Annotated in this window: 57 protein-coding genes, 2 tRNA genes and 1 pseudogene (1 of these 60 cut by a window edge); 38 read left to right on the top strand and 22 right to left on the bottom strand. The window is 54.2% G+C overall.

Annotated features, from left to right (window positions below; genetic code table 11):
- Positions 1-38: 38 nt before the first annotated feature.
- Positions 39-1,014: pseudogene (locus GOW93_RS20970) on the bottom strand (linear amide C-N hydrolase).
- Positions 1,015-1,216: 202 nt separating this feature from the next.
- Positions 1,217-1,819: a GNAT family N-acetyltransferase gene (locus GOW93_RS17310; RefSeq protein ID WP_254443660.1), complete on the bottom strand. Its 603-nt coding sequence runs from the start codon at positions 1,817-1,819 to the stop codon at positions 1,217-1,219.
- Positions 1,820-2,623: 804 nt separating this feature from the next.
- Between GOW93_RS17310 and GOW93_RS17305 the strand changes: the two genes are divergently transcribed.
- Both GOW93_RS17305 and GOW93_RS17300 read left to right on the top strand, forming a co-directional pair.
- Positions 2,624-3,145, top strand: a complete 522-nt coding sequence (locus GOW93_RS17305; RefSeq protein ID WP_170387048.1) for a helix-turn-helix domain-containing protein — start codon at positions 2,624-2,626, stop codon at positions 3,143-3,145.
- Between the two features lie 435 nt (positions 3,146-3,580).
- Positions 3,581-3,652, top strand: a tRNA-OTHER gene (locus tag GOW93_RS17300).
- A gap of 167 nt (positions 3,653-3,819) precedes the next feature.
- Here the strand turns inward: GOW93_RS17300 and GOW93_RS17295 are convergent.
- Both GOW93_RS17295 and GOW93_RS17290 read right to left on the bottom strand, forming a co-directional pair.
- Positions 3,820-5,838: a hypothetical protein gene (locus tag GOW93_RS17295; protein ID WP_170387046.1), complete on the bottom strand. Its 2,019-nt coding sequence runs from the start codon at positions 5,836-5,838 to the stop codon at positions 3,820-3,822.
- Positions 5,839-6,315: 477 nt separating this feature from the next.
- Positions 6,316-7,425 (bottom strand): zinc ABC transporter substrate-binding protein, encoded by a 1,110-nt coding sequence (locus GOW93_RS17290; RefSeq protein WP_170387044.1) that lies wholly within the window; start codon positions 7,423-7,425, stop codon positions 6,316-6,318.
- 56 nt (positions 7,426-7,481) lie between these two features.
- On the opposite strand from GOW93_RS17290, the gene GOW93_RS17285 reads away from it, so the two are divergent.
- From GOW93_RS17285 to speB, 11 genes are all read left to right on the top strand, one after another.
- On the top strand, positions 7,482-8,000 hold the full coding sequence (locus tag GOW93_RS17285) for a Fur family transcriptional regulator (protein WP_170387042.1): 519 nt from the start codon (positions 7,482-7,484) through the stop codon (positions 7,998-8,000).
- A complete protein-coding gene (locus tag GOW93_RS17280; RefSeq protein WP_170387041.1) occupies positions 7,997-8,737 on the top strand; it encodes a metal ABC transporter ATP-binding protein in 741 nt (246 codons plus the stop codon). Before GOW93_RS17285 ends, GOW93_RS17280 begins: the two co-directional genes overlap by 4 nt.
- A complete protein-coding gene (locus GOW93_RS17275) occupies positions 8,737-9,534 on the top strand; it encodes an iron chelate uptake ABC transporter family permease subunit (protein ID WP_170387039.1) in 798 nt (265 codons plus the stop codon). The genes GOW93_RS17280 and GOW93_RS17275 overlap by 1 nt, the downstream gene beginning before the upstream one ends.
- Before the next feature lie 182 nt (positions 9,535-9,716).
- Positions 9,717-10,988 carry an imelysin family protein gene (locus tag GOW93_RS17270; protein ID WP_170387037.1) on the top strand — a complete coding sequence of 424 codons (1,272 nt, stop codon included), beginning with the start codon at positions 9,717-9,719 and terminating at the stop codon, positions 10,986-10,988.
- A 125-nt stretch (positions 10,989-11,113) separates the two neighbouring features.
- Positions 11,114-11,407 (top strand): (2Fe-2S)-binding protein, encoded by a 294-nt coding sequence (locus tag GOW93_RS17265; RefSeq protein WP_170387064.1) that lies wholly within the window; start codon positions 11,114-11,116, stop codon positions 11,405-11,407.
- A complete protein-coding gene (gene bfr / locus GOW93_RS17260) occupies positions 11,355-11,840 on the top strand; it encodes a bacterioferritin (protein ID WP_170387035.1) in 486 nt (161 codons plus the stop codon). The genes GOW93_RS17265 and bfr overlap by 53 nt, the downstream gene beginning before the upstream one ends.
- On the top strand, positions 11,800-13,341 hold the full coding sequence (locus GOW93_RS17255) for a di-heme oxidoreductase family protein (RefSeq protein WP_170387033.1): 1,542 nt from the start codon (positions 11,800-11,802) through the stop codon (positions 13,339-13,341). Before bfr ends, GOW93_RS17255 begins: the two co-directional genes overlap by 41 nt.
- Before the next feature lie 414 nt (positions 13,342-13,755).
- Positions 13,756-15,645: a biosynthetic arginine decarboxylase gene (gene speA, locus GOW93_RS17250; RefSeq protein ID WP_170387031.1), complete on the top strand. Its 1,890-nt coding sequence runs from the start codon at positions 13,756-13,758 to the stop codon at positions 15,643-15,645.
- A 22-nt stretch (positions 15,646-15,667) separates the two neighbouring features.
- Positions 15,668-16,891: a saccharopine dehydrogenase family protein gene (locus GOW93_RS17245; protein WP_170387029.1), complete on the top strand. Its 1,224-nt coding sequence runs from the start codon at positions 15,668-15,670 to the stop codon at positions 16,889-16,891.
- 86 nt (positions 16,892-16,977) lie between these two features.
- Complete coding sequence (gene nspC, locus GOW93_RS17240) at positions 16,978-18,147, top strand: carboxynorspermidine decarboxylase (RefSeq protein WP_170387027.1); 1,170 nt, start codon at positions 16,978-16,980, stop codon at positions 18,145-18,147.
- On the top strand, positions 18,144-18,986 hold the full coding sequence (gene speB, locus GOW93_RS17235; RefSeq protein WP_170387025.1) for an agmatinase: 843 nt from the start codon (positions 18,144-18,146) through the stop codon (positions 18,984-18,986). Before nspC ends, speB begins: the two co-directional genes overlap by 4 nt.
- Here speB and GOW93_RS17230 read toward each other — a convergent pair.
- Positions 18,983-19,573, bottom strand: a complete 591-nt coding sequence (locus GOW93_RS17230) for an HD domain-containing protein (RefSeq protein WP_170387023.1) — start codon at positions 19,571-19,573, stop codon at positions 18,983-18,985. The two genes, speB and GOW93_RS17230, sit on opposite strands and share 4 nt — an antisense overlap.
- A 101-nt stretch (positions 19,574-19,674) precedes the next feature.
- Here GOW93_RS17230 and GOW93_RS17225 point away from each other — a divergent pair, with 101 nt between their 5' ends.
- Positions 19,675-20,502, top strand: a complete 828-nt coding sequence (locus GOW93_RS17225) for a LysR family transcriptional regulator (RefSeq protein ID WP_170387021.1) — start codon at positions 19,675-19,677, stop codon at positions 20,500-20,502.
- On the opposite strand, the gene lptF is transcribed toward GOW93_RS17225, so the two are convergent.
- Entirely contained in the window at positions 20,499-21,638 is a 1,140-nt protein-coding gene (gene lptF / locus GOW93_RS17220) for an LPS export ABC transporter permease LptF (RefSeq protein WP_170387019.1), read from the bottom strand. The two genes, GOW93_RS17225 and lptF, sit on opposite strands and share 4 nt — an antisense overlap.
- 190 nt (positions 21,639-21,828) lie before the next feature.
- Here lptF and GOW93_RS17215 point away from each other — a divergent pair, with 190 nt between their 5' ends.
- The 10 genes from GOW93_RS17215 to GOW93_RS17170 all read left to right on the top strand — a co-directional run bounded on the left by GOW93_RS17215 (position 21,829) and on the right by GOW93_RS17170 (position 27,436).
- Positions 21,829-23,112 carry a tyrosine-type recombinase/integrase gene (locus GOW93_RS17215; RefSeq protein ID WP_170387017.1) on the top strand — a complete coding sequence of 428 codons (1,284 nt, stop codon included), beginning with the start codon at positions 21,829-21,831 and terminating at the stop codon, positions 23,110-23,112.
- On the top strand, positions 23,109-23,837 hold the full coding sequence (locus GOW93_RS17210; protein WP_170387015.1) for a hypothetical protein: 729 nt from the start codon (positions 23,109-23,111) through the stop codon (positions 23,835-23,837). Before GOW93_RS17215 ends, GOW93_RS17210 begins: the two co-directional genes overlap by 4 nt.
- A 140-nt stretch (positions 23,838-23,977) precedes the next feature.
- On the top strand, positions 23,978-24,202 hold the full coding sequence (locus tag GOW93_RS20670; RefSeq protein WP_174819142.1) for a helix-turn-helix domain-containing protein: 225 nt from the start codon (positions 23,978-23,980) through the stop codon (positions 24,200-24,202).
- Between the two features lie 164 nt (positions 24,203-24,366).
- On the top strand, positions 24,367-24,681 hold the full coding sequence (locus GOW93_RS17200) for a hypothetical protein (RefSeq protein WP_170387013.1): 315 nt from the start codon (positions 24,367-24,369) through the stop codon (positions 24,679-24,681).
- A 100-nt stretch (positions 24,682-24,781) separates the two neighbouring features.
- On the top strand, positions 24,782-24,994 hold the full coding sequence (locus tag GOW93_RS17195; RefSeq protein WP_170387011.1) for a transcriptional coactivator p15/PC4 family protein: 213 nt from the start codon (positions 24,782-24,784) through the stop codon (positions 24,992-24,994).
- On the top strand, positions 24,991-26,073 hold the full coding sequence (locus GOW93_RS17190) for a bifunctional DNA primase/polymerase (protein WP_170387009.1): 1,083 nt from the start codon (positions 24,991-24,993) through the stop codon (positions 26,071-26,073). Before GOW93_RS17195 ends, GOW93_RS17190 begins: the two co-directional genes overlap by 4 nt.
- Before the next feature lie 103 nt (positions 26,074-26,176).
- Positions 26,177-26,623, top strand: a complete 447-nt coding sequence (locus GOW93_RS17185; protein ID WP_170387007.1) for a DUF5681 domain-containing protein — start codon at positions 26,177-26,179, stop codon at positions 26,621-26,623.
- Positions 26,620-26,847 carry a hypothetical protein gene (locus GOW93_RS17180; RefSeq protein WP_170387005.1) on the top strand — a complete coding sequence of 76 codons (228 nt, stop codon included), beginning with the start codon at positions 26,620-26,622 and terminating at the stop codon, positions 26,845-26,847. Before GOW93_RS17185 ends, GOW93_RS17180 begins: the two co-directional genes overlap by 4 nt.
- Complete coding sequence (locus tag GOW93_RS17175; protein WP_170387003.1) at positions 26,844-27,089, top strand: hypothetical protein; 246 nt, start codon at positions 26,844-26,846, stop codon at positions 27,087-27,089. Before GOW93_RS17180 ends, GOW93_RS17175 begins: the two co-directional genes overlap by 4 nt.
- The gene (locus GOW93_RS17170; protein ID WP_170387001.1) at positions 27,086-27,436 is read left to right on the top strand and encodes a hypothetical protein; all 351 of its coding nucleotides are present in this window, start codon (positions 27,086-27,088) and stop codon (positions 27,434-27,436) included. Before GOW93_RS17175 ends, GOW93_RS17170 begins: the two co-directional genes overlap by 4 nt.
- A 633-nt stretch (positions 27,437-28,069) precedes the next feature.
- Here GOW93_RS17170 and GOW93_RS17165 read toward each other — a convergent pair.
- The 5 genes from GOW93_RS17165 to radC all read right to left on the bottom strand — a co-directional run bounded on the left by GOW93_RS17165 (position 28,070) and on the right by radC (position 31,845).
- Positions 28,070-28,348: a hypothetical protein gene (locus GOW93_RS17165; protein ID WP_170386999.1), complete on the bottom strand. Its 279-nt coding sequence runs from the start codon at positions 28,346-28,348 to the stop codon at positions 28,070-28,072.
- Positions 28,349-28,915: 567 nt separating this feature from the next.
- Positions 28,916-29,296 carry a hypothetical protein gene (locus GOW93_RS17160; protein ID WP_170386997.1) on the bottom strand — a complete coding sequence of 127 codons (381 nt, stop codon included), beginning with the start codon at positions 29,294-29,296 and terminating at the stop codon, positions 28,916-28,918.
- Positions 29,297-29,313: 17 nt separating this feature from the next.
- Positions 29,314-29,907, bottom strand: a complete 594-nt coding sequence (locus GOW93_RS17155; RefSeq protein WP_170386996.1) for a hypothetical protein — start codon at positions 29,905-29,907, stop codon at positions 29,314-29,316.
- A gap of 790 nt (positions 29,908-30,697) precedes the next feature.
- Positions 30,698-31,093, bottom strand: coding sequence for a thermonuclease family protein (locus GOW93_RS20965; RefSeq protein ID WP_368039685.1), 396 nt, complete (start codon positions 31,091-31,093; stop codon positions 30,698-30,700).
- Between the two features lie 44 nt (positions 31,094-31,137).
- Positions 31,138-31,845, bottom strand: coding sequence for a RadC family protein (gene radC / locus GOW93_RS17150; protein ID WP_438826201.1), 708 nt, complete (start codon positions 31,843-31,845; stop codon positions 31,138-31,140).
- Between the two features lie 443 nt (positions 31,846-32,288).
- On the opposite strand from radC, the gene GOW93_RS17145 reads away from it, so the two are divergent.
- From GOW93_RS17145 to GOW93_RS17120, 6 genes are all read left to right on the top strand, one after another.
- The gene (locus GOW93_RS17145) at positions 32,289-32,525 is read left to right on the top strand and encodes a hypothetical protein (RefSeq protein WP_170386995.1); all 237 of its coding nucleotides are present in this window, start codon (positions 32,289-32,291) and stop codon (positions 32,523-32,525) included.
- A 36-nt stretch (positions 32,526-32,561) separates the two neighbouring features.
- Positions 32,562-34,463 (top strand): phage tail tip lysozyme, encoded by a 1,902-nt coding sequence (locus GOW93_RS17140; protein WP_217354813.1) that lies wholly within the window; start codon positions 32,562-32,564, stop codon positions 34,461-34,463.
- The gene (locus GOW93_RS17135) at positions 34,460-36,676 is read left to right on the top strand and encodes a hypothetical protein (RefSeq protein ID WP_170386994.1); all 2,217 of its coding nucleotides are present in this window, start codon (positions 34,460-34,462) and stop codon (positions 36,674-36,676) included. Before GOW93_RS17140 ends, GOW93_RS17135 begins: the two co-directional genes overlap by 4 nt.
- A 183-nt stretch (positions 36,677-36,859) precedes the next feature.
- Positions 36,860-37,081 carry an HGGxSTG domain-containing protein gene (locus GOW93_RS20665; RefSeq protein ID WP_174819141.1) on the top strand — a complete coding sequence of 74 codons (222 nt, stop codon included), beginning with the start codon at positions 36,860-36,862 and terminating at the stop codon, positions 37,079-37,081.
- 130 nt (positions 37,082-37,211) lie between these two features.
- A complete protein-coding gene (locus GOW93_RS17125; RefSeq protein WP_170386993.1) occupies positions 37,212-37,703 on the top strand; it encodes a hypothetical protein in 492 nt (163 codons plus the stop codon).
- 323 nt (positions 37,704-38,026) lie between these two features.
- The gene (locus GOW93_RS17120; protein ID WP_170386992.1) at positions 38,027-38,710 is read left to right on the top strand and encodes a hypothetical protein; all 684 of its coding nucleotides are present in this window, start codon (positions 38,027-38,029) and stop codon (positions 38,708-38,710) included.
- Positions 38,711-38,848: 138 nt separating this feature from the next.
- Here the strand turns inward: GOW93_RS17120 and GOW93_RS17115 are convergent, their stop codons facing one another.
- A complete protein-coding gene (locus GOW93_RS17115; RefSeq protein WP_170386991.1) occupies positions 38,849-38,995 on the bottom strand; it encodes a hypothetical protein in 147 nt (48 codons plus the stop codon).
- A 52-nt stretch (positions 38,996-39,047) separates the two neighbouring features.
- Positions 39,048-39,221 carry a hypothetical protein gene (locus GOW93_RS20710; RefSeq protein WP_217354812.1) on the bottom strand — a complete coding sequence of 58 codons (174 nt, stop codon included), beginning with the start codon at positions 39,219-39,221 and terminating at the stop codon, positions 39,048-39,050.
- A 160-nt stretch (positions 39,222-39,381) separates the two neighbouring features.
- Here GOW93_RS20710 and GOW93_RS17110 point away from each other — a divergent pair, with 160 nt between their 5' ends.
- Positions 39,382-40,158 carry a hypothetical protein gene (locus tag GOW93_RS17110; RefSeq protein WP_170386990.1) on the top strand — a complete coding sequence of 259 codons (777 nt, stop codon included), beginning with the start codon at positions 39,382-39,384 and terminating at the stop codon, positions 40,156-40,158.
- 379 nt (positions 40,159-40,537) lie between these two features.
- Here GOW93_RS17110 and GOW93_RS17105 read toward each other — a convergent pair whose 3' ends face one another.
- Both GOW93_RS17105 and GOW93_RS17100 read right to left on the bottom strand, forming a co-directional pair.
- The gene (locus tag GOW93_RS17105; protein ID WP_170386989.1) at positions 40,538-40,723 is read right to left on the bottom strand and encodes a hypothetical protein; all 186 of its coding nucleotides are present in this window, start codon (positions 40,721-40,723) and stop codon (positions 40,538-40,540) included.
- Positions 40,720-41,994 (bottom strand): hypothetical protein, encoded by a 1,275-nt coding sequence (locus GOW93_RS17100; protein ID WP_170386988.1) that lies wholly within the window; start codon positions 41,992-41,994, stop codon positions 40,720-40,722. The genes GOW93_RS17105 and GOW93_RS17100 overlap by 4 nt, the downstream gene beginning before the upstream one ends.
- 570 nt (positions 41,995-42,564) lie before the next feature.
- On the opposite strand from GOW93_RS17100, the gene GOW93_RS17095 reads away from it, so the two are divergent.
- Complete coding sequence (locus tag GOW93_RS17095; protein ID WP_170386987.1) at positions 42,565-42,759, top strand: hypothetical protein; 195 nt, start codon at positions 42,565-42,567, stop codon at positions 42,757-42,759.
- 183 nt (positions 42,760-42,942) lie between these two features.
- Here GOW93_RS17095 and GOW93_RS17090 read toward each other — a convergent pair whose 3' ends face one another.
- On the bottom strand, positions 42,943-43,260 hold the full coding sequence (locus tag GOW93_RS17090; RefSeq protein WP_170386986.1) for a hypothetical protein: 318 nt from the start codon (positions 43,258-43,260) through the stop codon (positions 42,943-42,945).
- A 372-nt stretch (positions 43,261-43,632) separates the two neighbouring features.
- On the opposite strand from GOW93_RS17090, the gene GOW93_RS17085 reads away from it, so the two are divergent.
- The 5 genes from GOW93_RS17085 to thpR all read left to right on the top strand — a co-directional run bounded on the left by GOW93_RS17085 (position 43,633) and on the right by thpR (position 45,831).
- Positions 43,633-43,860, top strand: coding sequence for a hypothetical protein (locus GOW93_RS17085; protein WP_170386985.1), 228 nt, complete (start codon positions 43,633-43,635; stop codon positions 43,858-43,860).
- Complete coding sequence (locus tag GOW93_RS17080; protein WP_170386984.1) at positions 43,857-44,102, top strand: hypothetical protein; 246 nt, start codon at positions 43,857-43,859, stop codon at positions 44,100-44,102. Before GOW93_RS17085 ends, GOW93_RS17080 begins: the two co-directional genes overlap by 4 nt.
- Positions 44,103-44,161: 59 nt before the next feature.
- Positions 44,162-44,653 carry a hypothetical protein gene (locus tag GOW93_RS17075; protein ID WP_170386983.1) on the top strand — a complete coding sequence of 164 codons (492 nt, stop codon included), beginning with the start codon at positions 44,162-44,164 and terminating at the stop codon, positions 44,651-44,653.
- 400 nt (positions 44,654-45,053) lie between these two features.
- Positions 45,054-45,251, top strand: a complete 198-nt coding sequence (locus GOW93_RS17070) for a DUF983 domain-containing protein (protein ID WP_170386982.1) — start codon at positions 45,054-45,056, stop codon at positions 45,249-45,251.
- Positions 45,252-45,267: 16 nt separating this feature from the next.
- A complete protein-coding gene (gene thpR / locus GOW93_RS17065; RefSeq protein WP_368039684.1) occupies positions 45,268-45,831 on the top strand; it encodes an RNA 2',3'-cyclic phosphodiesterase in 564 nt (187 codons plus the stop codon).
- Between the two features lie 221 nt (positions 45,832-46,052).
- Here thpR and GOW93_RS17060 read toward each other — a convergent pair.
- Positions 46,053-46,128, bottom strand: a tRNA-Trp gene (locus GOW93_RS17060).
- Positions 46,129-46,272: 144 nt separating this feature from the next.
- Here GOW93_RS17060 and GOW93_RS17055 point away from each other — a divergent pair.
- Positions 46,273-46,977, top strand: a complete 705-nt coding sequence (locus GOW93_RS17055) for a lysophospholipid acyltransferase family protein (RefSeq protein WP_170386980.1) — start codon at positions 46,273-46,275, stop codon at positions 46,975-46,977.
- Here GOW93_RS17055 and GOW93_RS17050 read toward each other — a convergent pair.
- The 5 genes from GOW93_RS17050 to GOW93_RS17030 all read right to left on the bottom strand — a co-directional run.
- On the bottom strand, positions 46,974-47,219 hold the full coding sequence (locus GOW93_RS17050) for a MoaD/ThiS family protein (RefSeq protein ID WP_170386979.1): 246 nt from the start codon (positions 47,217-47,219) through the stop codon (positions 46,974-46,976). The genes GOW93_RS17055 and GOW93_RS17050 overlap by 4 nt on opposite strands.
- Complete coding sequence (locus tag GOW93_RS17045; protein WP_170386977.1) at positions 47,212-49,467, bottom strand: xanthine dehydrogenase family protein molybdopterin-binding subunit; 2,256 nt, start codon at positions 49,465-49,467, stop codon at positions 47,212-47,214. The genes GOW93_RS17050 and GOW93_RS17045 overlap by 8 nt, the downstream gene beginning before the upstream one ends.
- Positions 49,467-49,946 (bottom strand): (2Fe-2S)-binding protein, encoded by a 480-nt coding sequence (locus GOW93_RS17040; protein WP_170386975.1) that lies wholly within the window; start codon positions 49,944-49,946, stop codon positions 49,467-49,469. The genes GOW93_RS17045 and GOW93_RS17040 overlap by 1 nt, the downstream gene beginning before the upstream one ends.
- Complete coding sequence (locus tag GOW93_RS17035) at positions 49,943-50,809, bottom strand: FAD binding domain-containing protein (protein WP_170386973.1); 867 nt, start codon at positions 50,807-50,809, stop codon at positions 49,943-49,945. Before GOW93_RS17035 ends, GOW93_RS17040 begins: the two co-directional genes overlap by 4 nt.
- A gap of 127 nt (positions 50,810-50,936) precedes the next feature.
- Positions 50,937-51,018: the 3' end of a reductive dehalogenase gene (locus tag GOW93_RS17030; protein WP_170386971.1), read on the bottom strand. Its footprint extends 3,131 nt past the window's final position; only the last 82 of its 3,213 coding nucleotides appear in the window; the start codon falls outside the window, past its right edge; it ends in the stop codon at positions 50,937-50,939.

The following is a 51,018-nucleotide window of genomic DNA, read 5'->3' as shown; positions in this document are numbered from 1 at the left end:
TACAGGCCGACGATGCACTAACAATCAATTTGGACCAGTCAGATGAGGCTGCTCAGCGGGAAACGCGAGGGATCGAGTGGCACCCGCTTGTTACCGGAAGCCGTGTCCCCGAAGTCAATCTTGTTCAAATCAACCATCCTTACATCTCGGTTCCACTGTGTGTGGTAATACATACGCATATTGGTGATGTCGGTCGCCACCGTCCACTGTGTGGAGCTGTAAAACAGTGTGCTCAGTTCACCCGATTCAGACCCACAAAGCGTTGCTGAAACTGGCATATTGAAGTTGTCGATTATCCGAAAGGACTCACGAACCGTATCATAGCCTCCTTCGGTTAGGCGTGCTGTTTGAGTAAGTGCGACCGCACGAATAAAGCGCGAATGAGGAGTAAAGTCCCTAGCAGACCGATCATCCCGCTTCCCACACCCAGAGGAGCAAAACTCTGACCCTCAAGCTCAACTTCTGGCAATGCTACAGCAGACAGATTTAGATAATTTTTCAGTTTGTCGATGTGCCAGTCATAGTTTGGCGCATTAGTGATGACGCCAAGGGGCGCATCAAAGATTGTGAGTTCGCCATCGATGTATTCGATGACCACGGCTTCTCTGCTTGGTTCGGTGACCATATAGTGAAAAGGCGGAACGATACCAATTAAAGGCTCCACAACCGGCACGACCCGTACTTCTTGCAATCCTTCACGAATTTCCGCGATGGATGCGAATTGTGAAGCCAAATATAGTGGAAGATCAACCGGAGCCAGCGATATCCCGGCCTGTTCGGCGTCATACGCTTGGAATTCGGAATAGCCAGGAAGGTAAAAATTCCGACAGTCAGACCAGTTTCATTCGTTGCATCACCCATGATGAGCTTGCCGAGCCCGGTAATGCCGGCCACTCCATATTTCGAAACCCAGCCTATCCCCTCTTTCCCATCATTCATCTTCGTTGCCGTCAGTTCCATTCCTCGCGGGATTACAGCAAATTCTCCTTCCATGTCGAATGTACCCCATTCCATGGTGCGGGAAAAAACGACCGTGCCGTCTTGGCCAGTCAGAGTGATGCCCGTACAAGCGATGCTTGCAGTGGCCGTAACGCAAACAGCGTTTAGCAGACTGAGGGTTAGGCGGCTGATTTTATACGATAATGTCATAGCTGTATCCTCTGAATTGAAACGTACAATGTCTTGCCAAATTGGTATCGATTGACGAGAGATTGCGTCATGGCGCAGCCGTCAATTTGGACAGGCTGACTTTTTGTATGCCATTGTCAAAATTGTCAGGTGCTAGCCAGGTTTCGAATGCTGCTCTAAGCCTTGGCCAATCTGCGTCCAGAACTGAGAACCACGGTGTGTCTCGGTTTCGACCCTTGTAAACAAGCGCCTGACGAAACAACCCGTCATACTGGAAGCCCAACCGTTCTGCGGCGGACTTTGAAGCCGCATTTAAGTCATCACATTTCCATTCGTATCTGCGGTAGCCCAGATCTTCTAACACATGCCTCATCAACAAATGCATTGCTTCGGTTGCGATCGGGGTCTTCTGAAGAAAAGGCGAATAAGCCATGTAGCCGACTTCTATCGTACCGGCGGTAGGATCAATCCGCATAAGGCTGGCAAAGCCGATTGCTTTGTAAGACCGGTTGTCGATGATTGCAAAAAACATTGGGGCTTTGCTGTTGCACACCCAGGCCATCCATTCTTCAAAGGAGGCGGCGTCTGTAAACGGTCCGACAGGCATGTATGTCCACATCTTACCCGCCCGGTCGGCAGTGAATGCATCAAAAAGCGTAGTCGCGTGTTCGCTTTGGTCGAGCGGCTCCATTCGGCAATGGCTCCCATCTAAACGCACCGGTTCTGCGGGTTTCGCACCGACCCAATTTAGAACTTCTACCCCAATCGGTTGCCCAAATTGGTTCAATCGCTGAGTGTGTCCGTTGAGATCTTCTGCGTTCGACATTCGGTGCGCTCAAATTCTTTGAAGGTCGTTCAATGAGGGGAGGACGGTTTATTCGTCTGATGAGAAACCAGGCTCGTCTACGTTTTCAACAGACTCTCCGTTGCCAAGTCGCACGAAGACATAGCGGCAATTTTCTGATGTATCGAATATCTGAGCTCGGTGGATGATCCGTCGTCCGACGAAGCCGTAGTCTCCGGGGCCAAGCTCAAAACTCTTTTCGCCTTCACTCCCCATTCAACCCGAGTGCGACCGGCAAGCATGAACATAAGGCTGTCGTAGTCTTTGTGATGGTGCCATTGGCTGGGGACGTCGCGCGCAGTTACTTCGCACTGACCGACCCAAAGCCCAGGCCCTGAATACGCCGTCTTGCGGGGCTGGCCGTGTGTGTTGGGGCCATCTTTCAGTGCATCTTGGGTCACATGAAAAACCTTGCGACCAAAGACACCAGCGGTTTCCAAGCGTTCTGAAACCATGAAAATTCCCCGTTTCCCTTAGCTTTCAGAGATAAAAACATGGCTGTATGAAAGAGCGCAGCCTTTTTCCGTCGCGAGGCAGACAAATTGAAATCGCCCCGTATGAAACCGCTGAACGATCGGTCGTCGGGTACGCAAAAGACTATCCGGATGGTCTTTTTGCCGATCCTCACTCTCATCCACGCGCACCTTATTTTTGAAAGAATCCATTTATTTAGGTATGGAAAAAGACTGTAAGGTTATATCCGTCTCACCATTGCTAAGGGAACTCGTCATTGCCGCATGCAAGGAACCACTGGATTGGGAAACCGGAGGGCGAGGCCACCAAATCGTGACGCTTGCTCTTGGTGAAATCGAGAGTTCTGAGGCTCTTTCCCTTACGCTCCCACTACCGCGGGGCAAACGTCTTCGCAAAATAACTGATGCCTTGCGCAAACAACCCAACGATGCCAAGACTATTCAAGAATGGGCTCAAGAGGCCGGAGCGTCCGAGCGCACTTTGGCCCGGCATTTCCGCAAAGAGCCTGATCTGAGCTTTGGACAATGGCGCCAGCAAGCCCAGTTAACGGCAGCCTTGGCAGCGCTCTCGACAGGAAAGAACGTCAAACAGGCCGCTTCCATCGCAGGGTTCAATAGCCAATCTGCGTTCGGGTCTGCATTCAAGCAGTTCTTTGGGCTGACACCAGGTCAAGCGAAAATGGGTGCAGAGCAATCATGACCGTTCAGGCAGATATGAAGCAGTTGAAAACCTTGACTGACTGTCAGCGAATGACCGATTGCTACCCCCTATTTGTTCAATTTTCAAAGCAGGGTCCGACAAAACCTCTCTGTCGAGTCGACGGCAATACAACCGGATTAGTTCGCTGTTTAGGATTTTGACTTTCCGGTAGCCAAGTTCAATGGTACCAAATATTTCCAGTTTTTTTTCAAAATGAGCCCAGCTGCGTTTCGTGACAGCGACGACATTTCCGCGATATCCTCGGAGCGGTCATTCGCCGCGCTGTGCATCAATGTCCGCTTTCGGGACTGGGTAGCGTATGGATGACAAACAACCCTGTGGTTGGGTGTGACGCGTTGTGGCAGCATGTGTCCGCCTGCAAGCCTTAATCCCAACCAAGCCAAATAGTCAATGTGGTTGGATGGAGTAGCTAGCGGCGGGGTGTGGAGCTAGCCGGACTGAGTCATAATCCGCGTGTCGGGGGTTCAAGTCCCTCCTCCGCTACCATCACCCACACCTTTTTGGAACGGCTTGATACTAAGGCGTTGAAGTGGCCTTGGATCTCAACCGGCATGCCGTCTTCCTCGGTTTGCGACACAACAATCTCCGAGATCAAGTCGCGACACGTCCACAGTTGGCCACATTAAAATACGATGGTCGTGCTGACGAAGTCGTCAAACTAGAAGCCAGTCGACAAATTCGAAATCCAGATAGTCTGTCCGTAGCGGCTCGCTACCGTCTTTTGTTCCTACGATTTCGATCTCATCGCCGCTGGAAAGAGATACATTTGTAATGGTACGCTCCACGAAAGATGTGTTGTTAGCAAGCTTACCGCCAGCATCCACATTCCAGATGAAATTATCGACCTCGACCCCATTTACCAACAGACTCATCTGTGATTGGCCATCGTTTTCATCAAAGTATCCCAAGTTCAGATCATACACCCCTTCGGCACCAGAAAAGGTATAAGACGCTCTCTGTTCGCCGTTCCCACCCGCCTGAAGATACTGATCGCCGGATGCAACATTGTTATTTTTTATTTTGAACCCGCTAACGATCTGAAAAGTCTCGGCTTCAACCCTGAAGGATGGCGGCGGGCCAACGGTATCGGCGGTAAACCCGGCAAGGGCGGGATCGGCGGCCACCGCATTGCCGCCGGTGTCAAAAACCTCGTCCGCCAGCAGGGCAACGGTATAGGCGCCGTTATCGGCCAGGTCCCAGCTGCCGCCGGGCGCGGCAACGGTATAGGTGGCCGCGCGCGGGGTGCCGTCGCTGTTGATATCAAGGCTGACACCGGTCACGCTCAGCGGTCCCGCAGGGCCGGTCACCGTGATATCACCGATATCGATGCTCGAGACGTCAATGGCCACGTTGTCGGCAAAGGTCACGGTGATCTCGGTATCCGAGGAGCCAGCCTCGGGTGTGCCAATGTTTCCGGCGACAGTAGAAACGACGATTGGGGTGAGAACATCATCCCTGACGATCAATCCGTTGATATAATCTTCAATGTTGGAAATTCCATTGCCGTTTACATCACCATGCGCATCGAAAAGATCGGGGTCAGAACCAACGAATTCCTCGTAACTATCCGGAACACCGTCGTTGTCGCGGTCACTGGGTGCGAGAGTATTTGGTACGCTGTCGTAGCCGCCAACTTCACTGGGTGAATCGATGATGCCACCGGTTCCATCGATCACAGACTGGATGACTCGTGCGTCAATCGAATCCAGTAACGGATATCGCGCACCAGCGTTGGCCAGCACGTAATTTATGACTTCTGATGACGTCAGGACAGGGACGCCGCTGGGTTCAAACACTAGGCTTTCAGAGATTTTTGAGATTGCGTCGCCACCAATTTCTGCAACGTTATCAGACAAATAATAGGCCGCACCATCTTCAGGTGCGCGCAATTGGATTGCCTCGATATCTCTCGTGTCCGGACCTGCGATGTAAACATTTCCAATGACATGAGCCGTCGAATAAGTTCGCCCATTGAATCCAAGTGAACCGTAGTTGTAGATCACGTTGTTGATAAATTCGACCTGGTTTGCATCTGCTATGGTCGCGTTCCTGAATTGGTTGTGAGCAAACAAATTTCCATATACGGTTACATTGGAACTATCGTCGCCGACCATCAGAGCCATCGAATGGTCGCCTTTCGGGTGGAGCGAGGATTTTAACGCCTCCGAGAATATGTTGTTCGAAAGCGTAATGTTTCTGGACCCGTACCAGACTGTAATCAACTCATCTATCGACCAGCTTAAGGAATTGCTGTCGATCACGACGTTTTCGACTTGACCTAAACTGCTACCGATCGAGATGGCGTCTCTATTATCGGGTTCGTCACCGTCTCCGTCGCCTGGACGGAAATGAAGTCCGCGAATAATTACATTGCTCTCGACAATCCTAAGCTTTGCGCCAGTTATGGTTATGCCTTCGGGAGAGGTTTGACCCGCGATCGTTACATCACCGTTGACTTGGATCGCTTCTTCAAGATTTATCTGCCCGCTTACCTCGAAAACAACGATGCGCGGACCATCTAATTCCTCTAGGGCCCATCGGAGAGTCCCCGGACCGGAATCGGCGAGGCTTGTCACCTTGACAATCTCACCACCCCGACCACCAACTGTTGCGGAACCAAACCCAATTGCTCCGTCAAAGGCAATGTCTTCTTGCGAGAGATCGTTGTCCATCAGACTTCCCGTTATCGAACTTGTTCGCATCCTCCGGGTCGAAGAAACTTGTTCTCTTGCTGAACAAAAATAATCTCAAAATGAGGGGAAAAAATCATTACCAAAGTCGTACTATGCCATTTTTAGGCCAAAATATCTAGTGTCAGGCCCTATAAACAGCCGTGGAGCCTAATGGCCGGCTGCTTACACAACTCGGACACTACCGTAGTTTAGTCGATCATCCGTTGTCTGTTAGGAACTGTCATGAGGCTTGATCCCAATAAAGTATCGTACTCCGCGAAATAGAACACGAGAGGTCTGGCCCCTCTTGGCTGTTATCGGCGCGCCAGCTTTGGTGCTTTCTGGAGCCCCCCTCCAATCACCTTTGGGGAATACGTCAGAGACAACGTGATCAATTTGAAAAAGAGCACTGAGTACCTGTGTTATCCCTGACGTAAATCAGCCCGGTCAAAGTATTAAATTCGACCGGGCAAAAACCTAAAAGCATTCGGCCAATGTCTTCGCCATGTTGAGGATGACTTGGGGGTACAGTTTTGCACCGGGCTCCAGATCAGAGCCCAGAGGATCGATCTCACCTGTTTTGGCTTCCGTGCCATCCAGCACAACCTCGACAACTCCGGGGTTGAACTGAGGTTCAGCCAGCACGCAATCTACACCCTCATCCCTGATCCGGGCCTGAATTTCTGCAATGCGGGCCGGGCTTGGGTCAGATGCGTCGCTGATAGAAATTGCCCCTGACGCGCGGAAGTCAAACGCATCCTCGAAATATTGGTAGGCATCGTGGAACACGATAAAGCTGCCGCCTCGGGCGGGCTCAAGGGTCTTGGCCACTTCGACAGACAGGGTATCCATTTCGTCTCGCGCTGCTGCGGCGTTTGCATAGTAAGCACCCGCGTTATCCGGATCCGCGGATGAAAGCTGTGACGCGATCGCGTTCAACCAGGTTTGAGCGTTTGCCGGGGAAAGCCATGCATGGGGGTCATGTAGGCCGTGTGCGTGCTCATCGTGGTCGGTATGATCATCGTGCTCTTCATGTTTGGCATGATCGTCGTGATCGTCGTCTTCATGTTCGTCGTGACCATGCTCGTCCGCGTGCGCACGCTCTTCATCATGCCCGTGTTCATCGTGTTCTTTGTTTTCGACGTGGTCGTCGTGATCGTGCTCATCATGTGCGTCGTGGTCGGCATGATCTTCATGAGCATCGTGATCCCCATGATCATGCGCCTCGAACAAAGCATTTTCCCGGAAATCAAGAAGAACCGTGCCGTCCACTTCCAGCAAGGAAGTAACGGTTGCGCCATCGGCAAGCGTCTCCACTGCGCCTTCCATCCAAGGTGTCAGCCCCTCACCCATCCAGAACACAAGGTCTGCTTCTTGCAGTGCTGCGGCTTCAGAGGGGCGCAGGTTGTATTCATGCGGCGAGGCACCAGGCTGCACGATCAGATCAGGCGTTCCCACGCCCTCCATAACCCGTGCTACCAGCGAGTGAATAGGAGCGATGTCGACCGCTACATTCGGAACATCCGCCATGGCCGTTCCACCCATAAGTACGGCGGTGATCGATACTGGAAGAAGCTTTCTGGACATCAGACCCTCTGTGTGATTTTATAACGTTACGAGCGGCATATATGATATGGAATAACATGACAAGTGATACGCACCCCATTCCGACCGAGGACATGGCCCCGGTTGCGTTCCAGAAGCACGACCACGAGAATTGCGTTGAGACTGCGCTGACCACGGCGGATGCTCAGTGCAAAGAGGAAGGGCTGCGCCTGACCCCGGTCCGACGCAAAGTTCTGGAAATGTTGCTGCAAGAACATCGCGCGCTTGGGGCGTATGCAATTCTTGATCGTTTGCGTGACGAAGGATTTGGATCACAACCGCCTGTAGCCTATCGCGCGCTCGATTTCCTCGTCCAAAACGGGTTTGTCCATAAGATCGAACGGTTGAACGCATTTGTTGCTTGCTCTCACCCCGGTGCTGCACATTCGCCGGCCTTTATGATCTGCCGAAAATGCGATGCTGTGGCCGAGGCACAATCAACCCCGGCCAAAGGCGTTCTGGGTGCGGCAGCGCGCGCCGCAGGATTCGAGATTGAACGAACGGTAGTAGAAGCTGAAGGGCTGTGCCCGGACTGCACCCAAAAGGCGCAGAAATGACCCTGATCACCGTTGATAATCTCAGCGTGCGCTACGGTTCAAATACCGTTTTGCGCCATGTTGACATGACAATCGAGCCCGGCGAGATCGTTACGATCGTCGGCCCGAACGGCTCAGGCAAGACCAGTCTATTACGGGCCATCATCGGTGCAACCAAGCCATCAGTTGGCCAAGTTTCACTAAAGCCCGGTCTAAAAATCGGATACGTGCCGCAAAAGCTGCACATCGATCCGACATTGCCAATATCTGTCGAACGGTTCATGCGCCTGACCAATCGCGTGTCGCGCAAGCAATGCACCGAAGCGCTTGAAACTGCCGGCGTGCCTGACCTTTTGACACGCCAGATGTCGCAATTGTCCGGAGGTCAGTTTCAGAGGGTATTGCTAGCCAGAGCCCTCATCAATCGACCCGAAGTTTTGCTTTTGGACGAAGCGACCCAGGGCCTGGATCAACCAGGATCGGCAGCGTTTTATCACCAGATCGAAAATGTCCGGCGCGAAACCGGTTGTGCCATTTTGATGATCAGTCATGAACTGCATGTGGTTATGAGCGCGTCTGACAGGGTTGTCTGTCTGAACGGGCATGTGTGCTGCGCGGGCTCTCCGGCCGTAGTTGCGTCGGCGCCGGAATACCGCGCCTTATTCGGAACAGGTACAGGCGGTGCGTTGGCCCTTTATCGTCATGATCACGACCACGATCATGACCACAGTGAACATTCTCAGGAAGCCGCAGAATAATGCTTGATGATTTCATGATGCGCGCAACGCTTGCGGGCATTGGCGTTGCCATCGCCGCAGCCCCTTTAGGATGCTTCGTTGTCTGGCGCCGGATGGCGTATTTTGGAGATGCCACTGCACATGCGGCAATCCTGGGCGTGGCACTCTCACTGACATTTCAGATGTCTATTTTTGCAGGAGCGTTAGCAGTTGCGCTTGCCATGGCACTGATCGTGACTCTGTTAACCGGACGCGGATACGCAATGGACACGCTTTTGGGGGTTCTGGCGCATTCCGCGCTTGCTTTCGGCCTTGTCGCTGTCTCGTTCTTGTCTGGTGTACGTATCGATTTGATGGCCTATCTCTTCGGCGACATTCTTGCAGTGTCGCGATCTGATCTGGTCGTGATCTGGGGCGGTGCCGCGCTGGTCGTGGCCTTGATCGCGTGGCGGTGGTCGCAACTTCTGACGGCAACGTTGAACGAAGAACTGGCTTATGCCAGCGGATTTGATCCCAAGCGCGAGCAGTTGATCCTGACTTTGGCCCTCGCCGTGACCGTGGCCGTGGCAATCAAAGTCGTCGGCGTTTTGCTGATTGCGGCCATGTTGATCATTCCGGCCGCCGCGGCGCGGGGTTTGGCGCGGTCACCGGAAACGATGGCATTGATCGCAGCCGCGATCGGCGCTTTCTCCGCAGTCGCGGGCCTGAGGGCAGCATATGTGTTCGATACGCCTGCAGGTCCATCGATTGTCTGCGTTGCGGCCGTATTGTTCGCCTTTTTCAGCTTAATCGGACAGCAGGCGCAGCGCCGGGTTTAGATCATGCACTCGGGGCATTTTCCAACTCCTGCCACCCGATGGTAGGTCGAAATAAATCCACCCAACAATCCTGACTATTGAACTCAGGTTGACTTACCTGACTATTTCTATCAGTTAAATCCTCGAGTGCCTCGCACCGATGGCACTCGAGAATATGTTTCTGACAGGAAAGTGTCACCTGAATGACCAAACTTTTTGCTGCAACCAGCATCTTAACCCTTAGCGTTGCCTCAGCATCCGCTGCAGCTGATGCACCGTCCAAGGCCGATGTTTTAAACACCTATGCAAACATCGCTGAGGCAAAATACGATGACAGCCTGATCGCGGCCAAGGAGCTGCAAGAGGCCGTAGACGCTATGATCGCCGATCCGACTGATACCGCTCTGAACGCGGCGCGTGCTGCGTGGATTGCTGCGCGCGTGCCCTACCAGCAGACCGAAGTCTACCGCTTCGGCAACGCCATTGTTGACGATTGGGAGGGCAAAGTGAATGCTTGGCCGCTGGACGAAGGTTTGATCGACTATGTCGAGGCCCCCTATAGCGGCCCTGCAGATGAGAACGCGCTTGCCGCATTGAACGTGATCGCAAATCCTACCTTTAATCTGTCCGGTCAGGCCATCGATGCGCGTGAAATCACCCCGGAACTTCTGGGCGATACCCTACATGAAGCAGACGGGATCGAGGCGAATGTGGCCACCGGCTATCACGCCATCGAATTCCTGCTATGGGGTCAAGACCTGAACGGCCATGGCAAAGGTGCGGGCAACCGTCCGTACACTGATTATGTTCAGGGAGATGGCTGCACAAACGGGAACTGCGACCGACGCGCCCGGTATCTGAGTGCCGCCACCGAACTGTTGGTCAGCGATTTGGCATGGATGGCCGACCAGTGGAAAGACGGTGGCGAAGCGCGCGCCGCTTTGATTGCGAACGAAACGGCTGGCGTCTCGGCCATCCTGACAGGCATGGGCTCTTTGTCCTACGGTGAACTGGCTGGTGAACGTATGCGCCTCGGCCTGATGCTGAACGACCCCGAAGAAGAGCAGGATTGCTTTTCGGACAATACTCACAACAGCCACTATTACGACGGCCTTGGCATACAGAACGTCTATTTGGGCAGTTACACTCGCATAGATGGCACCCCAGTGTCCGGCGCGTCGCTGTCTGACCTCGTGATTGCCTCCGATCCCGCGCTGGATACCGAGATGAAGGTCAAGCTTGCCAACACCATGCAGTCCCTGGGCCTTTTGAAAGCAACAGCCGAAGCCGGTTTCACCTACGACCAGATGCTGGAACGCGGAAATGAAGGCGGTGAGTTGCTGATCATGGGTGGCGTCAATGGCTTGATTGATCAGACCAAAACTATCGAGCGTATCGTGATCACACTGGAACTCGATCAGATCAACATTGAAGGGTCAGACAGTCTGGATAATCCAAACGCGGTCTTCCACTAAGCAAGTGTCGGGTGAGAAACGTGCGCGCCTTTACGCTTCTTGCCCGTCGCCCGCCGTACTATTGGCTGGACTTGATAAAAATAACTTACTATTTAACTAAGAAATGTATCGAGCAGAGATTCACCATGATCGTATGTCACTGCACAAACATATCTGACCATGATATCCGCGCCGCGATCGACTGGATGCGAACAGCCGACGCGCGGGCAATCATCACACCTGGCAAGATCTATCACGCGCTTGGAAAATCGGCGGATTGCGGCGGCTGCATGCCCCTTTTTCTGGACACGATGAGATCGAGCGATAATCTGGAAGTTCCCATACAGCTCCGCGCCCTGCGCGCCGAAGCAACCCAGGAGAAAGCAGATGAAGGGCGATCCCAAAGTCATAGAATATCTCAACAAATCTCTGCGGCATGAACTGACAGCCGTCAGCCAGTATTGGCTGCACTATCGCCTGCAAGAGGATTGGGGCCTTGGTCATATGGCCAAGAAAAGCCGCGAGGAATCCATCGAAGAGATGGAGCACGCGGACAAACTGATTGAACGTATTATCTTTCTGGAAGGCCACCCCAACCTGCAAAAACTTGACCCCCTGAGGATCGGACAGACCCCAAAGGAAACACTGGAATGTGACTTGGCGGCGGAACTGGATGCCCGCGCACTTTATGCCGAGGCCCGCGATTATTGCCGCGAGGCGGGCGACTTTGTTTCCATGTCACTGTTCGAAGGGCTGCTCCGGGATGAGGAAAGCCATATCGACTTCCTCGAAACTCAGCTTGACCTTTACGAAAGGATTGGCGAAGCCAACTATGCGCAACTCAACGCATCGAAAATGGACGAAGGCGAATAGGTTTGTCGCGCTGTCAGTGGCCGCGCTTGCGGCCACACAAACGCTTGCCACCGAACTGCAGGATCTCCACCTAAATTTTGAACCCCGCACCGAGGATGAACGCCTTCGCGTCGCCCGCGCCACCGCTGCGCCATCGGATTTCAGCAACTCGCAGAAGTTCGAGGAACTATCAGCCGGTGCCGCGACCGTCCGCGCTCTTACGGATGCTAACGCGTTTTCGCAGCCTTCAGGCAATCTGAGCTTTGAGCAAGAGCTGGACTTTAAGGTCGGCAACGGGCTGTTCCGGAAAATCTGGGTGTCTTCTCCGGCTTCTACACTGGCCTCGGATGGGCTGGGGCCGCTTTACAATGCCCGCTCGTGTCAGCGCTGTCACATCAAGGACGGGCGCGGGCATACCCCCAACGGCCCCGAAGACAACGCGATTTCGATGTTTCTGCGGGTTTCGATCCCCGGTGGTGAGGGGATCGAAGAAATTGAGGACTACATCGCCACCCAACCCGAACCGAACTACGGTGGCCAGATGCAGGATCTGGCCCTGCCCGGCCATCCGGCGGAATACCGGCTGGACATCACATACAAGGACGTGCCGGTCACCTTGTCGGACGGCGAAACCATCACATTACGCAAACCGACCTACGCTGCGGCTGACCTGGGATACGGACCGTTGCACCCGGATGCCATGCTCAGCCCGCGTGTGGCGCCGCAGATGATCGGTCTCGGGCTACTCGAAGCGATCCCGGTCGAGGACCTGCTGGCCAATTCCGACCCGGAAGATGCTGATGGCGACGGCATCTCAGGTCGTCCAAACATCGTCTGGGCAACAGAATTTGCCAAACCAATGATGGGCCGGTTCGGGCACAAGGCCGGGATGCCCACAATCATGGAGCAATCGGCGGCAGCCTTTGCCGGTGATCTCGGCATCTCCAGCCCGCTCTACCCTGCCGGTCACGGAGATTGCACCACAGCACAGATCGATTGCGTGAGCGCTCCACATGGTGACGGTGATGATCGCTTGTTCGAGATCGACCAGACCGGCATGGATCTGGTGGCTTTCTACAGCCGCAATCTGGGCGTTCCCACGCGGCGCGATGTAGACGACCAGCAGGTTTTGCGTGGCAAACAGGTGTTCAACGATACTGGCTGTGCCTCGTGCCATACACCCGCTTTTGTCACCCACCGCATGCCGGACCGGCCCGAGCACAGTTTTCAGCTGATCTGGCCTTATTCCGACCTGCTGTTGCATGACATGGGCGAAGGACTGGCCGACAACCGCCCCGAAGCGCGTGCCACGGGCCGCGAATGGCGTACCCCGCCACTGTGGGGAATTGGCCTGACGCAACAAGTCTCGGGACATACGCAGTTCCTGCATGACGGCCGAGCGCAATCCTTGCTGGAAGCCATCTTGTGGCACGGAGGTGAGGCACAGTCAGCCCGCGATACGGTTGTCACCATGCCCAAACCCGACCGTAATGCCTTGATCCGGTTTCTCGAAAGCCTGTGATCGGACACAAAGGATTTCACGCTCAGTTTGCCCTTGCTGCCCCAGATGCCCTTCAAACAAGGCTGCACGGCCATGCTGACAGCATCGCTATTTCCGGTGAGGGGAAACCGTAGCCATCATCTGACGGCGCGAAAGGTCAACTGGGTGAAGTTTTCCGATTGCAAGATGTCTGCGGCATTGGCCCCGGCCTCGAGGGTTTCGTTTTCACATCAGGCACTGGGATCGTTGGCGAACTCTCATCCAACCCTCTCGGTTCCGCCTATTTGGACTGCCAATGGGGCAATCACCTGATCCCAATTCAAACACCCGCAAAAACTCGGCAAATCCCGCCACATAGATTACACTTGGAAGAATCAAACTGCTGCCGTATTGGCGGGCGCTAAATACGCACTCAAAAGTTAAGGACTGACCTGATTGAAACAGACGCCCGACGCACCGCATTCCATTTACGGGGTTGAGAAATGGGGCAGAGGCCTTATCGAGGTGACGGAGCAGGGAGAAATCGGTCTGCGCAATCCTCTGGTTCCTGAGGCGGCGGCGATCAGCCTGCCCGGTATCCTCAGCGATCTGGATGACCGGGGCATCAAGGCGCCGATGGTCTTGCGCGTTACGTCTTATCTAGAGCATGAAATCGCCCATCTGAACGAAAGCTTCCGCGATGCCATCACGCGCGTCGGCTACAAGGGCTCTTATCGCGGTGTCTTCCCGATCAAGGTGAACCAGCAGGCGCAGGTGGTCGATCGGATCGTCGAGTTCGGTAAGAAATACAACTACGGCCTTGAGGCCGGATCCAAGCCCGAACTGGTCGTGGCGTTGGCCCACCGGCTGGCCCCCGAAGCCTTGATCGTGTGCAACGGCGTCAAGGACGCAGAATTCATCCAGCTGGCCATCCTCAGCCGCAAAATCGGTTTCAACACCGTTATCGTTCTGGAAAGCCCGAAAGAAGCCGAAACAGTTATCGAAGTCTACAATGAGCTCGGCATCGAGCCCCTGATCGGCGTGCGGGTAAAACTGACCAACCAGATCAGCGGTAAATGGGAGGAAAGCTCGGGCGACCGCTCGGCCTTTGGCATGAATACCGATCAACTGGTGGCCACCGTCGACAAGTTGAAAGCGGCGGGCCTGTTACACTGCCTGAAGCTGCAGCATTCACATCTTGGCTCTCAGGTGCAGGACGTCAACGACGTCCGCCGCGCCGTTGGTGAGGCTTGTCGCTATTACACTGAACTGACGCGTGAGGGCGTGCCTCTGACCCATCTAGACCTCGGCGGCGGTATGGGCGTGGACTATACCGGCGAGAAGAAAGCGGCTGAGAATTCGATTAACTACACGGTCGAGGAATACTGCGCCAATGTCGTCGAAACCGTCGCTTATGCGATGGATGAGGCCGAAGTCAACCATCCCACACTGGTCACAGAAAGCGGCCGTGCGGTGGTGGCGACATCCTCGATGCTGGTCTTCAACGTGTTGGAAAGCACGCTTTACGACGCACCAAACGGCCCCGAGGTCGAACCCGAAGATCACCATCTGGTTTCGGACCTCGCCGCCGTGCATGGCTATCTCAGCAGCGACCGCCTGCAGGAATGCTGGAACGACGCTACTTTCTATCGTAACGAACTGCGTGCACTGTTCCGCCGAGGCTACGTTGACCTGCGTCAGATGGCCCGGGCCGAGCGTATCTATCTGTCGCTGATGGCCCGCCTCAAAGCACTGGCGGCGAATGAGGATCTGGAAACCGATGTAGACGACCAGTTTGAGAAAGTGGCCGATATCTATCACTGCAACTTCTCGCTGTTCCAATCCCTGCCCGATGTCTGGGCCATCGATCAGCTGCACCCGATTGTACCGTTGCAAAACCTGAACCAGATGCCGGACCGCCGCGCCGTGCTGTCAGACATCACCTGCGACAGCGACGGTAGGATCGACCGGTTTATTCTAGCCGACGGCGTCTCGCCCAGCCTGCCGGTGCACTCTTTGCCTGAGCACGAAGAATACTTGATGGGTGTCTTCTTTGTCGGCGCCTATCAGGAAACACTGGGCGATCTGCACAACCTGTTCGGTGATACGAACGTGGTCACGATCGACTTGCGCCCCGATGGCGGCTTCGACCTGCTGCACGAGCAGGAGGGTGACACAATTTCCGAAGTCATGTCCTATGTCGAGTTCGACCCGCAGGATTGCGTCGCCGCCTTCCGCAAAATGGTGGACGAGGCGATCTCGACAGGTACTCTGATGGCTAAGGATCGCAAAACCCTGATGAGCGCCTATCGCGACTCGATCAACGGCTACACCTATTACGAATAACCCCAGAGAGGAGATTACCCCCATGGGAACTTTGAGTGGCAAAACACTGGTTGTCGGCGCGGGCGGCGTATCCCACGCCGCCGTGCACAAGATGGCGATGAATTCGGACATCTTCACCGAAATCACTCTGGCCAGCCGGACCAAATCGAAATGCGACGCCATCGCCAAAGCGGTGAAAGAACGCGTGGGCATTGATATCGCAACGGCAGAACTGGACGCCTACAAGGTCGAAGACACGGTCAAGCTGATCAAGGAAACCGGCGCTGAAATCCTCGTGAACCTCGCCCTGCCCTATCAGGATCTGGTTTTGATGGATGCGTGCCTTGAGGCCGGCATCCACTATCTCGACACCGCGAATTATGAGCCCGAGGATGAGGCCAAGTTCGAATACCACTGGCAATGGGCCTATCAGGAGCGGTTCAAAGAGGCGGGCCTGACTGCCATCCTCGGCTCGGGCTTCGATCCGGGCGTGACATCCGTCTTCGCCAAATGGCTGAAGAAGCACAAGCTGGACACCATCCGCCAGATCGACGTGCTGGACGCCAACGGCGGCTCGAACGATCAGGAATTCGCCACCAACTTCAATCCCGAAATCAACCTGCGCGAAGTGCTGGCCGAAGTGCGCCACTGGGAAAACGGTGCATGGCACCATAGCCCGGCACTGACCAACAAGGTCGAATACGACTTCCCTGCCATCGGCCGGAAAAACATGTACCAAATGTATCATGAGGAACTGGAGTCGCTTTCCACCCACTTCCCCGAGATTGAGCGTGCCCGTTTCTGGATGACCTTTGGCGACGCCTATATCAAACACGCGACGGTACTTCAGAACGTAGGCATGACCCGCATCGACCCGGTGATGCATGACGGCAAGGAAATCATCCCGATCCAGTTCCTGAAAACCTTGCTGCCCGACCCCGGCGATCTGGGCGCGGAAACCAAGGGCAAGGCCTGCATCGGCGACATCGCCACTGGTCAGGCCAAGGACGGATCGGGTGAAAAGACCTATTACATCTACAACATCTGTGACCACGAAGAGTGCTATGCCGAAGTCGGCAGCCAGGCCGTCAGCTACACCACCGGCGTTCCCGCCATGATCGGCGCTGCGCAGGTGCTGAAAGGCAACTGGCGCGAACCGGGCGTCTGGAACATGGAACAGCTGGACCCGGACGACTTTATGGACATGCTGAATGAGCATGGCCTGCCATGGCAGGTCCACGAACTCGACGGCCCGGTCGAATTTTGATCCACACAGCTTCATCTGGCTAAAAATATCCCGGGGGGTCCGGGGGGCAGAGCCCCCCGGCCTCTCCACAATCGGAGACGCCGGACATGTCCGACATGATGACCACCCAAGCCGGTGATGCCGGAGCCTTCCGCAATTTCGACCTCAACCGCGTGCCCACCCCGTGTTTCGTGGTCGATGAAAAGGCCGTCGAACGCAACCTTACGATCCTTGCTGACATCGGCACCCGATCCGGCGCGCATGTGCTGAGCGCGCTCAAGGCGTTTTCGATGTTCGCACTGGCCCCTCTGGTGCGCCAGCACCTCGGCGGCACCTGCGCCAGCGGCATCTATGAGGCCCGGTTAGGCCGTGAAGAATATGGCGGCGAAGTCGCAACTTTCTGTGCCGGATACAAGGACGCTGACATAGACGAAATCCTTTCGCTGTCCGACCACATCATCTTCAACTCTCCGGCGCAGAAAGACCGCTTCCTCTCCAAGGCCCAATCCGCCAATGTTCAGGTGGGTCTGCGCATCAACCCGGAACATTCCGAGGGTGAGATACCGAAATACGATCCCTGCGCGCCTTGCTCGCGTCTGGGTACGCCAGCCAGCCAATTGACCGCCGAGACTCTGACCGGAGTCGACGGGTTGCACATGCACACGCTCTGCGAACAGGGGTTCGAGCCGCTGCAACGCACCTGGGAAGCGGTCGAGCCAAAACTTAGGCCATTCCTCGGCCAGCTCAAATGGCTGAACTTCGGCGGCGGCCACCACATCACCCGCGATGACTATGACCGCGACGGGCTGGTGGCGTTCATCAAAACCATCCGCGAAAAATACGGTATCACCGTCTATCTCGAACCCGGCGAGGCGGTGGCTCTGGACGCGGGCATTCTGGTCGGCGAAATCCTCGACCTGCCGACCAATGGTATAGATCTGGCCATTACCGATATCTCAGCCACCTGCCACATGCCCGATGTGATCGAGGCCCCTTATCGCCCCGCCCTGATGAACGAGGCCGAGGCAGGTCATACCTACCGCCTCGGCGGGCCGTCCTGTCTGGCGGGGGACGTGATCGGCGACTACACATGGGACAAACCGCTGGAGATCGGGCAGCGCTTTGCCTTCCTCGATCAGGCTCATTACTCGATGGTCAAGACCAACACCTTCAACGGGGTTCCGCTACCCACCATCGCGTTGTGGAACAGCGAAACGGACGAGCTGAAAGTCATCAAACAGTTCGGCTATGAAGACTTTAAGGACCGACTCTCATGAGCATTTTCCTAAACAGCGAACTGACAGCCTTCGAGCGCACCGAGAACGCTCGTTTCCGCGTGATCCCCGTACCGCTAGAACGCACGGTTTCCTACGGCTCGGGCACCGCAAAAGGACCCGAAGCCATCATCGAGGCCAGCAACGAATTGGAACGGATCATCGGCCACGCCGAGCCCTGCGTCGAAGGCATCCACACCGAAGCGCCACTGGATTGTGACGCCGCACTTCCCGAAATCATGGAACGTCTTGCCCAGCGCACCGAAACGGCTGTGCGGGCAGGCAAGGTGCCGGTTGTCTTGGGCGGTGAACACTCGCTCAGCTACGGTTCAGTGATGGGCGTGGCCCGCGCCCTGAACCAGCCTATCGGTATTGTCCAGATCGACGCCCATGCCGATCTGCGTAACGCATACCAAGGTGAGAAACACAGCCACGCCTCGGTCATGCACCTGCTGGCCGAAGAGGGCATTCGCCTGGCCCAGTTCGGCGTTCGCGCCTTTTCCACCGAAGAAGCGCAAAGCCGCTTAAAGAACCACGTCTTCCATGTGGATGCAGAAGAACTGGTTACCGGCAATATCCACGCCGTGGACCTGCCCGAGGATTTCCCCGAGCTGGTTTACGTCAGTTTCGATGTCGACGGTCTGGACCCGTCACAGATGCCTGCAACCGGTACACCAGTTCCGGGCGGGCTGGGCTATTATCAGGCACTGCGATTGATCGAACACGCCCTCAAGGGTCGAAAATGCGTGGGCTTCGATGTCGTTGAACTGGCCCCTGACGGCAATGCCGCCTGGGATTTTACCGCGGCTCAGATCGTCTATCGCTTGATGGCGGCCTGTTAGCCCTCGGATGTTTCGTTCAGTTCCATGTGCCCCTCGCCCTTGTTCAGGACTCGGCGCAACATAGGCTCAAAGAACTCCAGCGGTTTTGTCGGGTAATCCGGGTCGAACGCCTTCTGGTCGTATTCATGACAGAAATAGCGGCAGTCCTCCCAATAGGGGCTATCGCGATATTTTTCGCGCGCGTTCCGATCGCCGCCAAGGTGATGGTTGTAATAGTAGCCCTGAAACACACAGTGATGCTTGAGAATCCAATGGGTTTTCTCGCTGACATAGGGTTTCATCATCGCGGCTGACAACTCACCGTGATTGTAGGGCGACAGGATATCGCCGGTGTCGTGGATCAGGGCGGCGACCACCAACTCCTCGTCCGCGCCATCCTCATAGGCCCGCGACGCGGCCTGCAGGCTGTGCTGATAACGGTTTACAGGATAGGGCGTCCACTCTTCGTCCAGCGAGCGGACCGCATCCAGAATCCTGTCTGGAAGAGCGGCGTTATAAGTTTCTTCATATTCCATGACGGCGTCCCAGTCGGCCTTGGTGGCCTCTTCAAAACTGGTCCAGGTTGGTTTGTGGCTTTTATCCAGCATCGCACATTCCTTAGGCTCAGGTGTTGAGTGCAGATTAGCGCAATGCCTCTGGTTAAAAAAATGAATTGATTTTATCAGAACGATGAAAAAATACTTTCATTATGCAACTCAAGGCGCTCGAAACATTTCTCTGCGTGGCCGAGACCGGAGGCTTCCATGCCGCTGCGCGCAAGTTGAACGTAACCCAGACAGCCGTCAGCGCACGAATTCGACTGATTGAGGAAGAAACTGGCAAACCGCTTTTCACACGTGGTGCCGGAGGCACTGGCCTGACTGATTTCGGGCGACAGTTTCGCCCCTACGCCGAACAAATGCTGTCATTGTGGTCCTTCGCAGCTCGCGACTTGCCGATGCAGACACAAAATCGGGTCGCCTTGCGTTTGGGCGCACAGTTAAGCATCTGGGATCCGTTGCTGGTCGATCTAGCCATTCAGTTTGAAGAGCGTTTGGGTCAGCTTCTGCTGACGTTGAACTTTGACCATGATTTGAACATGGTCGATGCAGTTGCCACCCATGTTCTGGATGCCGCACTCACTCATGAACACCCCAAAGATCCGCGTGTGCAGTCGCACGAATTGAGTGCAGAACGTTTGATACTCGTTGAAACCCCGACCGCGGATGATCCGGTCTTCGTCAATCTGGAATTGGGAGAGCTCTATCAAGACCACGTGCGCACAACCGCGCGGCAGGCAAGGGGACAAACGGTGTTTCTGGGCAATTGCCTGATGGCATTGCGCTATCTCCTGCAAAGGGGCGGGACCGGATATTTTCCGGAATTTGTCATTCGCGACCACCTGTCCAATGGCGATCTGATCCCGGTAGTTGGCGCAATAGACCTGATGTTGCCTTTGTATCTGGTGACCCGCAAGGGCACTGCCACTTCCAGCGATATTCTGACGTGCCTGACCGATCTGAGGGAGCCGTACTAGGCTTGTGGAACCCCGTCGGTCGTGCCTCGGTATCGTCTGCGTACCAAAGGTCGCCCAGCGATCAACAGGAATAGCCCTGAAATAAGAATGCCGATAATTGCAGGCAGGTACAGCAGCATCCACAGCTTTGGCTCGGCGATAACAACCGGAGAGACAAACCCTCTCACACCTTCGAGAAGGATCAAAATCGTAAACGCACCCAAAATCTGTGGCCACAAGCCAAAACGAGAAAAACCGCCCAGCATCAGGGTCGAATATCCGGCCAAAGCCACTGCTATGCAGATCGCAACCCAGGAAAAACGTTGGTGCAGCTCGTCGATCAGTTCTCCTTCGGGAAAGCCTTCGGCGGCAATGATGGTCTCTCGATCCCGTAGCAACTCGACCGTGGGGATAGCCTCAAGGCTGCGCTCGGCCGTCTTATTCGTGTTTGCCAGTGCAGAAATGTCATAGGAGGCATCGGCGAACAGGGTTGAAGACAGCGTTCTGCCTTGCTGATTTAAACGCAACGCAACCCCGTCCAACATCACTAGGTGAATGCCGGACTCATTGTTCACCAGATATGCTGTCGTCGACGAGTAACTGACCGGATTGAGAGCATCCCGGCGGTCTGACACGAAGACCTCTGACAGCGTACCGTCTAGGTCAATCTTGCCGATATAAACCGTGACCCCCTTAGCTGGGTGCAGGAACTCTCCCTCATTCAGCAACTGTGCGGTAACATCTCCGGCCACCTCGGCCTGACGTTGTTCAAGTTGTTCAACCGAAGCGGGGCGTAAAAACACGCTGATGACGGCCATCATCAGTCCAGCGATCACACCAAACAAGACGACCCCGCGCGCCAGCCGCCACGGGCTGGAACCGGTGGCCAGCATAACCGGCAATTCGCTTTCACGGCTCAGGCGATTGGTGGCATAAACAGCTGCAGCGAACACGGCCATCGGCATCACGGTCCGGATCAACGTCGGCAAGGTAAGCGCGGTGAACTCCAAAAACACTATGGCTGACTGCCCGCCGCTGATAACACGGTCAAAAAGACTGACTGAGCGGGTGATCCAAAACACTCCGACCAGAACCAGAGTGAAAAAGCCGAACAGAATCAACAACTGCCGCAGGAAATATCCATCAAAGCGCGACATGTACCCTCATCCGACCGTTTGCAGTTCGCGTGGACAATAGGTCAATCGAACGGCAGAGGAAACCACATTACAGGCTAATCAGCCAATTGCAGCGCTACGCGTCATCCATGTGTGAGAGAAATGGCAGGGGCAGCAGGGTTCGAACCCGCGACCTACGGTTTTGGAGTTCGTTGGTCTTTAATATCCAGAGATGTCCACATATATCTATCCTTATGGAATTGCAGAGTTTAGGCATATAGGTATATTCAGAGGTATCGCTGTCAAACGCACAAAATGCACAAAAAACGCACAAAAAATGAAACTCCGACTGAACGAAAGCAAAGCGGAAGGCCTAAAACCCAAAGACAAGGGCTACGAGGTCCGCGACGAGATTGTCCGTGGACTAGTGCTGCGAGTAGGCAAGCGCGGCCAGAAGGTATGGGAAGTTGTCTTACCGCGTGGCAAGCGCCGTGAGCGCGAGCGGCTGGGAACCTTCCCAGATATCAGCGTCAAACAGGCACGAAAGCTAGCTGAGGAAGCGAAAGAGCAGGCTCACACCATGCGCACGGGCAACAGCGCGAAGACAGTCTCTGACCTTTTCGACGCCTACAAAGCTGCGCGCGAGGGTGAATTGCGAACTTGGCACGATATCCAATCTGTTTGGGATGTCTGGGCGAAGGATCGCATTGGCCACGTCAGGGCTACGGACCTTAACTTTTATCATGGTCAGGACCTGAGAACTCACGTCAGTAAAAAGTCGTCACCCGTTCGGGCAGGTGCCGTTGTTAGCTACCTGCGTCCTTTCCTTGCGTGGTGTGCGGAAGAACAGATGATAAAGAACAATCCTTGGGAAAAGCTCAAGGTCGGCGCAAAGGCAGGAAACAGGGATCGGGTGCTGTCTACTGACGAATGGGCGGCGATTTATTCAGCCGCTTGCGAAATGCCTTACCCTTTCGGGCCATTTACCCAGGCATTGATGCTGAGCGCTCAACGGATCAGCAACGTGGCTCAGATGCGCTACGACGAGATACAGGGCGATGTCTGGGTGATCCCAAAAGAAAAGGTGAAAGCCACGCGCACAGCCAGTGCCAAGGCGCACGAGGTTCCCTTGTCGTCAGCATTGGCTGAGCTGATTGCCGGTGTGAAAAAGCGTGGTGATTTTGTTTTTACCACCACGGGCGAAAAACCAATCACACCAGGATCGAAGCTGAAAGCCAAGTTGCAGAAGTTGTCCCAAACGTCTGACTGGCGGTTTCACGATATCCGACGCACCGCCGCAACACTCATGACAACTGGCAACGAGGTAGGGAAAGCAAATCGGTTCATCGTTGAGCGCGTTTTAGGCCACGCGGATAGCAGCGTGACGGCAATCTATGACCGCGCGACATACCGGGGCGAAAAGCGTGAGGCTTTAGAAGTGTTGGCGGCGACCGTCACAAGCACAAACCTAGGCGGCGTAGGCCCAAAACGAAATGTAGTGAGTATCTCGAAATGATTATTAAGGCGGATACTGGCACTAATGAAGCGCTAGTTGAGGTCTGCGCTTACCACTTGGGCCAGCATTTCGTTGACGAATATAATTGGCATCTTTCCCTTGGTTGGTTCCTTGATGTTGAACTCGTTCAGGCGACGGACAAAGCTGGGCAGTCAAAGGCACTACAGGAAATTCAGAATTCGCTTTCAATTGCTCTCAGGCAGATGAACGCCCTGCACCCCAGCGTTAAACGCGCGATGGAGTGGCAAGTTTCGAAAAACCTCACAAATGATATGCCATCCACCAAGTTTAAGACGTTCACTCAACTTGATGGTGAATGGGTGCCATTCAAGTCATATGACAACTTGGAAATCCTTGTGAGGACCGCACTATCATCCTTTCTGGGTTTGCCAGCGGATACCCCGGGATTGGAGTTCAAGTTGGTTCGGTCAAAAGACTCTGCGCTTTCTGCCGCTAATGTCGCTCTGTCCGGTGAAAGCATCAAAAACATAACATACCGCCAAAGAGACGGCGAAACTTGGCAAAAGGCCCTGACGGTAAAAAGGTGCCGTGATTTCTGGCGAATAGCCAAGGGGGTCGAAGCGCCTAAGACCTCATCGGGGCCATTTAGCGAATTTCTGGGGGATATTGTCGATGCGCTGGGGCGTCGGGACAGATGGACCAGCATACCGGCGGTCATGCGCGCTTGGGTCAAATGTGCGGATAGTGATGAGCTCTTTCTCTGACTTCGTCAGAGTTCACATCTAAGCCTCCTAATTTGTGTTTAGCTGTTAATGTAATAGCCCGAAATATCTTCAAATTGCTCTGTATTCACGTCGCGCCTTGGCAAACGCCAAACAGCGGCCACAGCCTCACGGAGGTCGAGATGAATACAGTTCCTTCGCTCTCAGAGCAGCCGTTTCAACCAGACGAGTATTACTCACCGGATGATGTTTCGGAGGCGCGCGTCGCCGCAAAGCAGACGTTGGCAAAATGGCGTCATGAGAAAAAAGGTCCCGCATATATCAAATCCGGTAGCCGCGTTCTCTACAGCGGCAAAGACCTGATTGACTGGCTGAAAGCTCAACGTGTTGAGCCGACCGCTGCCTAAAAGAAACCCCCACCCGAGGCACGGGCGGAGGCAAATTCTTTTAGGTGGTACTGAAAGTATAGCCGAGCGTCCGATGCCTTTCAACAAAAGAAAGGTAATATCGAATGATTATCGGGAATAACCGAACAACGAGTATAGAGCACCCACCCGGAAACGCACTGCGCGTGTATCGCTGGGCAGACCTACCAAACCTGACAACCCCAGCGTTGTACCGGGTCACTGATCCGGGTCAGGAACCGCGCAAAATCTACGCATCCAAGCATAAGCGCCAAGTCCTTGAGGGGCTGATGCGGTCGCCACTCTACGCGGCCAGCTACTGCCGCCTGTCGGATCAGGTGCTGCCCCTGCGCCGCGATGACGGCGTGAACATTGAATGCAAGATGTATCGCGGAGACGCAGAAACCGGACGCCAGAAATACGGTATCTATGTTCTGGTTTCGCAGGTCGAGTTGATCTCAGAGCGCGAGGTGGCGGCATGAGAACCGTTGACCTGCAAGTATCTACCCTTCGTCGCAAACACGGTCTTTCAGAGGCCGCTGCGCGCATTGTTGCAGCCCTGTATTACGGGGAGCGCCGGTCATGAGTATCGCTATTAAGAAAAACAAAGCGGAGGAAATCCGCGTGTCCCGTGAAGAATACATGGGACATGACCTGGTGACGGTCAGGGTATGGTTCAAAGCCGAGACCGGAATCATGCACCCAACCAAAAAGGGGGTGGCGTTCAGCGCTGCCCTTCTCCCTGACATTCAGCAAGCATTGACTGAGGTCGCTCAGGAAGGGGGTGAGCGATGACTGCTCTGGTCCAAAGCCCCAAGCCCCAAGTCCCTGCGGAAGAGATTGCGCGCCTTCACGGGGCCGGTTTCAACCTTTTGCCACTTGGCGGTGGATCGGACGCAAAGGCCCCTCTGTGTAGCCTGCAAGATACTCACAGATACCCTCTAAAGCGCGTACTTGGACCGATGTACGGCAAAGGCAGCGCGTGTTACGGGGTTCGGCTTTCAGGGTTGGTCGTCATTGATTGTGACGACGACGGTACCGGATTAGTCAACGAGATGGAGGCTCGTTTTGGGGCCTCTCCAGTGCAGGTTTCCACTCCACGTGGCGTGCATCTGTACTACAAGGACGATGGCGGTCAGGCACCTAACCTGCGCGCTCAAGGCTTCCCTGTTGATGTGAAACGCGGTGCCAGCAGCTATGTTGTAGGCCCTCACTCAATCCGGCCTGATGGCGGTGTATATCACCCTGTCCAGGGTATTCTGGGTGCCGACGATTTGCCCGCCATTTCACTACAAACCGACACGGTTCAGGCTAGTACCGGTGCAATTTCTAAGGGCAGTCGCAACCGAGAACTCAGCCTTACCGCAATCGGAATGGTGGAGGCGGTCGAAACGCCTGAAGAGTTGTTTTGCAACCTCGCCTTCATCCGTGATGACGAATGCGAAGATCCCGACACGTTACCCGATTCCGAACTCCGCAAAATCGCCGATTGGGCATGGGCAAAGAGATTGGAGGGCAAAGTGTACCGCGACCGCAATAGTGAATTTCGCATTAACCGCGCCGCGCTGGACAAGCTGTCAGAGTATAACAATGCATCCGATGCAATCGCACTGCTAGTGACCCTTCAGGCCAACCACGGCCATATCATTGGCAAGACGTTTGCTCTGGACCACGCAGGAATGGCGAAGGCAGGTCACACCAGCTTGGGTCGCCGCCGATTTTCAGACGCCATCAAGTCGCTTCGTCATGCGGGCCTTCTTGGTGTCGCCAAGGAGTACTCAGTTGGACGCAGCCATCGGACCTACCGGCTTCTGCGGATAACACCTGAAATGCCCAACGTGCATTCACTGCACTCTGCTCAAGAGGTCTCCTAATGCAGGGGGAAGGGGTTTCTAAATTACATATGTTGACCGGAAGCGGTCAAAAGGGGCTTTGCGCCCAAAAATTACCAACAATCCAACAAGCGAGGCATGAGCAATGACGGACGATACCGACCGCAAAAGCGGAACCAATACGGAAGAAAGAAACCCGGATGGAACTTTTGCAACCGGCAACTCCGGCAAACCCAGAGGAACCCGTCACAGGGTCACACGGGCGGTTGAGGAATTGCTTGAGGGCCAGTCTGAGGCAATCACACAGAAAGCAGTCAAAATGGCACTTGAGGGCGACAGCACGGCTCTGAGGCTGTGTCTGGAGCGAATAGCGCCCACCCGAAAGGACGCTCCTATCAGCTTTGAGCTTCCGCCAATCAGTACTGCCGGAGAGGCCTCAAAAGCCTCGCAGGCGGTTCTGATGGCGGTTTCTGAGGGAGAAATCACTCCGCTGGAGGGCGCAACCGTCATGGCACTGGTGGAGCAGTTCAGACGGGTTCTGGAAACAACCGAACTGGAACGCCGGATCACAGCATTAGAGGCAGCAAAATGAGTGGACTAATCAAACGCGTCACAAAACTTGAAACGCGCACGTCAGCCGAACCTCGGCAATACACCGTGTATCGCACAATCGTCAGCAGATGCGCTGATGGAAGCCTTAAGGAACGGCTCTCGACTATTCGCGGGTTTGGTAAACTGCTTCGCCGCAGCTCTGCTGAAACGAAAGACGAGTTCTTGGCCCGTGCCGAGCAGGAATTGAAGGAGCAAGACAAATGAGTCTGAAATCACGAGTTGAAAAAATCGAAGGTAAATCCGGGGAAAAACGAGGCATCGAGCTGAGTGCAGCCTACGTGTGCGAACTGCAATCAGTTGATGAAGAAACCAAAGAAGGCGGCGAGCCTCGGCTGGCTTACATCATGAAAGGCCCCAAAGCAGGTAGCCAACTATCAAGAAACGAAGATGAAACACAGGAGGAATTCAAGGCCCGTGTTGAGCGCGTCGTGGAGGGTTTGGAATGAGCATTAGAAACAGAATAGGAAAGCTGGAGAAGGTGTCATTCAGCGGGGAACCCGATTGGTGTCCGCAGTTTGAAACAGATGCATCAGGGTCCCTCGTAGCTGGCAGCTTCCCGGAAGTTGGAATGATGCGGCTAGTTCGCAAAGAGGGTGAGGAAGAGGCGGATTTTCGCAATCGTATCCATCTGGAGACTTCCAAGAAAACTGCTGGCATGCCCGACGTAGTTTACCGAAGACTCACGACAGTAACCTTGGAAGGATGCTTAAGAGCGCTGGAGATTGAAATTGCAAACCACTATCCGAACCTGCTGGCTGAGTTAAAAGTAAAGGGAGACCTAAACGCCGAATAAAAACAACCCGGTTGCAGAAGATGGAAGCCATGCTTTGTTGGAACCGAGTAACCCCCTCATAACGCGCCGCCACCAATTTGTTGCTTTGCCTAATGTTTGAATTGTGGCTGGTTCATTAAACGAACGCGAAAAAACCACCGAGTTCGCCACAGATAAATTTGGGATGTCTAGAAACTCGTGGGGCGGCACGTCGAACTAATTACCCCCTCAAATCCAGTAGGAAAAACCAGAACGTTCTAAAATCAAAACACGCCGCCCTCATTGGCAGAATGACATTGTGGCAAGATTGTGTCCACGTTCCGATTTGAAATTAACTGTTTCCAATTTGGAAACAAACTGTTTCAATAGGTTCCGCATAGTTAAGGGTTTTCCCCAATGCCGGTCAATCGGTCTCGCTGGCATAATTAAATCAAGGGAACGAAGCTACCACTTTGCACGCCCCCAAGATTGAGGGGCTGGCGATATACCCCCTCGGCCAGCCCCTCGCTCCACCCATCACCTCAAAGCGGATGTGATAGGTAGCTCCGATTGTCAGCGTCAGCGTGGTCTAAATGCATCCTGTTAACCAACTTGGGTACACTCGCTATTTTCGGGGAGTCGAGAACAAGCAAAAATGGAATCCAACGACCACCTTCAATCCTGCTCAGGCCATTCCGGCGGCTTTCCAGGTGCTGGCACATCGTGACGTTCCAGCCATTCCTTGATTGCTGCCCAGTGGTCCTGCGGCTTGGCAGTGTACCTACGGGAATGCAGGTCAGACATTGTTCGTTGCAGTTGCGGATACCACTGGATCTTGAGCTTAAGGCCGTGGACCTTTGCCCAGACACGCAATGCGCTTTCCCAATCGGTAATAGGGCGCGTTTCAAGCTCTTTGTGGAGGTCAAACGGAATTCGGTTGGGCCATGTCGTCATGCCCCGGATATGAGGCAGCTATAGGTAAGCGGCAAGCAGTATCGCGCGTGTTACCCAGCTTTCGCGTAAGCTGTCAGTTCGACTTCTTCCGTATCAAATACTTCGTACTGCCAATACTGTCTGGACAGTCGCCACCACCTTGCCACTAGCAAACCGTCTACAAAACCCCGAACATGACATCTTTGGTGGCGCGAGTGGGTTGGGTGCGGAAACGTATCGCCAACCATCAGTTTATGTTCCATCTCGGTCCTCCTTTTTGCGGGCTTCCCCGAAGACCCACAAACCCAGTATAACATAAACGCCGTCTAAACCCGGCAAGCGCTCCTATTTTTATACACCTTTCGGCACAGTTTTCCTTCTAGAATTGGGATCAGTTCCTAGCCAAAAGCATCGCAAGAGCCAAAGCGACATCACCAATTACCCAAAATGTTATAGCCAATCCAGTACCGTCCACGGCAACCAATTTAATGGGTCCAGAACCTAAGATTCAAAAAAACCCAATTACTTCAAACGGAAGAATGATCCATTAAATTGCTTTGTTCTGTGCGGGATATTCAATCATCGCACTTAATCGCACTTAGCTGCGCCAGAATTGCACTTGATTTTAACCGGCCCTTTCTTTGGTGGACCGCTAATCTCGTTGACCCCTTCATTGATTTTCTTCTCACTATCGGAGTTAATGAAATACAGTATAAGTGCAATAAGCCCAACCGGCACAGCCACGAGCAGGTGGATGTTGGCTTCTGTCGTCAGTCTTGGATCACTTATGTAGAGATCCTTATATATCTCTTCCATCTCTGCACTGAAGTCATCAAACCCTGAGACTGAGCAGCCTTGCTGCGCGGCGGCGGGGCGGATAAAAAACGTTGCGTTCGCCACGAACGCCGCACACATTGAAATGAATTGACGCCGGTTGGCTGGCAGCAATTTCGAACCGCTTTTAGTCATTTGAGAATACCCCACCTTTAAGTTATTGAAACAAGATTACCATTGAGGCGAGTAGTGGGGGTAATTCTGAGCGGCACCTTCTCCACATACAAATTGGTCGTGACTTTTGCTGCTTTCACAGCATCCTCAATGGAAAACCCCGAAATTCTTGAATATCCTCTCCTTGATGCAAGTCGGGATATTTCACCAACTCCCATTGGGGAGCCTCTGGAGGCATTTTCTTTCAAAACATCGAAGCACAAATCTGGGTATTGTTGGTATGATTTCATGACCGCGTAATATCCAGTATCTGCATCGCTTCTAGAGACTTGAAAAAAACCAAAATTCGTCTTTGCGCGAATAGAGGAGTCACTAGAAAGTACAGAAATCCTCGTCGCAAACATCTCTGCCGAAAACAAACAAGTTGGGGACCAATAAAATTCCAGATTGTCCGCCGAACTAACCCCAGACGTTGCTGGCAAAATAAACACACCAGTATATTCGAGTGTTGCGCGAGAAAGAGTTTCATCCGCTACATTCTGCGAGACCAAGGGTCTGTCGGTTTTCGACGAACAAGCGGAAATGGTTTGCGTGGCCAGTATACCAACTGACGATAACAGAATACGATTCATTTCAAAATTCACTTCAATAGACTACGGGCAAAAATTGGGGTCTTGTGAAACAAGCTGGTTTAGCAATGCAATCTCTTCCACTGTGAAATCCCCGAGCTGTTGGGATAAATCTCTGGAATCGTCACCCCTCGTTTCACTATTGTCACCTGTGATTTCATTGAGAGTGTTTTGGGAATTTGGTCGAGCAGTGGGGCCAGGGCGACTGTATCCAGGAAGATTCCCGCTAGTTGATCCAGGTTCCGGTCCCCCCCAACTTACGGAGTAATTTCCATTGCGGTCGATTGTACCGGAGAAAGATCCTGAATACTGTTCAGTTACACTAGTCACCCCTCCAACTGGATCAGCGGTGTTGTAGGTGTCTGTACCCGAGAATGACCCAGATATATTACCATTTGCTGATATTCTCCCACTAACTGAGCCGGAGTCTACCTCGTCTGGAAATCCTGGCACAGAATTCACCTCGGTCCAGCCCCCCGAGATACGTCCAGATTGACTGATAGATACAGAGCCGCCCGGAATGTCGAAGCTTTGCGCTTCTGAAGCTGACGTGGTGAGAATGAATGCGACCAAAGCAGAAAGCGGGACATGTCGAAATATTCGGAAAAACAAATTGCACCCCCTGACAAATAAAATTTACGATAAATGTAATCACAGATTTTATAACACAATTTCTAAGAAAATCAAAAAAGTACTACTCGTTGCTTTTTTGGGTGGCGCGAAATTCTAGCTGTCACCGCCAACCCCCTGCTCAATCGTTCAACTATTTGGCCCCGGTCGCGGCGCTATTTTTTTACCTACAATACCTAGCCCGTTTAAGCCGTGACTTGGCCGCTGGCGTCTCTAAGTGCCTGTATCGACCCCCGGAGTACTTCTTGCAATCTAAAGCGTGTCCTGCGGCGATTACAGCGGCACTGAGGTTTTCACCATCTGCGTAACAAGTGCCGATATAGCGGTCTCCGTTCATCTCGCCTGTTAGTTCGCACCTTATGGACTTACCGCGCAGATAGTTAACCATCCAACGTCTTCCGCTCTGGCCAGCTAATGTGTCCATCTCAGGCGCATCAACGCCTTGGAACCGGACCGGAGTGCCATCAACAACAATGGTGTCAGCGTCTCGGACGTGAAGGGAACCAGCGGTAGCGGTAGTGGCGAAGAAAACGGCTAAGGCAACAAGAAGATACTTCATCAATCAGGGGATCTCTAAAATGGACTCTTTATTGAGGTATGCAGCTATACACTCGATAGCAACCCGTGTGTGCTGAATGAGTATTCTTCCTTTTTCCCAATGATAACGTGGTCATGGATAAGAATGCCCATGGTGCTGCAAGCATCAAGAATTCGTTCAGTCATAAGTATGTCCGATTTGCTGGGCGTTGGGTCACCTGATGGGTGATTGTGGACGAGGATCAGCGAACTAGCGTTCAATTCCAAAGCGCGTTTCACAACCTCGCGCGGATAAACAGGTACGTGGTCAACTGTGCCCCTCGCCTGTTCCTCATCTGCAATCAGAACATTCTTTCGGTCCAGATAAAGAACGCGAAACTGTTCCACCTCACGATGCGCCATTGCCGTTCGGCAGTAAGTGACTAAGGCTTCCCAGGACGACACTACATCCCGCTTCATCACCTGTGCCTGAGCCATTCTTTGTCCGAAGGCCTCAACCACTCGCAGGTGATAATAGACCCAATCATTTGCGCCTTCGACTTTGAGAATCCGATGCTTTGATGCAGCAATAACCCCGTTCAGGTCACCAAACTCTGCCAGAAGGCGCTTTGCCAGTGGTTTGACGTCAATCCTCTGGATTGCGTTGAATAGCAAAAGTTCCAACAGCTCGTATTCCGGCATCGGCTCGTGACCGCCCTTTAGAAAGCGTTGCCGCAAGCGTTCTCGGTGACCCCAATAATGGGGACGCTTAGCTCCATCGCCGCCTTTCACCATTCCGCCGCCAGCAGCGTTCTTTGGCGAGAGGCGGCTGCGGTAAACGTAAGACGGTGAGTGTGCCGGTTCGGTGATTGCGTCAGGCGGTGGGGTGCGCGCTTCCAGATCCTTTAAGCCCTGCATAGCATCCTCCGAAAAGCCGTTCAGCCCGTCGATTTTAACCAACTTTCCGAACTTCTTCGGATCTCCGGCTATAACGTCTTTCAATCGTCCCAATAACTGACTTTTCATCTACGAGCCCATCTGCGCCACAACATGTCTAGAATGCTCAAATGTTGGTTAAAGGATCGTAAACGCCGTCTTGAGCCGCCCTAATTTCTCGGCAAGTGGAGGGATGTTGTTTTACCTCACCTCCTTTCGAATGTTCCGGCTCCGTTCTTGCGTTTCGTGGGGTAATATGTTACCTACAATGCCATAAATGAGGCGTTGGCAGCAGGTGCAAAATGATAGGTTTCAGCAACCTCCCACTGGACGATTCCGGGGACCCGATCCCCACGTACCCGGTTGAGCTGCAATCAAACGCCCAATTGCTGACGGCGCGCATGACGGCAGTTTTGTACGCAACCCCCAATCAGTTCATTGACGTACTTCGCGCGGATCGGGCCGCATTGGCCGATTACCTTTCCCAGCTTGACGAGGCCATTGATGCGCATGAACAGGCAAGACGGGGGCTCAATTGATCCTAGGGAAAGCCCTAGAAACAAGGACAGCATGAAATGAAATTAGGTCAATTCACAAACGCAGCGACACGCAATAACGAGCAAATCCCCGCGCCGCCTCTTGGTATTGGTCCCGCCTTGCAAGAGACATACCCCCTCCTGTTGGCTATGTCCAAGGGCTTGCTTTCCGGACAGGGCGTGGGTGCTTATCTAAATGAAGGTTTCGCCCTCATGGATCAGCGCAGGCAGGAGCGGGAACAGAAACAGCGGGCAAACGCCCATGCGCAGCGGATAAATTCGCGCCTAAGCAGCTTTCCCATGGCTGCGTCCTCGCGGACACGAGGTGTGAAACGTCCCATGCAACCCCGCACCCCAAACCAAGCCATAGGCGATGACACAATGGCCGCGCTTGGCAAGGACGTTGCTATGTCCATTGAAGGTCAGATATTGAAGGGCCTACAGGACCGGGGAATGTCGCCCCATGTTGCCGAGGCATTTGTGATGAACGCCCGTGATGAGTCGGGCTTACGCACAGATATCAACGAGCATTCCCCGTTGGTTCCGGGTTCCCGTGGTGGATATGGGCTTCTTCAGTGGACAGGATCGCGTCGTGCCGCGCTGGAGCAGTTTGCCGCACAGCGGGGGAAGCCTGTATCGGACCTTGATACACAGCTAGATTTCCTAGTTCATGAGCTTCAGGGTTCGGAAGCAGAGGCAGGACGCACCATTCTTTCGACCCGCAACCGCCCAGAAGCGGCAACCGCTATCGTAAATGATTTCTTGCGCCCTGCTGAGGAACATCGTGCGCGCCGCGTGGCGCAATATGGAGGAGTGCAGGTTGCTTCGAACGACCCGAACGACCTAATTACGCTACTGGCTGATCCAATGACTACGCCCCAACAGGCGCAAGCAATTCGACTGCAATACGAGGCGGAGATGAAGGCTCGTCAGCAGGCCAACACTGTGCCTAATTTCAGCATTCAGGAACTCGCGGACGGGCGAAAGTATTATATTGATCCAACAGGCCAGCAAGACCCACGTTTGGTTGCTCCTAATGTCACGCCGACGCCTGACGAAATGAACTTTGGGCGCTTCAAGGTCGTCGGCAATCAGCTTTATGACCTTGCCGCAGAGGGCGGTCCTGCCGTTGTCGGCACCAGCCAACGCACACCCGGGTTCAGCGTAACCACGCCTGACGGAACGACTGTCACTCACGGCTGGCAGGGAAACACCCCGCCGGGTCAGAATGGTAACACCACGGCGACTCCGCGCAATCCAGGACAGCTTGGCAAAGAGCTATCGAAGAAAGACGCAGCAGCGCTTGAAGAAATCAACAACGCAGCCAGAACTGCAACGGACATCGAAAGTCTTGCAACACAGCTTGAGACCATAGCATCGCAGGTTGGATACACAGGTCCCGGCGGTGAGTTATACGGGCGCGTTGATGACATTGTTGGTTTCCTACCCGGAGACAGCGGCGCACGTGGCGCTTTCAAGTCTCTGGCGATGGAGGCTCAATTGACCTTCACCGAAAAGACAAAGGGCGCAATTACTGACCGGGAAATGGGCATGTTCCGCGCAGCCGTACCGAATTTGGGCCAGACCCAAGAAGGAAACATGGCAATTGCTCAGGTGATGAAAGCCGGGGCCGCACGGGCGCAGACCCGCGCCGCTTTCTTTGAGAACTGGGCGCGCAAGCATGGCAGCCTGGAGGGTGCGCAGGAGGTCTGGTCGGAATACATGCGGGATAACCCGCTTATTGCTGAGGAGGGTAATGGTATCAAAGCCAACCCAGAGGGCGATTGGCAAAGCTATCTTAACCGTCAGCCCGCCATGTCCTACACACCTGAGAGCATCCTTCAAATGGACCTCAATCAGCTTAGCATGGTGCCTGTCGAAAAGATGACAGGGCCACAACTCGACGCTCTGGAGCGCCGCTTTCAGGAGTTGAACCAATGAACGGTGACCTACAGCAACGCATCGCCAACCGGCGGGCAGAACTGGCCCAACAGGGCAATCTGGCGGGAATGCAGGACCGCATTGCTAAGCGTAGGCAGGAACTGTCTGGTGATGTTGTCGCCACAACTGAGGATGGCGGCAAGGTATTCAAGCGGGAGGGAGGGTCTCTGTCCTTCACCTCACCGGGATATGCCACAAACGACCAAGACCGTATCGCGGAAATCATGGAGGGCGCACGACCAGCGGATCTGGTTCAGCGGGACTTTGACCAGGAACGCATTGCCGAGAACCCGATTGCAGCCCGTGCGCAAGAGTTCCTTCAGGGTACTCCGCTTGTCGGGGAATGGGCTGATGAAGCCGTTGGAATGGTAAGTCCAGAGGCGGCAGAAAACATGCGCCTGACCTCTGACGCCATGGAACGCCAACATCCAGGCCAATCAGCGGCGCTCAACGTTACAGGCGGTATCGCAACAGCGGTTCCACTTGCTGCGGGAGCAGGAGCGACGAAAGCCGCAGACTTCATTGCCAAAGGGGCAAATATGCTCACGCGTGGCGCTCGGGCGGGCATGGTTGCAGCACCTGCTGGCGCTGTAGAGGGGGCCGTGAGTTTTGCGGGTCGGGCTGATGAAGGTGAACGACTGCCACAGGCCGCAAAAGGTGCGGGCATTGGTGGAACTCTGGCTGCTTTCTTAGGCCCGGTTGCGTCGATGGGGGGTGAAAGTGTTGTTCACGTCGCCCGCAGAATTAAGAAACTCGATATACGAACCATTGCGGACGAACTGGGCATTTCTCCCAAGGCGGCGCGTATCGTCAAACAAGGTATCATGAGCGACAATCTTGACGAGGCGCAGGCGCGACTGGCCCAACTGGGTGAAGATGCATTGCTGGCTGACGCAGGGCCGTCTACGGGCGCTTTGCTGGATGCAGCGGCCACTACGGGCGGAAAAGCCCTAAGCGCTGCCAGAGAGGCCGCAGACGGGCGCGCAGCGCTGGTTGGGAAACGTCTGCCCCAGGTATTGGACAACGTGTTCGGCAAATCCAAGGGCATCAAGGCCGCCGCAAAGGAAATCTCGCAGGGCACTGCCTCCGCAAGACAGAGGGCCTATAACGCCGCCTACGCCAAGCCGATTGACTATTCCAACGCCAAAGGCCGTCAGATTGAATCTGTGCTTTCTCGAGTTCCGCCTCGTACTTTGAAATCTGCGATAGATGAAGCCAACGAGGCCATGACAGCAGCAGGGCGACGCAATCAGCAAATCATGGCGCAGATTGGAGACGATGGCAGCGTGACTTTCAGGGAAATGCCCAACGTTCAGCAACTGGACGAAATCAAGAAAGCACTTGATGGCATCGCGCGGGCGTCTGTCGATCAGTTCGGAAGAATGAACGCAGCGGGCCTGAGAGCCCGTAAGTTGGCCTCGGAGCTACGCGAGACCACAAAGCAGGCCGTTCCTCTCTACGGGCGCGCTCTGCGTCTCGGTGGCGATAAGGTACAGCAGGACGAGGGCCTCGCGCTCGGTAAGAACCTTCTGTTCAAAGGCACTACGGTTGAGGACGTGCAAGGCTTTCTGAGTCAGGGCGTGTCCAATGAAGCCCGGCAGGCTGTTAGACAGGGTGTCAGGGAAAGCATTGAACATAACCTTTCCAACGTGCGCCGGACCATCACTGATCCGAACACAGACGCGCGCGAGGCCATGCAATTGGTCAAGGAAATGTCCAGCCGCGCCAACATCCAGAAACTGCGCCTTGTTCTCGGTGGGCCTCGGGCGGGTCGGTTGTTGAAGGAGCTGGACCGTTCGGCAACGGCACTGGAACTGCGGGCCGCTGTGGCTCAAAACTCCAAGACTGCCATCCGTCAATCCATTCAGGAACAAGTGGCAGAAGAAACTGCACCCGGCTTGGTACGGCGAACGACCGGAAACCTTGGCAATCCGCTAGATGCTGCACGGGAGGTTACGCAATCTATCGCTGCAATCGACCCGCGCAGCATGTCAGCGCGTGAAAGAGGGATGTTTGCGGAAATTGCTAAGGCACTTACCGGCATTAAGGGAAAGGACGCACAGGACGCGCTCAGGGCCGTCAGAGGGGCCTTAAAGGGTCAACCGCTCAAAGACGCCCAGGCGCAGCTTATTGGGCGTGTGGTGTCTGGCGCGACCGCTCTAGGGCTGTATCAGAGCGCCAAGCAACCCCTAGCACACACACAAGGCCGCTGAAGCAGGCGATGACAAAGGGGATCATGCCGAATTGATGGTAAATCTGCATGTATCCCCAACCAACGGCAAAGACCGTCACAGGGGCGCATAGCAAAATGACGATTATGGCAAGGGCAAAAAACAATCTACGCATGGCACCAAAATAGGGGTTCTACCCGCCCCGGTCCAGACAGGAGGCAAAACATGACCAGTGAAACCAAGATTTGCGGAGCCAGGACCAAGTATGGTGTTTGCCTGGAGCCTCCTGTTGAGGGAAAGACCCGGTGCCGCCTGCATGGCGGGCTATCGACCGGCGCGAAGACCGCAGAGGGCCGTAAGCGTATCTCAGAAGCTAACACTGCCCTTTGGGCAGAGCGCAACCGCTTGATTGAACTGGCACGGTCCCTTGAAGCAACGGCAAGTTAAATTGGTGTTGGGAAAGCGCCACAATCTCTTGCCCCCACCCTATGACCCTAGGAATTCTGCTTCACCTTCTGGCTCTTATCGGAGATTGAATAACGGATGAAGTATTTTACCCAAACGTGTGGAGATTTATGTGCAAACTTTTACGAAATACCTCTTTGCGGTAGCACTTTTTTTCATTGCCGCAAGCGATAGCGGGATAGCCCAAGAAACTTTTTACAACAAAGGTAGAGTTGCGCATTGGGGCTTGTTCAAAGACGGCGACTATTGCTGGATGGCTACTCGTATGGTCCCAAAGGGACGAATTCAAGAAATTACACTAATGGTAGACAGCGAGAGCAAAACCTTTATTCAGTTGACTCCGACCCGAGCAACGAAAGCGCTTGTCTGGGAAAATCTATCGCTTAGCACAGATGCGAAGGCAGTCTCATTTGAAGATGACGAAGGCTGGGGCATAAATCCAAGCAAAGACCAATCAGCTACCACGCAAGAAATGCTGTCATTTCGCAGAGTGAACTTTGATGGCCTCATGGTCAAAGGCCAACAACGCATCCAAGTTCAGGGGCACTTCAAAACCAAAAAGGGTTTAGAGGCGTACAAAAAGATGGTTGAGCATTGCGACTAATGCAGACGTGTTTGACGCGCTTCGCAGAGCTTTTTTCGCTTAACCGGCACTGTGCATAGTTGATTGATTCGAAAAATTTAGTTTCTTACTCTAGTTGAGTAATACTATGAGTACAGAAGAAGCCATGCCGCGTTAAGCGAGCCTACGGAGCAGTCTAGAAGTTGACATCGGATAATAATTCATTTGGCCCCGAGCACACCGGAGCCGGAGTGCAATCCACATATATTCCATCGCGACCGCCACCCAAAAGGAAGTTTCCCGTTGGCGTTTTTCTGATCTGGGGTGTGTTAGGCCTTCTAGTCGTATTGGGTAAACCCTACTTAATGGGCGACCATACACACAGTAAAGCAGGACCCAAATACACCAGCGGTACTTTCACTTGGCAGAGCTACGATCCCACTTGGTCCACCTTGTTAGGCGAGTATGCGCTCGACGTTAAAGTGAACCCCTTGCGGATTAGAGGATCGGACAAAGATACATTCACTGTTACCGGCGCGTTGCTTCGTTCTCTATGTGGCTCTGTACTGACAAAGTTGCCGGACCCGCCCGATGGGGTCACTCGCGACGATATTTACCGTCTCGGCTTTCGGTTCTTTGAAGCTGAAGACGGTGCGTCAACAGACATATTTCCAGTGCAGGTTCAAGGCGGAGCCTGCCGTGCCTTCGACGAGCAATTGATTTTCGACTGGAGTTACCCAGGACCGTTGACCGGTTGGTCGCCTGTAAGGTACGAAAAACCCGCCAAAGACGAGTTAACGCTAACCTTCGGTCGAAGAGGCGAAACCAAAGTTCCCTATGAATTGCTTGATCTAAATCTTGCTTGCGACGCGCTCTTCAAAGATTCTTCTGACAAGATGCGAGAGATGCTGAAGGAAGCAAGTACGATCAACATTCGCGTCGTTAAAGGATTTGTATCAGGTATCGCCTGGGTTGGGCTTTATAAGGTGCAGCGTTTTCAGGTCATCGACGACTCCTGCTTTCCTGATGGTGAGGTTCTCGACGGATAGATACCATCCAAACATGACCGCCAGCTTAGGGAGTTTGATGCGCGGATAAGGTTTCAACCTCCCTAAGATTGGGGGCGTAAGGCGTTACGAGGGCGACCCGGTACAACCCCCAATGGGGGACGTGCATTTTTGGAACGCCTATTCCGTAGCGGCGGGTTCGGTTTCCGTATCAGCAGCCGGTGCGGTTTCTTCGCCAGCGCCATCTTCACCGCCTGACCTCATCATTGAGAAAACCAACACAAGGGCAAGGACCGCAACTGCGATTATCAAGTAGTTTCTGTTCATATCTATTCTCCCAAAGCGGTGAATGGAACGAACAGCGGCTTGCTCCAATGTTTCAGGCCGTTCTAAGCTTTACAGGAGCCTCGTTTGAAAGTTGTTCGTATCTATCGACCGCCAACAGATATTCTTTGAGCTGCTTGCCTTCGTCTGTGTCTGGTTCAGACCCCCAAAGATACTCGATTTCCCGGAGCGCAGAACGGTACTCAGCCTGGGTGCGAACAATGGTCATGGCAATACCTCAAAGAAAAATCAATGTGAGACTCAATACAGGAAAATTGGCGATTCTGGTAGGTGCACGATGTGAGGCTTTCTGATTTCTGGAATCAGCTATTGGGCCAAGTAAATTGTACGGCTAGCTATAGCCCGCAACTTGGGGCAAGAAGCAGAATATGAAACTAAGCCGTTTGTTAGAGAGATTGCCCGACCTCGCCAGTCGAAACGTGATACCACAAGGTACATTGGATGAGGGACGCCTATTCGCGCTGGGGGCCTTCAATAGTACAGTTTTGGATCTTAACCGGGTGACTGAAGTGGTGGAGGGCCTTAGAGAACACGTAGGCCAGCCGTTTGGTTTGCATCCGTGGGCCTTTACGCTCGACTACTCCACGATGGAAGATGATGGATTATCGAAGCCAGCAACCTTTTTAGAGGTAGTGAGACCGCAACCGGATGACACGGTTTACGTCAGCCAGTTCTTCGTACTCCCCAAGCGACTACACTCTGTAGATAATTTCCTATTCAGGCACGGCCCGGATGGCACGACTATCACCATTGCGCCGACGCTTGGCCAGTCGGAATCTCCTGAAGAACGGGCCGCATTTTCCAACTACCCGCTTGCGATTGCAGTGCTCAATACTCGTGGTAGCAGCGTGGATCTCAAGCGCGCGCCAAGTGTAGTGAACGCAAAGCGTCGGCGGCTTGGTAAGGCCCCGATTCCAGCACACTACAATGTTGATGCGGGGGAGTACCTCTCTGCTCTGGGAACCGAGCTTACTGATGCGGACAAGGGGGGGACTCATACAAGTCCGATCCCGCACCTAAGACGAGCCCACGAACGCGTACTATCGAGCGGTAAGCGCGTTTGGGTTTCATCTGCCTTAGTGAATGTGCGCAGCGAAGGCGACATGGCATTTGTTGAACGTCGCAAAGCCTATCAACGGGCTTAACCTCGACTATTCATGCCTGAAAGCAGGGATGAACAATGAACAACCCCAAGATTACCCTAAAACTAGAAGCAAATACGCTGATGGCTGGCGCGCCTCCATGTAGCAAGTGTAGAAAATGTAGCAGGGGGTAAGGGTCAAAACTGAGTTTTTTCCCATTCGGGAAACAACCGATACCGGTACCGACAACTCGGCAACGCCGGTTAATACGCGCTCGGCCAGCATGTCACCGCCTCCTTTTAATACAGGGACTTACAGGGACTTACAGGGACAGCGAGCGGATAAAACTAGATTGCCAATCCATATTTAGCACGGCCCCAGCTTGAAAAACAATCGAGGTATTCAAGCCGTATTTACGGTGATTTACGGGCAGTCTTGGGGTCTAGTTGACCCGGTCTTTTTGCTTAGGTATCAACTTGGAGAGCTCAGACAAAGTAGCCTCAAACTTCTCCTTAACCGCTTGTGTAGCCTCATCGACGTCCTTTACCGCTGCATCCGGCGCGGATAAGTCCTCAACGCCATGCAGGAATGTCCGCCGTCCATCGTCGCGCTTTTTGGCAAAGTTCATTTTGGTCCCGTCCTGCTGAAAAACCGACTGTTTAGTTCTGCTGGGAAATAGTGCTTGCGTTTAACCCAGACCATACCCTCCGACCTAGATATAACTGCCACATCCACTTCACCACCCACCGTTTCTCGGTCTCGTGTCACCTTGCGCTTCAGGCTTGTAATATCAATCAATGACTCGGCAAGGTTCGCCATCTCTTCTTTTGGCATCATTCTTACCATATCCTTAACGTCTTTCGTATAGTTACTTTCGGTAAATTCGTCTCTCTTTTCCTTCAGGCGGTTAGCTAGGTCATCGAGGTCTGGAACCAGCTTTCTAAGTGCGGTATTGAGTTTTCGCTGGTCCTTGATGATTGGTCCAAGTATCAGGCTTGCCGTCCGTCCAATAGCTTCGCGGATAAGAGTTTGGGAGTACTGGCGCAGTTGCGGGTCAACGCCATTTACGAAGCTTTGAACCATGTCATCTTGTGCGAACCCAATAATTTCGGCCTCTGGACCGTGCCTGCCTATATTCACAATTGCCCGCTCAATGTGCTTTAACCGACCATCCAAGATTCCGTCGATTTCGATGTGTACCAGCGTTGGGCAGAGCTCAGCTTCGCCAAACCCAGCGAAGACCAATCCGGTATAGTTTGTAGAGGCGGTATTCTTACAGATTGCCAAAGCCACAAGCCGGTGTGCAAGTCGCTTGCACTGCTGCGTTAGCTGAACATTTGGGAAGACCGTGGGGAACAATTCATCGATTAGCTTTTTACGGTTGTCGTTAAGGCGGGTATTGCCATACCAAACAGCGTTATCTAGCGCCTCATACTCTTTGATTGCGTCTTGGAGAACGCCCTTCAATACCCCATTAAACTTGCTGACCAGCACCTTTCTTGTTTGCATAATATGGACCTGAAGGGCCTGGTCATATCGAGATGACACAGTGGTAAGCACGTCATAAGCAAACATCTGGAAGTGACGATTGATGTCCCTCGGCGTCGATTCAACTTCGGTATCGAGAAAAGAGATAAACGCATGTCGGCAATCATCTACGGTCGCGAACGCCTTAGCCCCATGTTTACGTCTAAACTCTTTTGCCAAGACCTCCAGCGGCAAGCCCATAAAGTCCAAATTGTTAAAAATCATCAACCCAATAGATGATTGGTCGCTTATCTCGAAAATCTTGTTTGCTGTATTGAAAATCTTGGCTGAGTTGCCTTGACCGATGGTAACGGCACTATCTGCGGCAAGAACAATGGCGGATTTATTGAGGATGGCAATTTCGGCTGTCACGATTTTTTCCGGAGTGCAGTATCTGAAATAAGTTTTGCCGAAAGCGGTAACTGCTGGTTCGGCGTCAAAAGCTTACTTCATTCAGCGCAGTTTTTGACCGAGCTTGCAACAGTTTCGTTACTATCTGATAATTTTATCGACCTTTGTACGCTACTCAAAACTGAGAGAACCCCTCATGAGGTGATTGCGTCAGGTGCTCCGCTCATAATTGAGCAAAAGCCCGCTTTCTAGCGGTGAATAGCGGGGGCAGACCGTCGAGGCCGGGTTTTCTGCGCAGTACGCGCGCGTGTGACTGTTACCGGTTGCCGGGTCTGTATTCCCCTCTGAGGGGATTTGGTGGGTTCGGTCAAATCTAGGGTAAGAAAAAGGGGCGCACCCACCACAAGCGCGCCCCAGGAACAGAGAGGATAATGAAAAACCGCGCTCTCAAAATACCATGAGCGCTAACTTCACCTTCAGTATTGACGGATCTGGCAGGGCCGTCAGTGAAGTGCGTCACGAACACGGAACTCACTTGCCCCGAAACAGTACACCGTGATATTCGGGCCTCTTTTTTTGAGGAGACCCGATATGAGCGACTATTCAGCACACGAAGCACTACACACCGCGTATGTTCTCATGGACAGCTACGGCTCATACGTCGGCGAACATCCGTGGGTGGAGGCCAATCCCGAAATCGCGGCTAAGGTCGAGACCGCCATGGAAGCAATGATGGAAGTGTATCAGGCTATCGGACGGGTCCATTTGGTAGATGATTCAAACTGATAGGGCTATCAAAAGGTGAAGCTAATAGCTCTGGTAGAAGTTGGACAATAAATAGCCCACTTATCACGATGATAAGAACCCACTTCTAAATGCAAAGGCCCTGCCAGAGCGGGGCCTAAGGACAAATCTGACAATATCTAGGCTACTCTGAGCTTGTCATCGTTCGGTATAGCACTGGGTCAGTCATTGACTGCCCTTTTTGGCAAAGGGGCCGTATCGTAAATTCACGGCATCAACGGCAAGCTCCTCAACATGGATGATTGCTTTAACGGGACCTAAGTGTCGTCCCCAGTCCTCACTGTCCTCTATGCCATCTATTAGAATCTGGAATGTCCGAGACACAACCAAATAGGTGAACATCATGCCGCGAACTTCCAAGTTTATCCTGTCGCCAGCAACTGGGATCGTGGGTATTTTAACGTCGAATAGAAATTCTTCCTGACCCTTGCCAGCCGGGACAATCCTGACAAACTCATCCCACATTTCGAAGCCATCAGTCATTGTTGATCCTTCTTAACTAAAACCACACCCGGCCCGTTGGCCGTGTCTCCCTCGTCTAGGAACTGGATTCCTTGGGCTTCGTACCATGTTTTAAGCACAGCAATTGTAGCGGCATTTGGTCCGCGTCCGCTTCGAAGTGCCTCTGCTTCAGTTCGAGAAACCGTATTCGGAGTCACGCCAGTTTGGGTAGCTACTTCCCTAACGCCAATCTTTAGAATTGCCCTTGCTGCCCTTGCCTGTATCGGCGTCATTATGGATACCCTGTATCTTTTTGGTTGCTCTGTATTGACAATTACACTGTCCACTAATAGATACATTGTATCGCTTTTGGGGGCAATATCTGCCCACCCATTTCGTTAGGAGGAAACAGCAATGACCGAACAACGCGTTTGCGCGAATGGGAGCGGCTTGCCCAAAACACGCGCCCAGTTGCAGTCTGATGCATTGGCAATCGAATGCTTAATCGGCGCTATAAACGGTCTCTATGCGTCATCAGATCCGGAACACGATTTGATAGTTCTGACTGAAATCGGACTCCGGCGCGCAAAAGCCCTCACAGACGCGTTGGATAGCATCCACAAACCGGAGGTTTCATCATGAAAGATACGTTTGCACTGTACGAATCAAGCGTTACCAAGTCAGCGGAGGGCAACTGCTACGCAATTTTCAATCTCTGCCGTGTCGGTATCGCAGCGAGCGATTCAGCCATGAACATCGACCTTGTGAACAAGGGTGGCTACGACGCATTGCTCGAAGCAATCGCAGAATTGGCGGCTGACACAATTGAGCGCTTGGAGACTGCACACTTCCCCAAAGAAGAAACAAAAAATAAGGCTGTCTAATCCAGATCCACAATCGGGCGCGGCATTCTCTGCACCCGTTTTCATTTTCGAGATTTGATATGAGTTGTTACAGCGTCAACCGGCACTGGTCCGACCAGTTTCTGCCCGAGATAAAGAGCATCATTGGCCGCCATATTCTACAGGCCGCCCCAGATCCGCTGGACTACTATCAAGCCACGGACCTGTTGATGTTGGACGCCAAGGACATGCGTATAGCGGCAAGGATTAGGCGTCACGGCTTCGCGGTCAGGTATCCGCATCAATTCACCATTCGGGCCAAACTGCCAACTGGGGCTGAAACGGAGCTGTCCAAGATTGTAAATGGTTATGGAGACTGGATGTTCTACGGTCACGCGGGACCTAATGGGCAATCTATAACTAGCTGGCGGTTGATTGACCTAAGGGCATTCAGAGCGGCCCTGATACGGCACAGGACTACGGGTACGCACCTGCTTATGGGCGATAAACGCAACGGTGACGGCACGTGCTTCAAGTGGTTCGACATCAGGTCGTTTCCGAAGGAGCCGCCTTTGGTGGTTGCTCAAGGGTAACAAATCTGTTTGTCGATCATGTTACCCGTTACAGGCGCACCCTGGCCCCTTACGGCACGTGTAGCTTCGGTTAATACAACTATTCCCACAGGCTTTGCCTTTTCGGCAAATTTTGCAGCAGGCAGCGTCAAAAACCTTGGCCTCGCCGTCGGTTTTCATCAAGTTCCAAAACGATTGGGTTGAGACAGGCACATTGCCAGTATTCAACGGTTTTGATGCATCCTGGGCAGAGGCTGGTAACCAGGACAAAGTAAGCGCTAGTGCGCTGATTGAAATGAGGGTTTTCACAATACTGTTCCGTTAACGTTTTCTTAACCCTTGCACGGCAACGCAGAACTTGGAAAAGGCATTTTCAAGGTATCTTTTCGACACTTCGATTAAGGCGATTTTGGAGCAAGATATGAGTGGACTGAAGGGCCAGTGCGCCGAATGTGGTTGGACTACACGACGCAGCTTAAAGAATATGAACAAGAAGCCATGCCCCAAGTGTGGCGGGCCAGTCTACGTTCATGAGGAAGACAGAGGGGCCGCTATTTTCGTTGTAATCGCGGTGGTGGTGTTTGCGGTCATCTTTGCCGCACTAACCGGCAACTGGTGAAAGCTTTTCGAAGCGGATGGTGTGCTTCACACTGAGGCCAACGGGAAAGACTAGGGGCTCTATGCGGTCATTCGTTGCCATATCGTTGGACGAAGAAACTAAGGTAGCTTTTTCACAGATACAGCACGCGCTGCCTGTTGGCCGACCTGTATTGCCGGACAATATGCACCTGACACTAGTCTTTCTGGGTAATCAGGCCGAGGAGATGTTGGTGGAATTGCATGAAGAGTTACTGACACTTTCAATCCCACCTTTCGACGTTGCCTTTTCTGGAGTCGAAAGTTTTGGGCATGTGCTGGCTGTCGGGGTGGCGGATTGTCAGGCGCTCACAGAATTACATCAGAAAGTCCAAACCGCCACGCGGCGAGCAGGAATCATGCTCCCCCGCAGACGCTTCCGCCCGCATGTAACCATCGCTCGATTGAAGCCTAAGCAGCACGAGGCGGTTCAGCACGTCCAGCATCCCCGCACAAATAGAGAGTTGCCGGAAATGCTGGTCACCGGCTTTACGCTCTACCAATCTACCTTGCGTCCTGAAGGTGCCCGACACGATGCCCTAGCGCATTACACCCTCAGATGAGCACAAGCCCAACGTCCCAAGCATTATCCAACATTCTGACGGTTGTCGGCGAGATATAGGAGTACATCTCAATCTGGGGCGGGAATCGAGAAACTGTCAAAATCCGTTAATCAGCTCAGTGTTCGACACCGATTCACGCGCATTTTCAGAATAACGCACAAAAAAACGCACAAAATTTTGAACGTCAGCACGTGTAATACCAGGTAAGTGATTGATTTTAATGGCAGGGGCAGCAGGGTTCGAACCCGCGACCTACGGTTTTGGAGACCGTCGCTCTACCAACTGAGCTATACCCCTAAGGTGCGCCTCAGATATGCCAGCCGCGCGGCGGACTCAAGAGCCTTTTTCAGATTCCACGCGACTAATGCTATCCGACAAACAAGTTGCGCACCGCGTCGAGTTCTATAAGACACGGTTTGGTCAGTACGAGGATCCCTATCCGTGAGTATTCGTAAGAAAATTGCAGACAGCGAAGCCGTCCTGAACTGGGTGGCGCGACGGATTGCAAGCTATATTCGGATGGTCAACCGCAACACCACGTGGCAGCGCATTGGATATGATGAACTGGATGCGTTGGTCGAACAGGGCGAACCGGTGATCGTCGTGCTGTGGCATCAGAGACTGGCACAGTCGCCTTATTTCTTTCCACTGGACAAAGGGCGCATCTGCTCGATTACTTCGGCGGCACGCGCCGGCAGTATGGTAGGTAGGGTGCAGCAGCTGTTCGGCATGGACACGATTGCCATGGCCAGCAAGAAGCGCCATGTCGCCCTGTCGCGCGAGGTGCTGGGCAAGATGAAACAGGGCATCTCAATCGGCATCGCCGCAGATGGCCCCCGTGGCCCCGAAAGGGTGTCCAAAACTGTGCCTCTGGTCTGGGCGCGCTCTTCGGGCAAGCGGGTGTTCGGGATCACATATTCAGCGCGGCATGGTCGTGAGGCAGGCACATGGGATCGACTGCTGATGCCGCGCCCCTGGCGGAATGAGGGCGTGTTTCTGTGCCGTGAATGGACCGAAACCGTACCCCGCAAAGCCAGCGAAGAGCAGGTCGAAGAACTGCGTCAGAGCCTTCAGCAACACATGAACGACATCACCGCCGAAGCTGATCGCATGGTTGGGCGCGAGCCGTGGACGCCCGAGGCTTAACCTCCCCTCAGGCGTTGCATCAAATAGATTTCGCTGCCTTCGGGAATTGGTTCGGTTAGACCGCTGGCAATGACGCGCCCATCAATGGCGATGGAAACACCTGCATCAATCGGGGCCTGCAACTGCGGGTGCGCCTGCACCAGCGCACGCAGCAATTCGCCGGTGGTTTTGGCCTCAACCTCCACCACCTGCTGGCCCCCGGTCAGCGATCGGAGACCGGACCAGAGATGGACCTCAACCATTGTCCTTCAGCGCGGCCAGAATGCGCGGCGGTGACATCGGCAGTTGCTTCATTCGCACGCCCGCCGCATGTGACACAGCGTTAGCAATAGCGGCCAGAGGGGGCACGATGCCCGTCTCACCGACACCACGCACACCGAACGGGTGGCCGGGATTTGGCACTTCGACGATCACTGTGTCGATCATTGGCAGGTCGCTGGCAACGGGAATCCGGTAGTCGAGGAAGATCGAGTTTTGCAGGCGACCGTCTTCGCCATAGATATATTCCTCGTTCAGCGCCCAGCCGATACCTTGCGCGGCACCGCCCTGATACTGACCTTCCACATAGGTGGGGTGGATGGCCTTTCCGGCGTCCTGAATGACAGTGTATCGCGTAACTGAAGTCTTACCGGTCTCGGGGTCAACCTCCGCATCAACGATGTGGGTTCCGAAGGACACGCCTGCGCCTTCGGGGGTAGCTTCGAAGTGCCCCGAGATCGGACCTCCGGTTGCGCCCATATCGGCGGTGATATCGGCCACCGGCATCGGGTCAAAGTCACCTGCGTTGGGCCCCGAGGGTACCGCGCAGCCGTTTTCCCATTTCACCGCATCGACCGGGATGCCCCATTTGGCCGCTGCCCGTTCGCACAACCGTTCAACCGCGTGTTTGGCCGCCTTGATGGTCGCTAGGCCCGACGCGTAAGTCACGCGACTGCCGTGGCTGACGTCGTTGTAGCCCAGCGTCGCGGTATCGGCGATGGTGACGCGGATGTTCTCATAGGGAATGCCAAGGACCTCGGCCGCCATCAGCGCCATCGACGCGCGGGAACCACCGATATCCGGCGTACCAACCATCAACTGGGCCGAGCCATCCTCGGACAGGGCCAGCGACACCGACGTCTCGCCGCCGTGGTTGAACCAGAACCCGCAGGAGATCCCGCGCCCCTGCCCTGGCTTCAGCGGGGCCGAGTAATGCGGATGCGCCTTGGCGGCTTCAAGCGTTTCGACCAAGCCAATACGCTCGTACCGCGGGCCATAGCTGGCTTTGGTGCCTTCGTGCGCTGCGTTTTTCAGGCGGACGTCGATGGGGTCCAGGCCCAGCTTTTTACACATCTCGTCGATGACCGACTCAACGGCAAAGGCCCCCATCGGCGCACCGGGTGCCCGATAGGCAGCTTGCTTCGGGCGGTTGGCCATGACGTCATAGCCGATCTGTTTGACATTGGTCAGATTGTACGCCGCAAAGGCGCACATCGCTGTGAAATCACCCGGAGCCCCCGGAAACGCACCGCCTTGCAGCCGGAATTCGCCACGCGCCGCGGTGATCGTACCGTCATTCTTCATGCCAATCTTGATATCCATCGAGGCCGAGGCGGTCGGGCCGGTCGCCCGGAACACCTCGGACCGCGTCATGACCAGCTTCACGGGGCGGTTAGCCTTGCGGCTCAGTGCCAGCGCGACGGGTTCGATGAAAACGGTTGTCTTGCCGCCGAAGCCGCCGCCAATCTCCGATGCCGTGACGCGCAGTTGCGAGGTCTCGATGCCCAACAAGGCCGCACAGGTTTTCTGCGCGATCCAATGGCCTTGTGTGGTGCACCACAGCTCACCCTTGCCGTCATTGCCCAGCATGCCCAGACAGGCGTGGGGCTCGATGTAACCCTGATGGGTTGCTTCGGTAACAAAGCTGTCTTCGATGACCAGATCAGCCTCGGCGAACCCTGCCTCAACGTCGCCATGACCGCTTTCATGATAGCGCACGACGTTCGGGTGCATGCCTTCGGGCACGGAATAATCCGCTGCGCCTTCACGAATGATCGGCGCGTCCGGGGACATTGCCTTGTCCACATCAGTGACGTGCGGCAATGCTTCGTACTCGACCTCGATCAGCTTCAGCGCATCGCGCGCCGCCAGAGCAGACGTCGCTGCCACAGCCGCGACCGCGTGCCCGTCATACAGAGCCTTTTCCCCGGCCATGACGTTTTCCAGCACGTTCCAGAACTCGCCTTCCAGACCGGGTTTGAACGGCACTTCGGCGAAATCCGCGCGTGTCACAACGGCTTTGACATCCTTTTGTGCCTCGGCCTTCGATGTGTCGATTTTGACGATCCGTGCGTGGGCGTGAGGCGAACGCAGGATCGCGCCATGCAGCATTCCCGGCGCCGAAACATCGGCCCCAAACTTGGCGCGGCCTGTGACCTTGTCCAACCCGTCCGGGCGATCCGGGCGCGTACCAACGAAAGTGAATTCCGATTTGCGATCGTCCAGAGCCATTATGACGCCTCCCGCAGTTCTTCGGCCGTTTCCATGACGGCGCGAATGATCTTGTCATAACCGGTGCAGCGGCAGAGGTTTCCTGCCAGCCAGTACCGAGTTTCCTCCTCGGTCGGGTTGGGGTTTTTCTCCAACAGCGACTTGGCCGCAACCAGAATCCCCGGCGTGCAGATACCGCATTGCAGCGCGGCGAGTTCGATGAACTTCTTCTGCAGTGGATGCAGAACGTCGCCATCCGCGATACCCTCGACGGTTTCGATGGTCTTGCCCTCGGCCTCGACCCCCAGCATCAGACAGGAACAGACCAGACGACCATCGACGGTGACCGAGCACGCGCCGCAGTCACCGGTACCGCAGCCCTCTTTCGCGCCGGTCAGGTTCAACTTGTCGCGCAGACAGTCCAGCAGGGTTTCGCGCGGATCGCAAAGATATTCAACCGCGTCACCGTTCACGGTGGTGGATACATGGAACTTGCTCATGCTTGCTCTCCCTTGGCACGGGCATAGGCGATTTTGGCGGCGCGTTTGGCCAGAACGCCAGCAACCTCGGTGCGGAATGCGATCGTGCCGCGCTTGTCGTCGATCGGGTTACAGGCGGCGGATGCGGCAGCGGCCAAGGCGTCCAGCGCGGCATCATCCAGCGTGCTTCCAATGATGGCCTTGGCACAGTCTTCGTCCAGCAGAACGGTCGGCGCCACAGCGCCCAGCGAAACGCGGGCCTCGGTGATGGTATCGCCGTCCAGACGCAAGTTCACGCCAACGCCGACCACAGCGATGTCCATCTCGGTCCGTGGAATGAACCGCAGGTAGGCGTCGCCGCCATTCTCACCCCGCGCGGGGATGTTGACGGCCGAGACCACCTCACCCTTCTCCAAGGACGTCTTGCCGGGTCCGGTCGGAATATCTTTTACGGCCACTTCTCGGTCACCCTCTGGGCCGGTCACCGTAACCGTCACGCCCGCTGCCACCATAGCAGGCACCGAATCCGCCGCCGGAGAGCCATTGCAAAGGTTGCCAGTCAGAGTCGCACGGCCCTGGACCTGGGTCGAACCGATCAGGTCCATCGCCTCGACCACGCCTGGCCAGTCGCGACCAAGATCGGGATGTTCGCTCATCTCGGCACCGGTGGTAGCAACGCCCAGCGTCCAACTGCCATCGGGATTACGTGTAATATCGCGTACACCGTCGATCTTTTTGATGTCGATCAACGTATCGGGTGTCACCAGTTCCGAGCGCAGTTGCACCAGAACATCCGTGCCCCCCGCTAGAAACCGAGTAATGCCCGTTGCGTTTGCTGCCAGCGCCGAGGCTTCGGCAAAGCTGGCGGGGCTGTGATAATCCATGAAATACCTCGCACCTGTTGATCAGGATTCACTGGGTTCGAAGGGGACGTTAGTGCAGCAGCATACCGGCGTCCATGGCTGGAACGACCAATTTTTGCGTTATCCGGTGTCGTTTCCAGACCTTATTTCAGAGGTCGATTTCGATCACACCGTTCGGTTGCGCCGCGCGGCTTTGACAAAGGATCATCGCGCCCTCGCGTTGCTTGTTC

It is taken from the genome of Ruegeria atlantica (genome assembly GCF_013032455.1).
In the GTDB taxonomy this organism is placed as follows: Bacteria; Pseudomonadota; Alphaproteobacteria; order Rhodobacterales; family Rhodobacteraceae; genus Ruegeria; species Ruegeria atlantica_B.
This window is presented reverse-complemented; position numbering and strand designations above follow the sequence as displayed.

Excerpts from the sequence above, each read along its gene's own strand:
- GOW93_RS17310 (WP_254443660.1), bottom strand. The coding sequence starts at position 1,819 with ATGGAGCCGCTCGACCAAAGCGAACACGCGACTACGCTTTTTGATGCA.
- GOW93_RS17295 (WP_170387046.1), bottom strand. The coding sequence starts at position 5,838 with ATGGACAACGATCTCTCGCAAGAAGACATTGCCTTTGACGGAGCAATT.
- GOW93_RS17290 (WP_170387044.1), bottom strand. The coding sequence starts at position 7,425 with ATGTCCAGAAAGCTTCTTCCAGTATCGATCACCGCCGTACTTATGGGT.
- GOW93_RS17285 (WP_170387042.1), top strand. The coding sequence starts at position 7,482 with ATGACAAGTGATACGCACCCCATTCCGACCGAGGACATGGCCCCGGTT.
- GOW93_RS17280 (WP_170387041.1), top strand. The coding sequence starts at position 7,997 with ATGACCCTGATCACCGTTGATAATCTCAGCGTGCGCTACGGTTCAAAT.
- GOW93_RS17275 (WP_170387039.1), top strand. The coding sequence starts at position 8,737 with ATGCTTGATGATTTCATGATGCGCGCAACGCTTGCGGGCATTGGCGTT.
- GOW93_RS17270 (WP_170387037.1), top strand. The coding sequence starts at position 9,717 with ATGACCAAACTTTTTGCTGCAACCAGCATCTTAACCCTTAGCGTTGCC.
- GOW93_RS17265 (WP_170387064.1), top strand. The coding sequence starts at position 11,114 with ATGATCGTATGTCACTGCACAAACATATCTGACCATGATATCCGCGCC.
- bfr (WP_170387035.1), top strand. The coding sequence starts at position 11,355 with ATGAAGGGCGATCCCAAAGTCATAGAATATCTCAACAAATCTCTGCGG.
- GOW93_RS17255 (WP_170387033.1), top strand. The coding sequence starts at position 11,800 with ATGCGCAACTCAACGCATCGAAAATGGACGAAGGCGAATAGGTTTGTC.
- GOW93_RS17245 (WP_170387029.1), top strand. The coding sequence starts at position 15,668 with ATGGGAACTTTGAGTGGCAAAACACTGGTTGTCGGCGCGGGCGGCGTA.
- nspC (WP_170387027.1), top strand. The coding sequence starts at position 16,978 with ATGTCCGACATGATGACCACCCAAGCCGGTGATGCCGGAGCCTTCCGC.
- speB (WP_170387025.1), top strand. The coding sequence starts at position 18,144 with ATGAGCATTTTCCTAAACAGCGAACTGACAGCCTTCGAGCGCACCGAG.
- GOW93_RS17230 (WP_170387023.1), bottom strand. The coding sequence starts at position 19,573 with ATGCTGGATAAAAGCCACAAACCAACCTGGACCAGTTTTGAAGAGGCC.
- GOW93_RS17225 (WP_170387021.1), top strand. The coding sequence starts at position 19,675 with ATGCAACTCAAGGCGCTCGAAACATTTCTCTGCGTGGCCGAGACCGGA.
- lptF (WP_170387019.1), bottom strand. The coding sequence starts at position 21,638 with ATGTCGCGCTTTGATGGATATTTCCTGCGGCAGTTGTTGATTCTGTTC.
- GOW93_RS17215 (WP_170387017.1), top strand. The coding sequence starts at position 21,829 with ATGTCCACATATATCTATCCTTATGGAATTGCAGAGTTTAGGCATATA.
- GOW93_RS17210 (WP_170387015.1), top strand. The coding sequence starts at position 23,109 with ATGATTATTAAGGCGGATACTGGCACTAATGAAGCGCTAGTTGAGGTC.
- GOW93_RS20670 (WP_174819142.1), top strand. The coding sequence starts at position 23,978 with ATGAATACAGTTCCTTCGCTCTCAGAGCAGCCGTTTCAACCAGACGAG.
- GOW93_RS17195 (WP_170387011.1), top strand. The coding sequence starts at position 24,782 with ATGAGTATCGCTATTAAGAAAAACAAAGCGGAGGAAATCCGCGTGTCC.
- GOW93_RS17190 (WP_170387009.1), top strand. The coding sequence starts at position 24,991 with ATGACTGCTCTGGTCCAAAGCCCCAAGCCCCAAGTCCCTGCGGAAGAG.
- GOW93_RS17185 (WP_170387007.1), top strand. The coding sequence starts at position 26,177 with ATGACGGACGATACCGACCGCAAAAGCGGAACCAATACGGAAGAAAGA.
- GOW93_RS17180 (WP_170387005.1), top strand. The coding sequence starts at position 26,620 with ATGAGTGGACTAATCAAACGCGTCACAAAACTTGAAACGCGCACGTCA.
- GOW93_RS17175 (WP_170387003.1), top strand. The coding sequence starts at position 26,844 with ATGAGTCTGAAATCACGAGTTGAAAAAATCGAAGGTAAATCCGGGGAA.
- GOW93_RS17170 (WP_170387001.1), top strand. The coding sequence starts at position 27,086 with ATGAGCATTAGAAACAGAATAGGAAAGCTGGAGAAGGTGTCATTCAGC.
- GOW93_RS17165 (WP_170386999.1), bottom strand. The coding sequence starts at position 28,348 with ATGACGACATGGCCCAACCGAATTCCGTTTGACCTCCACAAAGAGCTT.
- GOW93_RS17160 (WP_170386997.1), bottom strand. The coding sequence starts at position 29,296 with ATGACTAAAAGCGGTTCGAAATTGCTGCCAGCCAACCGGCGTCAATTC.
- GOW93_RS17155 (WP_170386996.1), bottom strand. The coding sequence starts at position 29,907 with ATGAATCGTATTCTGTTATCGTCAGTTGGTATACTGGCCACGCAAACC.
- GOW93_RS20965 (WP_368039685.1), bottom strand. The coding sequence starts at position 31,093 with ATGAAGTATCTTCTTGTTGCCTTAGCCGTTTTCTTCGCCACTACCGCT.
- radC (WP_438826201.1), bottom strand. The coding sequence starts at position 31,845 with ATGGTGAAAGGCGGCGATGGAGCTAAGCGTCCCCATTATTGGGGTCAC.
- GOW93_RS17145 (WP_170386995.1), top strand. The coding sequence starts at position 32,289 with ATGATAGGTTTCAGCAACCTCCCACTGGACGATTCCGGGGACCCGATC.
- GOW93_RS17140 (WP_217354813.1), top strand. The coding sequence starts at position 32,562 with ATGAAATTAGGTCAATTCACAAACGCAGCGACACGCAATAACGAGCAA.
- GOW93_RS17135 (WP_170386994.1), top strand. The coding sequence starts at position 34,460 with ATGAACGGTGACCTACAGCAACGCATCGCCAACCGGCGGGCAGAACTG.
- GOW93_RS20665 (WP_174819141.1), top strand. The coding sequence starts at position 36,860 with ATGACCAGTGAAACCAAGATTTGCGGAGCCAGGACCAAGTATGGTGTT.
- GOW93_RS17120 (WP_170386992.1), top strand. The coding sequence starts at position 38,027 with ATGGGCGACCATACACACAGTAAAGCAGGACCCAAATACACCAGCGGT.
- GOW93_RS17115 (WP_170386991.1), bottom strand. The coding sequence starts at position 38,995 with ATGAACAGAAACTACTTGATAATCGCAGTTGCGGTCCTTGCCCTTGTG.
- GOW93_RS20710 (WP_217354812.1), bottom strand. The coding sequence starts at position 39,221 with ATGACCATTGTTCGCACCCAGGCTGAGTACCGTTCTGCGCTCCGGGAA.
- GOW93_RS17110 (WP_170386990.1), top strand. The coding sequence starts at position 39,382 with ATGAAACTAAGCCGTTTGTTAGAGAGATTGCCCGACCTCGCCAGTCGA.
- GOW93_RS17105 (WP_170386989.1), bottom strand. The coding sequence starts at position 40,723 with ATGAACTTTGCCAAAAAGCGCGACGATGGACGGCGGACATTCCTGCAT.
- GOW93_RS17095 (WP_170386987.1), top strand. The coding sequence starts at position 42,565 with ATGAGCGACTATTCAGCACACGAAGCACTACACACCGCGTATGTTCTC.
- GOW93_RS17090 (WP_170386986.1), bottom strand. The coding sequence starts at position 43,260 with ATGACTGATGGCTTCGAAATGTGGGATGAGTTTGTCAGGATTGTCCCG.
- GOW93_RS17085 (WP_170386985.1), top strand. The coding sequence starts at position 43,633 with ATGACCGAACAACGCGTTTGCGCGAATGGGAGCGGCTTGCCCAAAACA.
- GOW93_RS17080 (WP_170386984.1), top strand. The coding sequence starts at position 43,857 with ATGAAAGATACGTTTGCACTGTACGAATCAAGCGTTACCAAGTCAGCG.
- GOW93_RS17075 (WP_170386983.1), top strand. The coding sequence starts at position 44,162 with ATGAGTTGTTACAGCGTCAACCGGCACTGGTCCGACCAGTTTCTGCCC.
- GOW93_RS17070 (WP_170386982.1), top strand. The coding sequence starts at position 45,054 with ATGAGTGGACTGAAGGGCCAGTGCGCCGAATGTGGTTGGACTACACGA.
- thpR (WP_368039684.1), top strand. The coding sequence starts at position 45,268 with ATGGTGTGCTTCACACTGAGGCCAACGGGAAAGACTAGGGGCTCTATG.
- GOW93_RS17050 (WP_170386979.1), bottom strand. The coding sequence starts at position 47,219 with ATGGTTGAGGTCCATCTCTGGTCCGGTCTCCGATCGCTGACCGGGGGC.
- GOW93_RS17045 (WP_170386977.1), bottom strand. The coding sequence starts at position 49,467 with ATGGCTCTGGACGATCGCAAATCGGAATTCACTTTCGTTGGTACGCGC.
- GOW93_RS17040 (WP_170386975.1), bottom strand. The coding sequence starts at position 49,946 with ATGAGCAAGTTCCATGTATCCACCACCGTGAACGGTGACGCGGTTGAA.
- GOW93_RS17035 (WP_170386973.1), bottom strand. The coding sequence starts at position 50,809 with ATGGATTATCACAGCCCCGCCAGCTTTGCCGAAGCCTCGGCGCTGGCA.